Source organism: Pseudoduganella violaceinigra DSM 15887 (genome assembly GCF_000425385.1).
Lineage (GTDB): Bacteria > Pseudomonadota > Gammaproteobacteria > Burkholderiales > Burkholderiaceae_D > Rugamonas > Rugamonas violaceinigra.
The window spans coordinates 223,864-280,347 of sequence record NZ_KE384359.1; the positions used below are offsets into that span (position 1 = coordinate 223,864).

The window sequence follows — 56,484 nt, forward strand, 5'->3', positions numbered from 1 at the left end:
GGGCAGGCCGGTACGGCGGGGCGCAACGACGGCAAGGGCATCGCGGCGCGCTTCGACCATCCGGCCGGGCTGGCGCTCGACGCTGGCGGCAGCCTGCTGGTGGCCGACGCCGGCAACAGCGCGCTGCGCCGGATCGCGGCCGACGGCGTAGTCAGTACGGTGGCCCAGCGCCTGCCCCTGCAGCCGCAAGGCGTGGCTATCGACGCCCGTGGCGGCGTGCTGGTGCACGACGCGGCAGGTGCGCTGCGCATCGAGGCGGATGGGACCTGGCAGGCACTCGATGCGCAGGGCGGTGGCGCCTCCGGTGCGGCTGAATCGCCCGCCGGGGCGGCCGAGGGATGCCCGCGCGGCAAATGCCTGCGCCGCTACCTCGCGCCCAGCATGCCGACGCTGACAGCCGCGCGCCCGGCGCCGGCCGGCCAGATGGCGGCCGACTCCCAGGGGCGCTTGCTGGCGACAGTTCCCGCCGCCGGCAGCATTTACCGGATCGAAGCCAATGGCATGATCGCGCCCCTGCTGGGGCCCGGCGACGTGACGGGCGAGCTGTCCGGCGCGGCGCGCGACAAGCAAGGCAAGCTGTATCTCATGCTGGCCGAGCGCCAGCTCGCGGCCAGTTGGGATGCCGCCGGCAGGCTGCAGCCGTTTCCCCTGCAGTACGCCGCCTCGCTGAACCGCGACGGCCCGGCGCTGCAGGCGCGCTTCGGCGATATCACCCAGTTGGCGGTCGGCCGCGACGGGGGGCTGTATGTGCTGGACGGCGACCAGCTGCGCCGCATCGACAAGGACGGCACGGTGCGCACCCTGCTGGAGGAAGGGGGCTTCCGCAAGCTGCGCGAATCGCGTACGGCGGCCCAGGTGGACCTGCACGGCTCGATGGCGGCCCGGCCCAGCACCGGTGTCTTCGTGACGGCCAACGGCGCACTGGCCGGCGTCAGCGCGGAAGGCATGATTTCCCTGGTCAGCGGACCGCCCGGCATGGCGCCCGACCAGGGCGGCTTGGTCCCTGCCTTGAAGCGGGTCTGGTCTTATGTCACCCAGGACACCGAGCCCTTCATGCTGCCCGGCCTGGGGCAGCACCGCATGGCCGCCGACGCCACCGGCCAGGCCTGGTACTGCGCCGACAATGTGCTGTGGCGTATCCGCCCGCGCGGGCTGGCGCGCAAGATCGAGCTGCAGGGCGGCGACGGTTGCGGCGATGTGGTGGTGGCGCCGAGCGACGAAGTCTTCATGCTGCATGGCCACTACCTGACCCGGGTCGGCTCCGACGGCTCGCAATGGCTGGCGGCCGGCAGCCGTGAACGCAAAGGCAGCAGCGACGGCACGGGTTTGCTGGCGCGCTTTCGGACGATCACGCATGCCGCAGCGGATGCCGGCAACAATATCTACCTGCTCGACGATGGGCAATTGCGTAAGATGTCTGCGACCGGCGAAGTGAGCAGCGACGGCCTGGACCTGCCGGCATCAGCCGGCAGGCTGCGCGCCCTTGCCGTGGACAAGAAGGGGACACTCTACGTCGCCACGCAACGCTCGATTCTGCAACGGAAACAGTGAGGGCTGCGCAACGGTGGCAAGGTTTGCGGAAAATCAATGATTTACGGCAAGTACCTTAAGGAATATACTTAACTAAAATGCAAAATAAGCAGCTGCTGTAAAACTCGCGTGTCAACGACAACCACAGTTTTGGAGGAGTGTATTTTGGAAAAGTATCAAACAGAAATGTATTTGCCCTCGCCGTCGTGCTTGGGGGTGAAAACAGGTTTCAGGAATGGCCGGAATGTCGCGGAAGGCTACCAGCGTGGCTGGGGGCTTCAGTTTGGCGATGTGCGGGAAAAGATACTGGGCGACGCCCTGTATCAGGATGCGATTGCGATCGCCGGCGATCGGACGATCATGTCCGAGGCCAACCGCATGAACATTTACTTGATCATGCGGTTTTTCATGGGAAGTCTGCCGCATGGCCATATCATCGAATACGGTTCCTATCGCGGCGGCAACGCAATCTTCATGGCCTACGTGGCGAAGCACCTCTTCCCGGATGTCAGGATTTACGCCCTCGACACCTATGCCGGCATGCCTGCGACCGATAAGGATATCGACGCTCATAGCCGCGGCGATTTTTCCGACAATGATTTCGATAGCCTTCGGGCAAGGGTTGAAGAACTCGGGCTGGACAATCTTGTATTGGTACGCGGGCTGTTCGAAGAAACCAGCGCAAAAGTCATGGGCGAGGCACGGCAGGTCGCCTTGGCGCATATCGATTGCGATATTGCGTCCGCAGTCAGATTCTCCTACGACGCAGTCAAGCCGAATATGGTCGACGGCGGGTATGTGGTGTTCGACGATGCCGCTGTCTCTTCCTGCATCGGTGCGACCGAGGCGGTGGAAGACCTGCTGATTCGGCGCGACGGCTTGAATTCGGAGCAGATCTGGCCGCATTTCGTCTTCCGCCTGTTTAAGGGCGATGCTGCATCTGCAGTAAGCCGATAACGGGCGTCGCCCAGCAGGTATCCCAGGCGCTTGCCAAGCGCCAGCAGGGTGAGCGTGGGCGGCATGCCCCAGGGCGCCGGCAGTACCGACGCGTCGCAGACATACAGGCCTGGCGTGGCGCTGCGCAAATCGCTGTCCACGGCGGCCGGCCCACCGCCGCCCACCGCCAGTGCGCCGCCCGGGTGGGCGGCGAAATGCCAGCTCTTGAAAACATGGCGTGCGCCGGCTTGCGACAGAATGTTCCGCGCCAGGCCGACGCCGCGCTGGAACCGCTCGCGGTCGTCCGGCTGCAGCGTCTTGTCGGCCCAGCGCGGGCCGATGCCGCCGCCGGCCTGGTCGCGTATCTTGACCATGATACTGAGCGTGCGGCGATGCGCGAACAGACGGTCGACGCGGCCCACCTGCAGGGCAAAGGCCTGGTACATGGGCTTGGGCAAGGTGAGGTCGGAAAACCACAGGCCGTCCCCGGGCAGGGCCATACCGGCGGCCATCGGCACTTCGGCGCCGCCCGCGATATCGTCCACCGTTCCCATCACCGCCACCACCGGATCGCTGAAAAAGGGCAGGCTGCGCGGCGCCAGTCCCGACGCATGCAGCAGGCGCGGGCTGCCGATGCCGCCGCCGGCCAGCACCACCGTGGGCGCGCGTGCGCTGCGCAGTGCGCCGCCGTGCAGGTACTCGACGCCGGCCGCGCGGCCTTGCTCCAGCAGCACGCGGGTGGCGCGCGCGCAGTCGAGCAGATGGGCGCCGTGCAGGCGGGCCTCGTCCAGCAGGTCGCGCGCGCTCCATTTGGCGCCGAAGGGACAGCCGTAGACGCAGCGCCAGCAGCCGGTGCGGCAGACGGCGGGGCGGATCATCTTGTCCAGTTTGTGCCATGGAAGCCCGGCAGCCAGCGCGGCCTGCATGATGCGCCGCGCCATGGGGCCGAGCAAGCTGTCGGGCAAGGGGCCGATCGGCAGCTCGGCGCGGCATGCCGCCAGGGCCGGGGCCAGGTCGATGCCCAGGGCCGTAAAGCGCTCCAGCGGCGGCGTCGCAGCGGTGGCGAAATTGATGGCCGAGCTGCCGCCGGCCGTCAGCCCGCGCACCAGCAGCGAGGCATCGCGATGGAAAAAAGCGCCTTTGCCGGGAATCGCGCCGATGCTGGCCATGTGCGCCAGCGTGCCCCTGAGCGGGGCTGCGCTGCCCTGTTCCAGCACCAGCACGCGCTGCCCTTGCCGGGCCAGGGACTGGGCGACGCTGGCGCCGCCGGGACCGCTGCCGACGACGATCACGTCATAGCGCTGCAAGGCGGGGGAGGGCAGGGAATCCTGGTTCGGCATGCGTCAACAATGGTCGACGATGTCTGGCCTGTCAATCGAAATGTGAACATGCCGCGCAGTGAGATGCGCGGCACGAAAAGGCACGAAAAGGCACAAAAAGGTGGGGAAAGGCGGATCAGCGGGTTTGCTTGTCGTGCTTCTGGCGGTGGATCGCGGCGCTGTCGCGATTGGCTTCGCGCTGCAGCTTGCGACGCTCCTTGCGCGTCACCTTGCCATCGGCCTTGGCGGCGGCTTCGTCGTTGGCCAATTTGGCTTCGCGCGCTTCCAGGTGCGAGGCTTCTTTCGCCGTCAGCTGGCCCGATTCGATACCCTGGGCGATGCGTCCCTGCTGGCGGTCCTCACGCTTGTCCAGGTTCGGTGTCGATTGCGCAAAGGCAGGCAAGACAAAGGCCGATACCAGCACGGCAGCGAGCAGCTTGGTGGTTTTCATGGCGTTCCCTTTCATTTGGTGGTAATCCGCAAGTCGCGTGGCTGCAGTATAGGGCTGGATTGGCCGCGCCAGCATGTGGGCCCATGTAATCGGTGTAAGCAATTGAAACCGTTTCGTTAATGTACTTCCGCGCGCAATTGCTGCATCAGGCCCTTCATGGCGCCGGCCGACAGGCCATCGAGCGCCGGCGAGCGGCGGTCGATTTCATTGGCCAGGTCGGCCAGCAGCCAATCCATTTCATCGAGCATGGCGCGTAGTTCCGCCAGCACCGCGGCATCGTCCTGCACCATGGCCAGCATGCTGGTGATATTGTCCGGGTTGAAGCCTGCCTGCAGCACCAGCGAGCGGATCGACGCCATGCGGTCGAACAGGAAGGCCATCGGCGAAGCGGGGGCATCGGCTTGCGGGCGCTGCTCCAGCAGGGCCTTCAGCGCGAACCAGGCATGCAGCAACTCGGACAAATGGGTCAGGCGTACGGCGGGATCCAAGGCCGGAGCGCTGTCGTCGGGCTGCGTCGATTGCAGCTGCAGCAGGTCGCGCAGGGTGGCCGCCACCTCGCTGTCGAAGCGCTGCTTGTTGATCCGGTACAGCATTTCAAGGCGCTGCATGTCGAGGCGGCGCATCACCGTCTCGGCGACATCAGCCGCGGCCACGATGCGCGCCATGCGATCGACCTGCGCACCGCGCAGCCCATACGGGTAGCCGCTGCCGTCCAGCCGTTCGTGGTGCTGCAGCACGGCCCTGGCCGCGGCGAGGGGGAAATCCTTCAAGTCCTTCAGCAGCACGTAGCCGGTCACCGGATGCACATGCACGAAGCGGCGTTCCTCCGCGGTGACCTGGTGCGACTGGTCGAGGATGCGCGGATCGGTATGCATTTCGCCGAAGTCATGGCACAGGGCGGCCAGCAGTACCGCCGGCAACTCGCCGGCCGGCACGCCCATGCGCTGGGCGCAGGCGAAAGCGATGATGGCGGTGCGCAGGGTGTGGCCGAACACTTCTGGGTGCTTGTCCGACATCACGGTCAGGCGCAGCTCGATGGTCGCATGCAGGCGCAGGTTGGCCGTGCAGTGTTTGAGCTGGCGCGGATCGCCGGCGCGCGCCAGCAGCTGCCGGTAGACCGCCTCCTGTTCGAGAATGCGGTCCAGTTCGATCGCCAGCGTGGCGGCGTCGACCGCCTTGTCGGACGACAGCACCTGGTCGAGCGGGGCGGACAGTTTATAGCGCGTCAGCTTCTCGAACTGCTTGCTGTCGATGCGCGCGCCCTTGGCCAGCAGCTTGGTGCCGTTGCTGGCGTAGATATCCTCGCTGGCGATGACCTCGCGCGTATCGCCCATCTCCGTCACCGCGCGCACGAAGTGCGGGCTCTCTCCCGGGATATTCATTGCTTGCGTTTCGCTAGCCACCATGTCCACCTTGGGGTCAGGAAAGAATATGGACATTTTGCCAGAAAATGGCCATATTCCTGTCTCCCCCAGGCTGGAGACGAAGAAACGATGAATCAGCATCACCTGCAAGCCGCCGCCCCCGCTGCCGCGATCGGCCGCTACCGCTGGATCATTTGCAGCCTGCTGCTCTTCGCCACCACCATCAATTATCTGGACCGCCAGGTGCTGTCGCTGCTGGCCCCCGCGCTGTCGAAGGAATTGGGCTGGTCACATTCCGACTACGCCAATATCGCCGCCGTATTCCAATTCGTGTACGCCGTTGCGATGCTGTTTGCCGGCCGTGTGATCGACAGGATCGGCACGCGCCGCGCCTTCGCGCTGGCCATCGCGGTGTGGTCGCTCGCTGCGGTCTTGCATGCCTATGCCGATGCTGCCGGCAGCGTGTTCGCCGCACTTCTTGCTGCAGTGGGCGTCGCCGCCGTACCAGCGTCAGTGGCCGGTTTCATGCTTTGCCGTGCCGTTCTGGCGTTGGGCGAGGCGGGCAACTTCCCTGCCGCCATCAAGGCCACCACCGAATATTTTCCGCGCAAGGAACGCTCTCTCGCCACTGGAATCTTTAACGCCGGCGCCAATCTCGGCGCGATCCTGGCTCCGGCTGCGGTACCGTTGATCGCCGAGTCCTGGGGTTGGAAAGCGGCCTTCGCCGTCACCGGCGCTACTGGCTTTGTGTGGCTCGGCTTCTGGCTGTATTTTTACGACGCGCCCGAGCAACAGAAGCGACTGTCGCGCACCGAGCTGGAATACATCAACGGCGATGCCGCCCCAACGCCGGCCGCCGCGGCGCATACGCCATCCTGGTTCAAGCTGCTGGCCTGCCGCCAGACCTGGGCTTTCGCCGCCGGTAAATTCCTGACTGACGGCGTGTGGTGGTTCTTCCTGTTCTGGCTGCCGCTATACATGGCCGCGCACTACGGCCTGTCCGCTACCGGCATGGCGGCCCCGCTTGCGCTCCTGTATGCCATGACCATCATCGGCTCGATCGGCGGCGGCTGGCTGCCGTCCTTGTTCATCAGGCGCGGCGCCAGCGCCTACCAGGCCCGCATGCGTGCCATGCTGGCCATCGCCATTTTCCCGCTGGTGGTGCTGCTGGCGCAGCCGCTTGGCTATCTGGGCATCTGGCTGCCGGTGCTCCTGATCGGCATCGGCGCCTCCGCGCACCAGGCCTGGTCGGCCAATCTGTTCACGACAGTATCCGACCAGTTTCCCAAGCACTGCGTCGGCTCGGTGGTCGGCATCGGCGGCATGGCCGGCGGCCTGGGCGGCGTGCTGATCACCAAGGTGGCAGGCAGGCTGTTCGACCATTACCACGCCCTGGAGCAAATCCAGACCGGCTATATGATCATGTTCACCTTTTGCGCGCTGGCCTACCTCGCCGCGTGGTGCGTCATGAAGGCGCTGGTCCCGGCGTACAAGGAAATCGCGCAGTTGTAATGGAAGGGCCGCCGGCTTCAATTCAAACGCGCCAATAAAGGTGAGTATCTGCGCCGCAGAAGAGCTTCTTATCTGGCGTAACGACTTGCAGTGGCTGGCTCCGGGAGTATCCTGTCGCTCATTCCTGACCATGTCCGGCCAGCGCGAGGCAAAAGGCAGCACTGGCTTCATCGGCCGGGAAGCACGATTCGATATGCAGCTCTTCCAGTGTGACGTCGCGCGGAGTGCCGAAGGTGGTAATGGTGGAGAAGAAGGCGACGCGCCGGCCATCCCGTTCGAACACGGATTCCAGCAACGGCGCAGGCGCGGCGCGCAAGTCGCGCTGGCGCCATGTTTCCGGCACGCCGGGATAGGCCAGCACTTCATCGAGCAGCGCACGCGCCCTGGCATCGGCGGGCGCGGTGGCGACCAGCTTGTGCAAATGGGCCAGCAGATGGCCGGCAATTTCTTCCCAGTTCACCAGCACCGCACGCAAGTCTTGCGGATCGAAGACATGGCGCAGCATATTGCGGTGCGGGCTGTCGCCGCCTCCCAGCAGCCAGCGGTTCATGCGGATGGCTGCGTCGTTGGCCATCACGATATCCCAGTGGCGGTTCATCAGGAAGGCCGGGTAGGGCTCCTGCTGTTTGAGCATGGCCTCGATGGCGCGCCGCATGGGCGCCAGCTCGGGATTGGCCAGGGCCGACTCCGTATAGCGCGGCGCGTAGCCCGCTGCCACCAGCAAGGCATTGCGCTCGCGCAGGGTCATCTCCAGCGTGTCGGCCAGGCGCGCCAGGATGTCGCGGCTCGGCTGGGCCTTGCCCGTTTCGATGCAGCTCAAATGGCGTGTGGACAGGCCGGCGTCCAGGGCCAGGTCCATCTGACTCAGGCGGCGTGCCGCGCGCCATTCGCGCAGCAGGGCGCCGACGTGGGCGATGGGGACATTGTTTGCGTTCATGTGGCCATATTAGCAAGGATTGGCGAGGCGCTTCCATGACCTCGGAGGTCATTGTTTCTGCTCCGTCCTGGCCCGATCATGCAATCCATCGAAAACCAGTCTTTGAGGAGATACGCATGATTCGCCGGAACTTTTTGAAAGTGGGTTTTGCCGCTGTCGCCGTCGCTGCGGCGAGCGGCGCAGCGCGCATCGCAGGCGCCGCGCATGTCACAGCACAGGGAACGCGCCTGTCGCCGTACGATGCCGCGCTGCGGTCCGCAGCGGCGCGCGATGCACGCGCCTGGCGCGCCGCGCGCCGCTTCGTGTCGACCAGTGTTGGCAGAGTCGCGGTGGTCGAACGCGGCCGCGGACCGCAAGCGGCGCTCTTCTTGCATGGCCTGCCGCTGAACAGCTTCCAATGGCGCGGCGCGGTGGCGCGCCTGGCGCCGCATCGCCGCTGCATCGCGCCCGACTTCCTGGGCCTGGGACACAGCGAACCCGCGCCGGGCGCCAGTCTCGATCCGGAAGGCCAGGTCGCCATGCTGGCCGAACTGCTCGACAAGCTGGGCGCCGGCCCGGTGGATGTGGTGGCCAGCGACAGCGGCGGCGCCGTGGCGCAATTGCTGCTGGTGTTGCATCCTGAGCGTGTACGCAGCCTGTTGCTGACCAACTGCGATACCGAAATCGATAGTCCGCCGCCGGCCATGCTGCCGGTGATCGAGCTCGCCAAACAAGGTAAATTCGCGCAGGAGTGGCTGGCGCCCTGGCTGGCAGACAAGGACAAGGCCCGTTCCGCCGATGCGCTGGGCGGCTTGTGCTACGCGCATCCCGCCGCCTTGGCGGACGAGGTGTTCGAGACTTATCTACGCCCCCTGGTCGATAACCCGCAGCGCCTGCACGGCTACATCGCCGCGCTGGAACGCAACGCTCTTTACGGCATCCTGCCCGCGCTGAAAGCCAGCCAGGCGCCGGTACGCGTACTTTGGGGCATGGCGGACGGCATCTTCCTGCCGCGCGGCGCGGATTATCTCGAGCAGGCTTTTGGCAACAGCAAAGGCGTGCGCCGTATTGAAGGTGCCAAGCTGTTCTGGCCGGAGGAGCGTCCGGAGCTGGTGGCGCAGGAAGCGCTGGCGCTGTGGCGCGCCATGCAGCCGGTTTAACGCTTGCGGTAGATGCAGACGATGATATCGCTTGGGAACAGCCCCGTCAGGGGACGCAGTCCCCAGCGGATGCACACGTACTGCAGTGCCGCTTTCACGCGATGCACGTTGCCGAACATGGTCAGCCGCTGCCACAGCCCCTCTACCTTGACCGCCTCCATTTCGGTGTTGTGGCGCAGTTCGAAGCCTTCGCTTTCGACCAGCTTGGTCAGGTTGACGGGATTGAAGTAGTGCACATGTGGCGACGGCATGCCCTTTTGCCACAGGCGGTCGAATGGCCCGCGCAGACCTACCCGCGCGAATAGCTTGGACAGGCGGTAAAATAGCCCGCGGCTGCTCGGGAGATTGAGCACCAGGGTACCGTTCGGCGACAGCCGTTCATGGCAGTTGCGCAACGCCGAGCGGATGTCGGGAATATGCTCGATCACGTCGTTGAAGACGATGACGTCGAATCGTTCGCCATCGGCCAGCGCCTGGGGGAAATAGCCGATCCGTACCGGCACCCCGCGCGCGATGCACTTGGCGGCGACCGCCTCGTCCGGTTCGACACCTACCGCTTCGAATGCGCCGGTCGCCGTTTCCAGGAACCAGCCGTGGGCGCTGCCGACATCGAGCAAGGTGTGGGCGTGGGGCGCGGCAAACTGCCGTGTAAGGGCGACGATGGTGCGAAAGCTTTCCTGCCGCAGCGCTTTGAGTGAAGTCTCGCGCGCATCCTCGTCGATCTTGGCATGCTCGGCTGCATGGTTGATGGCGACCGCCAACTGCGCACTTTCATACGCGCAGTTGCGGCATGTGTGGTGCCAACTCGAAAGGCCGGCACTCAGGGGTGATTGGCATACGATACAGGTCATGCGAATTAAGATAGCATGTTTGCATGATTGAGGGATACACAAATCTTCACCATCGAAGCTGCGGTAAAATGGCAGGTTTGGATCATTCCGAGGTTTTGCAATGAAATGGACTGTTATCGGGTTTTACCTCCTGTCCGTGCTGCATATTCACTTCCGTGGCAAGGTGCGCCTGCCGATCGGCCGCCAGCTGTTCGACCACTCGTCGTTCATGGCCCCGATCAATATTTTCATGCACTGGTTTTCGCGCGTGCCGTCCACGCCCTACCTGCCGGTCGACACCTTCAAGGAGCTCAAACCGCTGGAAGAAAACTGGGAAGTGATCCGCGCTGAAGCGGAAAACCTGCTGCGCCTGCAAAAGATCAAAGCGTCGGAAAAAAACGACGACGCCGGCTTCAACTCCTTCTTCAAGAACGGCTGGAAGCGTTTTTACCTGAAGTGGTACAACGCCAGCCATCCTTCGGCGCAGGAACTGTGCCCGCAAACCTTTGCCCTGCTGCAGGGCATTCCGTCGGTGAAGGCGGCCATGTTCGCCGAGCTGCCGCCGGGCGGCAAGCTCAATCCGCACCGCGACCCGTTCGCCGGCTCGCTGCGCTACCACCTGGGCCTGGCCACGCCGAACGACGACCGCTGCTTCATCGACGTGGACGGCGAGCGCCATAGCTGGCGCGACGGCCAGGGCGTGATCTTCGACGAAACCTATATCCACTGGGCCATTAATGGTTCCGAGAGCGGCCGCATTATCCTGTTCTGCGACGTCGAGCGCCCGATGCGCTTCGGTTGGGCGCAGGCCATCAACCGCTTCCTCGGCCGCACCATGATGACCGCTGCCGCCTCCCCCAACGAGCAGGGCGACCAGGTCGGCGTGGTGTCCAAGCTGTTCCGCATTTCCTTCTACGCCGGCAAATACCGCCGCGCCTTCAAGGCCTGGAACAAGAACGTCTACAAAATCACCAAGGTTGGCCTTATTATCGGCTTGGCGGCAGCAATCTATTACATCTGAGGCGGCTCGCTGCCTCTTCACAGGAGGCGGCATGCAGCGATTCCTCGCAGGCGTCCTGGCCATCGCGCTGGGCGCCGTCACCTTCGCCGGCAACGCCGGTCCCCTGCGCGAGCGGCTGCTGGAGCGCCAGGCGGCGCGCAAGGCCCGCGCTGCCGGTCCGGCCCAAGTCCTGCGCGATATGCCCTACGGCGGCGATCCCCGCCAGCGATTCGACGTCTACCTGCCGGCGCAGGCGGCGCCCGGTGCGCCCGTGATTTTCATGGTGCACGGCGGCGGCTGGCGCACCGGCGGCAAGGCCGAAACGGCCGTGGTGGCAAACAAGGCGCCGTATTTCACGGGGCGCGGCTACGTTTTCATTTCGATCAATTACCGCATGCTGCCCGACGCCGATCCGCTGCGGCAGGCGCAGGACGTGGCGCAGGCGTTGGCGACCGCCCAGGGCCGGGCGGCCGAATGGGGCGCCGACCGGCGCCGTTTCATCCTGATGGGGCATTCGGCCGGCGCCCATATGGTGGCGCTGCTGGCGGCCGAGCCATCGCTGGCGGCGGGCAGCAGCTGGCTCGGCACCGTATCGCTCGACAGCGGCGCCCTCGATGTGCCCGACATCATGCAACAGCGCCACCTGCCGCTGTATGACGAAGCGTTCGGCAGGAATCCTGCCTATTGGCGCACGGTGTCGCCGCTGCATGTGCTGCAGCCGGGCGCGCGGCCGATGCTGCTGGTGTGTTCCACCCAGCGCGACAGCTCCTGCCGCCAGGCGCACGATTTCGTGCAGCGCCTGGGGGCCAGTGGCGCCCGCGGCGAGGTCCTGGAGCAGGCCATGAGCCACCGCGAAATCAACCTGCAACTGGGCGCGGACGGCCCTTACACCGGCGCCGTGCAAGCCTTCATCGACAGCTTGCTGGCACGCTAAAGCAGGGGCGCTGCGCCTTGCCGCACCGCGGCATGTTCAGCGGATGACGGGCGCCCGCAGGCGCGCTTCCTCGGCAGTCAGGATCCAGACGCGGTCGATGTCGCCGTTCAAATCTTCGGTATAGTTGACGACGATATTCTTGCCTTCCAGCGCGTTCGGGACCACGGTCAGGTTGTCGTCGTTGAAAATGCGCGCCGCCGGCGACAGCTGGCGCAGCTTGCCGTCGATGTAGACATCCGGCGCCGCATAGGCGGGGGTCAGCAGGCCGCGCTTGGCCTTGGGCGGGAATGGGCGTGGCTCAGCAGCCAGGGCAGGCAGGGCGATGGCGGCCGCAAGGGCCAGCAGGAAATGACGTTTGTTCATGCGCGCTAGCTTACCATGCTGGCGAACATGGCCAAAACCGCCAGCGCCATCACCAGTGTGCAGGACCACCCCAACAACCGCAAACGTCGCGACAGCGTCACATTTCCCATCACCCCGGGCCGGGTCGACAGCAGCATGGTCACCACCATGACCGGCACCGCCGCCACGCCGTTGATCACGGCGCTCCAGTACAGCGCGCGCATCGGGTCCAGCGGCAGGAAGCAGATGCCGATACCGGCCAGGGTGGCGGCCGCGATAATGGCGTAGAACTTGCGCGCCGCCAGCGGCTCCAGCTCCAGGCTGCTGCGCCAGTTGAAGGCGCCGGCCATGGCGTAGGCCGCCGAACCGGCCAGCACGGGAATGGCCAGCAGGCCGGTGCCGACAATGCCCAGCGCGAACAGGGCGAACGCCAGGTCGCCGGCGATCGGGCGCAGGGCCGCCGCGGCCTGGGCCGAGGAGCCGACCTGGAAAATGCCGTGGGCGTGCAGCGTCACGGCGGTGGTCAGCATGATCGACCAGGCCACGATATTCGAGAATGCCATGCCGATGGCGGTATCGAGCTTGATGCGGCGCAGCTGGGGGCGCACCTGGCGCGGCGCGCGGCGCAGCGGCTGGGCATCGGGATCGGCCCGCAGCTCCTCGACCTCCTGCGCCGCCTGCCAGAAGAACAGATAAGGGCTGATGGTGGTGCCGAACACCGCCACCAAGGTGGTCAGGTATTCCTTCTTCCATTCGATATGGGGCACGACGGTATGCGCCGCGACGGCGCGCCAGGGCACATCGATCACCAGCACGGTGGCCGCATAGGCCAGCAATGCCAAGGTCATCCACTTGAGCAGGCGGGCATAGCGCCGGTAGGGGACAAACACCTGCAGCAGCACCGACAGCAGGCCGAAGCCCAGCGCATGCCAGTGCGCGCGGCCGCCGGCCACCAAGTGCAGGGCGTCGCCCATGGCGGCCAGGTCGGCCGCGATATTGATGGTATTGGCCGCCAGCAGCAGGCTGACCAGGGAGTACAGCAGCCAGGCCGGGAAGCAGCGGCGCATATTGGCCGCCAGCCCGCGCCCGCTGATGCGGCCGATGCGGGCGCTGGTTTCCTGGATGCCGACCATCAGCGGATAGGTGAACAGGCCGAACCAGAGCATCCCGAAGCCGAACTGGGCCCCGGCCTGGGAATAGGTGGCGATTCCGCTGGGGTCATCGTCGGCCGCCCCTGCGATCAGCCCCGGGCCGAGCTTGTCCAGCCATGATTGGCGCTGCTGTTCCATGCCCCGATCTTAGCGAAGGCCCAGTTTGCCATCTGTACGGCCACTAACTTCAAATTAGCAAGCCCCGGCTTGCTTTCTGCGAGCTTCCCAGGCGGCGAGGTCTCTTTGGTAGCGTTCCAGTTCTTCGTCGTAGAGGTCGAGCACGCACCAGGTGCAGCCGCTGTGGCAGCAGTCGTCCGGTCCTGGCTGGGCCGGCGGCTGGGGCTTGGGGTCCGGGTGCCTTGCCATCATTCTTCCAGCGCCAGCAGGGCCTGGTTGCGGCCGCGCTGCTTGGCGCGGTACAGCGCTTCGTCGGCCAGGCGCAGCAATTGCTCCGGACGGCTGTGCTCGGTGGGCACCAGCACTGCCACGCCGATGCTGATCGTGACGTGGCCGAACGGCGAAGCGTCGTGCGGCAGTTGCAGCAGCGACAGTTCGCTGCAGATGGTGTGCGCCACGCCGATGGCGTCGGCGCCGGGCGTGGCCACCGACAGCAGCGCAAATTCCTCGCCGCCGTAGCGCGCCACCAGGTCCGAACTGCGCCGGCCGTGCTCGGTGATCACGCGCGCCACCGCGCGCAGCGTGGCGTCGCCGGCCAGGTGGCCGTAGCGGTCGTTGTATTTCTTGAAGTAGTCCACGTCCAGCATCGACAGCGCCAGCGGCTGGCCGGTGCGCGCGGCGCGCCGCCATTCCGCTTCCAGGGCGAGGTCGAAACCGCGCCGGTTGCCAACGCCGGTCAGGCCGTCGGTCTGGCTCAGCGCTTCGAGCTTTCGGTTGGAGTCTTCCAGTTCGGCGGTGCGGGCGGCGACCTGCTGCGCCAGCTCGGCCTGCAGGCGCGTCAGGCGGCGGATGCGCCAGCGGTACAGGCTCCACAGGCTGCCCAGCAGTAGCACGGCGGCGCCGCTGCGGAACCACAGCGCTTGCCAGAACGGCGGCGTGATGGTGACGTTGAGCGTGGCCGCCGCTTCGCTCCAGCTGCCGTGGTGGTTGGCGGCGCGCACGCGGAACACATAGCGGCCCGGGTCGAGGTTGGTGTAGGTCGCCACGCGGCGCTCGGCGTCGGTTTCCTGCCAGTCGGGGTCGAAGCCTTCCAGCTGGTAGGCGTAGCGGTTCTGCGACGGCTCGGTGTAGTGCAGGGCGGCGAATTCGATGGTGAAGGCGCTGGCCTGGGACGACAGCACCAGGCCGGTCGGCGCGGTCAGCGGCCCTTCCAGCCGGGCCTGGTCGCGGAAGCGTCCTTCGCGCAGCGAGTGGTTGAACAGCTTGATGTCGGTGATCGCCACTTGCGGCGGCACCGAGGCGCTGCGCACCTGGTCCGGCGCGATGCCGGTCATGCCGTGCACGCCGCCGAAGTACAGCTGGCCGTCTGTGCCCGGCGCCGAGGCGTTGGCGGTGAAGCCGTCGGTCATGCCGTCGGCCACGGTGAACAGCTGGGCCGAGCCGTTGCTGGGGTTAAGGCGGAACAGGCCGGCCAGGGTACTGACCCAGATCTTGCCCTTGGCGTCGGACTGGATCGCCAGCGCCTTCAGGTGCTGCACGGCGGCGGCGTGCGAGCGCAGGCGCAGGCCGCCGCCCGTCTCGTCCAGCTGCACCACACCGCGCGCGGTGCCGATCCACAGCCGTCCTTCGGCGTCTTCATGCAGCGAGACCACATTGTCGTCGATCATGCCTTCCGGACCGCCGCTGCGCAGGTGGCGGAACTTGCCGCTGCCCGGCTCCAGCAGGTCGAGCCCGCCACCATTGAATTCCGAACCCATCCACACCCGCCCCTGGCGGTCTTCCAGCACCACGCTGGTGCCGCCCACGCTGCGGCTGTGCGGATCATGCGGGTCGTGGTAGAACAGGGTGGAGCGCTCGCGCAGGGGGTCGTAGCGCACCAGGCTGTTGCCCGTGCCCAGCCAGAGCACGCCGTCGCGGCCGGGGGCGATGGCGTTGACGAAATCGCTGGCCGTGTCGCCGAAGCGGATCAGCTTGAATGTGCCGCCCGGCTGGTCCAGCCGGTTCAGGCCGTTGGCCGTGCCCACCCACAAGGGGCCTTTAGGATCCTGGTACATGCTGTAGGCGATATTGTTGCTTAGCGCGCCGGGCCGGCCGTCGGCCTGGTAGCGCCGCCGCACTTCGCCGCGCGCTGGGTCGTACAGGCCGATGCCCATATTGCCGCCCAGCCAGAGCGTGCCGTCCGGTCCGTTTTCCAGGCTCAGCAAGGCATTGCTGGCACGGCCATGGCGCCCGTCCAGGCGGTAGGGCAGGTGGCGTGTGAAGCCGCTGCTGCTCAGGTTGACCAAGGCAATGCCATCGGTGAACGAGGCGATCCACAGCATGCCGCCGCGGTCCTGCAGCATGGAGCGCAGGTTGTCGCCGGGCAGGGAATACGGGTCGTCGCTGTTGTGGCCGTACTGGTCGAAACGCCCGGCGGCGGCGTCCCAGCGCAGCAGGCCGGCCGACAGGGTGGTGGCCCACAGGGTACCGTCGCGGTCGAAGTACAGGCTGGTGACCCGGCTGTCCGGCGAGGCCACGGCGGTGCGCGTTTCCCATGGCTGGCGGCTGTCCCAGCGCAGCACGCCGGCTTCGGTGCCGATCCACAGCACGCCCTGCTGGTCGAAGCGCAGGGCGCGCACGATGTTCGGGCGGGCGTTCGGGTCCTGGCCCTTGTCCACGCGGCGGTGTTCGAACGCCGTGGCGCCGGGCGGCAGGTAGTCCAGGCCGCCCGGCCAGGTGGCGGCCCATACGCCGCCCCTGGCATCCACGGCCAGCGCATTCAGGTCGTTGCTGGCCAGGCTGGACGGGCGGGCGGGGTCGTGCACGTACTGGACGAAGGCGCCGCTGGACGGGTTGAAATGCTGCAGGCCGCCCCAGGTCGCCAGCCACATGCCATCCTGGCCGTCCGCTACGATGGCCTTGATATTGCGGCCGTTGTTTGGCACCTTGGGCGGGACGAAGGTGGTGAAATCGTTGCTTTCCCGGTTGAAGCGCGCCAGGCCGTCCTGGGTGCCGGCCCACAGGCGGCCCCGCTGGTCTTCGAACAGCGCCGCCACCCGGTCGTGCGGCAGCTTGCGCGGATCGCCCGCCTTGCTGCGGTATTTGCTGGCATGATAGCCGTCGTAGCGGTAGAGTCCATTGGACTGGGTGCCGATCCACATGAAGCCGTGCCGGTCCTGTAGCAGCGACAACATGGACGGCTCTTCATTGCCCAGCGGGCCGAGCTTGCGAAAACGCAGCGACGGCGCGACGGCCTGGGCGGCGGCGCACAGCAGGCTGCATGCCAGGACCAGCAGCAACATGATGCGGCCTGGGGGCCAGCCGCGGGCGTCGGTATCATTCATTGAGTGCGATTATAGCTGCCAACTCAGCAATAATTGAGGGGCGCGCGCCCATTCCGACCGTCTGGCGGCCGATATCGGGTATCATGCGGGGTTGGCCGCCGTTAACTTAAGAATTGTATGTCTGACATTGAGAACACCCCTGTGCAAGTAAAGTTCGCCGATTTCGGCCTGGCGCCGGAAATCCTGCGCGCACTGACCGACCAGGGCTATGTGCACCCTACGCCGATCCAGGCGGAAGCGATCCCGATCCTGTTGCAGGGACGCGACGTCATGGGCGCGGCCCAGACCGGCACTGGCAAGACAGCCGGCTTTTCCCTGCCCATCATCCAGCTGCTGCTGGCCCATGCGAACACGTCGATGAGCCCGGCGCGCCACCCGGTGCGCGCCCTGGTGCTGGCCCCGACCCGCGAGCTGGCGGTGCAGGTGGCGGAAAACGTGGCGGCCTATTGCAAGCACACCCCGCTGCGCTCGACCGTCGTCTTCGGCGGCATGGACATGAAGCCGCAGACGGAAAAGCTGCGCAGCGGGGTGGAAATCGTCATCGCCACCCCGGGCCGCCTGCTGGACCACGTGGAGCAAAAGAATATTTCGCTGGGCCAGGTGCAAATGCTGGTCATGGACGAAGCCGACCGCATGCTGGACATGGGCTTCCTGCCCGACCTGCAGCGCATCATCAACCTGCTGCCGAAGAAGCGCCAGAACCTGATGTTCTCGGCCACCTTCTCGCCGGAGATCAAGAAGCTCGCTGGCAGCTTCCTGACCGACCCGATCACGATCGAAGTGGCGCGTTCCAACGCCACCGCCGAAAAAGTGACCCAGGTGGTGTACAAGGTCGGCGAAGAGCACAAGCGCGACGCCGTCGCCCACATCCTGCGCCAGCGCCAGCTGAAGCAGGTGATCGTGTTCTCCAACACCAAGATCGGCGCCTCGCGCCTGGCGCGCGGCCTGGTGACCGAGGGCATGAAGGCGGCCGCCATCCACGGCGACAAGACGCAGCAGGAACGCATGGCGGCGCTGGACGCCTTCAAAAAGGGCGAGATTGAAGTGCTGGTGGCCACCGATGTGGCGGCGCGCGGCCTGGACATCTCCGACCTGCCGGCCGTGATCAACTTCGACCTGCCGTACAACGCGGAAGACTATGTGCACCGCATCGGCCGCACCGGCCGCGCCGGCGCTTCCGGCGATGCGATCTCGATCTACTCGGACAAGGATGAACGCCTGCTGGCCGACATCGAAAAGCTGATCAAGCAGACCGTCCCGCGCAGCACCCTGGAAGGCTTCGTGCCGGGCGGCTTCCGCAGCGACGAGCGCCATGGCGACCGCCGCCGCGACCGCACCCAGGCCGACCGCTCGGCGCCGCGCGGCCCTGAGCGCCGCGACGGCGCCCGCGGCGACGGACCGCCGCAGCCGCGCCGCGAGAAGGTCGACCCATGGTTCCTGAAACCATATGAGCCGACCCGCAACAACGGTACGCTGGCTGCTGCCGCGCCGGCGGCTCCGGCCAAGCCGAAGCAGAAGGTTGCCGCCTTGCTGGGCGGCTTGCCGAAAGGCTGAGAAACAAAAAAGGCCCGTTGATCAACGGGCCTTTTTTATATCGCTTGCTTGGCTTAGTGCTTGCCGAAGCAGGCTGGGCATGAGACGCCCGGCACGTATTCCGGCGCCAGCTGCTGGCGCGGCGTGACCACGGCACGGCAGGCGAAGCATTGCTTGGTCTCGGTCGGCTCCAGCTGCGGGTTCAGCGCGGTGCGGTAGTCGAACACGAAGCAGTCGCCGGTATAGTGGGCGCCGCCCACTTCCTCGAAATACTTCAGGATGCCGCCTTCCAGCTGGTACACATTGTCGTAGCCGATGTTCTGCATGTGGATCGCAGCTTTCTCGCAGCGGATGCCGCCGGTGCAGAAGGTCACCACGGTCTTGCCTTCGAAGTCGGCCTTGTGCTTCTCGATCACTTCCGGGAATTCGGTGAATTTGGTCAGGCGGTAGTCGACCGTGTTGTTGAAGGTGCCCACGTCCACTTCGTAATCGTTGCGGGTCTCGACCATCACGACCGGCTTGCCGTTGTCGTCGTGGCCCTGGTCCAGCCAGCGCTTCAGGTCCTTGGCCTTCACATGCGGTGCGCGGCCTTCTTCCGGACGGATCAGCGGGTGGCGCATGGTGATGATTTCCTTCTTGATGCGCACCAGCATGCGGCGGTGCGATTGCTCGGCCGACAAGCTTTCCTTCACTTCCAGATCGGCCAGGCGGGCGTCGCTGCGCACCCAGGCCAGGTATTCGTCGATATGGGCGCGGGTGCCGGACAGGAACATATTGATGCCTTCCGGGGTCAGCAGGACGGTGCCTTTCAGGCCCAGGCGCGCGCAGATCGCCTGGTATTGCGGGCGCAATTCGTCCAGCTGGTCGAGCGTGATGAATTTGTAGGCCGCAATGTTGACGTAAACGGCGGGTGCCGCGCCGGGCGTCGCAGGCGCGTTTTCAATGGTTGCTTGCATGGGATTGGTAATCGATGGAATCCGGAACAGCCGACATTATAGCCGCTCTCGGCCGCATGCTCAAATATTGGGCACCCGGCCGATCTTTCGCAGTGGGACTTGCCCGCGCGCAGCCTGCCCGGCGGTACCCTTGTCAGCGCTTACTTCTGTGCCAGTACCCAGCGCACCAGCTGATGCGCTTCAGCATCGGTCACCTGGTTGGGCGGCATCGGCACGGCCCCCCACACCCCGGAACCGCCCTGCAGTACTTTGAGGATCAGTTTATCCTCGGCACCTTTGTCATTTTTGTATTTGGCGGCGACATCCTTGAATGACGGGCCGACCAGCTTTTTCGCCATGGTATGGCAGGCGAAGCAGCTCTTCGACTTGGCCAGCTGCTCGGTGTCGTCCGCATGGGCGGCCAGCGAGGCGGACATCAGCAGGGCAGCAATTGCAATTTTCATCATGGGCTCCAAGGGCGATGGGTAAGGTGATTCTAGCCTTGCCAGAGGCAAATAGCGGCCTGATTTGTAAGCAATTATGGCGCGCCCGCGGTGGAATGGGGCAACAGGCAAGTTAACAGGCAAGTTATTTCGGCAGAACCGGCGTCCCGGCGCGCGCCGGCCCGGCTTGCGGGGTAGGAGCTAGGGTCGCTCAGGCGTTAAAATACGGGGATATTCGACTTATCCCTCCCGCCGCCCCATGAGCATTGAAACCATCGACCAGCCAGTAGACGCCGCCCCGCCCGCAGCCCCTGCCGGACCGCAATTCGTCCACCTGCGCGTGCACACGGAATACTCGATTGTCGACGGCCTGGTGCGCATCGATGACATGATCAAGGCGGCGGTCAAGGACAAGCAGGGCGCCCTGGCCGTGACCGACCTGGCGAATATGTTCGCCATGGTGCGCTTCTACAAAGCGGCGCGCGGCAAAGGCATCAAGCCCCTTGTCGGCGTCGACGTCTGGGTCAGCAACGACGACAACCGCGACAGGCCGCACCGCCTGATGCTGTTCGCGAAGAACCGCATGGGCTACCTGCAGCTGTGCGAATTGCTGTCCGAAGCCTGGCTGAACAACCAGTACAAGGGCCGCGCCGAAATCCGTACCGAATGGCTGCGCGACCTGGCCAGCAAGGACTACCCGCTGCTGCCCGGCGAGAGCGGCGCCCATGCCCTGATCGCCCTGTCCGGCGCCCACTTCGGCGATATCGGCCAGGCGATCGAGAACGGCAACCTGGAGCTGGCCGAGGCCAATGCCCGCAAGTGGGCCGCGATTTTCCCGGACGGCCATTTCTACGTCGAGATCCAGCGCGCCGGCCAGGCCAACCAGGAAGCGCAGGTGCGCCAGTCGCTCGCCATCGCGGCCAGGCTCGGCCTGCCGGTGGTGGCGACCCACCCGGTGCAGTTCCTGTCGCAGCAAGAGTTCATCGCCCATGAGGCGCGCGTCTGTATCGCCGAGGGCGAGATGCTGGCCAATGCCAAGCGCGTCAAGCGCTTCAATGAGCAGATGCGCTTCCTGACGCAGGCCGAAATGGCGGAACTGTTCCACGACTTGCCGGCCGCGCTGCAAAACTCGGTGGAAATCGCCAAGCGCTGCAATGTGGTGCTCACGCTGGGCAAGCCGCAGCTGCCGAATTTCCCGACGCCGGGCATGTCGATCGACGAATTCCTGGTGTCCGAGACCCAGAAGGGCCTGGAAGAGCGTTTGCTCCAGCTGTTCCCGGATCCGGAAAAACGCGAGAAGGAACGCCCGCGCTACGAGGCGCGCCTGAAGTTCGAGAACGACACCATCATCAAGATGAAGTTCCCGGGCTACTTCCTGATCGTTGCGGAGTTTATCCAGTGGGGCAAGAACAACGGCGTGCCGATCGGTCCGGGCCGCGGCTCCGGCGCCGGCTCCCTGGTGGCGTATGCGCTGAAGATCACCGACCTGGACCCGCTGAAATACAACCTGCTGTTCGAACGATTCCTGAATCCGGAACGCGTATCGATGCCCGACTTCGACATCGACTTCTGCCAGGAAAAGCGCGAACTGGTGATCCAGCACGTGAAGGATTTGTACGGCCGCGAGGCGGTGTCGCAGATCGCCACCTTCGGTACCATGGCGGCGAAAGGCGCGATCCGCGACGTGGGCCGCGTGATGGACTTCGGCTACAACTTCTGCGACGGCGTATCCAAGCTGATCCCCTTCAAGCCGGGCAAGCAGGTCTCGATTGCCGAGGCGATCGAGGAAGAACCGCTGCTCAAGGAGCGCCAGGAAAACGAGGAAGAGGTGCGCCAGCTGCTCGATCTGGCGCAGCAGGTGGAAGGCATCACCCGCAATATCGGCATGCACGCCGGCGGCGTGCTGATCGCGCCGGGCAAGCTGACCGACTTCTGTCCGCTGTACACCCAGGGCGGCGACGCCGGTGTGGTGTCGCAGTACGACAAGGACGACGTGGAAGCCGTCGGCCTGGTCAAGTTCGACTTTTTGGGCCTGACCACGCTGACCATCCTGGACCGCGCCGTCAACTACATCAAGGACCTCGATCCGGAAGGCGCGGCAGACTTCGACCTGGCCAAGCTGCCGCTGAACGACCGTCCGACGTACGAGCTGCTGACCAAGGCCAAAACCGTCGCCGTATTCCAGCTTGAATCGCGCGGCATGCAGGGCATGCTGAAGGACGCGCGCCCCGACCGCTTCGAAGACATTATCGCGCTGGTGGCGCTGTACCGCCCGGGCCCGATGGACCTGATCCCGGACTTCTGCAAACGTAAGCACGGCGAGAAATTCGACTATCCGGATCCGCGCACCGAAGGCATCCTGTCCGAAACCTACGGCATCATGGTTTACCAGGAACAGGTGATGCAGATGGCGCAGATCATCGGCGGCTACTCGCTGGGCGGCGCGGACATGCTGCGCCGTGCCATGGGTAAGAAAAAAGCCGAAGAAATGGCGGAGCACCGCGAGATCTTCCGCAAGGGCGCGCAGGAAGGCGGCCTGACGGTCGAAAAAGCCGACGAGATCTTCGACTTGATGGAGAAGTTCGCGGGCTACGGCTTCAACAAGTCGCACGCGGCCGCGTATGCGCTGCTGTCCTACCACACGGCCTACCTGAAGCATCACCACACCGCAGCGTTCATGGCAGCCAATATGTCGCTGGCCATGGACGACACCGAGAAGGTCAAGATCCTGGTCGAGGACTCGATCGACGTGTGCGGCCTGACCATCCTGCCGCCGGACGTGAACCAGTCGTCCTACCGCTTCCGTCCGGACGGCGAGCCGGGCAAGAAGGCCACCAAGATCCGCTACGGCATGGGCGGCGTGAAGGGCGCCGGCCAGAACGCGATCGAAGCCATCATCGCCGCGCGCGAAGCGGGCGGGCCGTTCACCAGCCTGTTCGACTTCTGCAAGCGCGTCGACAAGAAGCAGATGAACCGCCGCACGGTGGAAGCCTTGATCCGCGCCGGCGCCTTCGACTGCTTCGGCGTCGACCGCGCGGTGCTGTTCGCCTCGGTCAGCTTCGCCATGGAATACGCCGACCAGGAAGCCAAGTCGGCCAACCAGGTCAGCCTGTTCGGCGGCGAGGATTCCGACCTGGTGGCGCCGCCCGACTACGTGGCCGCCACCGCCTGGACCGACCGCGAGAAGCTGGCCGAAGAAAAGATCGCGCTCGGCTTCTACCTGTCCGGCCACATGTTCGATTCCTACCAGCAGGAAGCGCGCCGCTTCGCGCGCACCAAGCTGTCCGAACTGGAGCCCTCGCGCGAGCCGCGCATGATGTGCGGTGTGATTTCCGGCATCCGCACCCAGATGACGCAGCGCGGCAAGCTATTGATCGTCACGCTGGACGACAAGACTGCCGTGGTCGAAGTCACCGTGTACAACGAAGTCTTCGAGCCGAACAAGCATATGTTCAAGGACGACGAATTCCTGTGCGTGACGGGCAAGGTGTCGGAAGACCGCTTCTCCGGCGGCCTGCGCATTTCGGCGGAGAAGGTGTACAACATCACCGCTGCGCGCATCCAGTTCGGCCGCCAGATCGGGCTGGCGCTGCCGAAGGCGGTGCCGTCGGCCAGGCTGGCCGAAGTGCTCGGCCCGCACCGCGACGAATATGGTTTGCCGGTGTCGATGCGGGTCAAGCCGCAAGGCATCGACTGCGTGCTGCAGCTGGGCGACGAATGGCGCGTGGCGCCCTCCGACGCCTTGAAGACCGCCCTGGAGCAGGGCTTGGGCGCGCAGGAAGTGGTGATCGAATATTGAAGGTGAACTGTCGCGTATCGTGCGGCACAGTTGACAATATTTCAAGATAATCGTGGGGCGCCGCCGGCCTTTCTGCCGCGCGGTGACTACCGATTATGCTATTTAACTCATTCAGTTTCCTGTTGGGTTTTTTGCCGGCCGCCCTGATCGCTTATTTTGTGCTGGCGCGCCGCCATCCCTCCTGGGGCATTGCCTGGCTGGCGCTGGCGTCCTTCGTGTTCTACGGCTGGTGGGATGTGCGCTACGTGCCGCTGCTATTGGCTTCCGCCACCGGCAATTACGCCTGTTCGCTGGCGATCCGGCATGCGCAAGGCAAGGCGCGCCGGCGCTGGCTGGCCGGCGCGGTGGCGGCTAACCTTCTGCTGCTGGGCTACTACAAATACGCCAACTTCTTCTACACCAGCCTGACCGGCCAGCATGCCGAGGTGCTGCAAGTCGTGCTGCCGATCGGCATCTCGTTCTTCACCTTTACGCAGATCGCCTTTCTGGTCGACAGCGCGCGCGGCTTCGTGCAGGAAGGGCGCTTCATCCACTACCTGCTGTTCGTCAGTTATTTCCCGCACCTGGTGGCAGGGCCTGTGCTGCACCACAAGGAAATGATGCCGCAGTTCGCCGACCCGAAGAATGCCGTGCCGCGCGCCGATAATTTCTCGGTCGGCGGCACCATCTTCATCATTGGCCTGGCCAAGAAAATGCTGCTGGCCGACTCCCTGGCGCCGTATGCCAACGCGCTCTTTGCCGCGCCCGGCGCGCCGACGCTGCTGGTGGCCTGGGGCGGGGTGCTGGCGTACGCCTTCCAGCTGTATTTTGATTTTTCCGGCTATTCGGATATGGCGATCGGCCTGTCGCGCATGTTCGGCATCAACCTGCCGCTGAATTTCAATTCGCCCTACAAGGCAGCCAATATCATTGAATTCTGGCGCCGCTGGCATATGACCTTGTCGCGCTTCCTGCGCGACTACCTGTACATCCCGCTGGGCGGCAACCGCCACGGCGCCTGGCGCGCCCGGTTGAATCTGATGATCACCATGGTGCTGGGCGGCCTGTGGCACGGGGCCAGCTGGAATTTCGTGCTGTGGGGCGCGCTGCACGGCGCCTACCTGGTGCTCGCCCGCGCCTGGCAGGCACTGGCCGGGCGCCTGGGCTGGCGCGGCGGCAATGCCGGGCGTCTGGCCGGCTGGGCGCTGACCTTTGCCGCCGTGCTGCTGGCCTGGGTCTTCTTCCGCGCGGCGGACCTGCCGTCGGCGCTGCGCATCGTCGCCGGCATGGCCGGGCAGCACGGCGTCGCGCTGCCCGATGCCGTCGGCAGCCGCCTGGGCGCCCTGGGCCAGTGGCTGCTGCAGCATGGCGTCGGCTGGTCCCTGGGCGGCGGCGCGCAATTCATCGAGACCTGGAGCTGGGTGGCCGCCGCCGGCCTGGTGGCATTCTGCGCGCCCAACACGCAGCAAATCATGCACCGCTTCGCACCCGCGCTGGACCATGACGGCCTGGCGCCACCGGCGCGCCTGGCATGGGTGCCGGTGCAAAGCCATGCGCTGATGACCGGCATGCTGGCGGTGCTCTGCCTGCTGGCCTTGGCGCGCCCCAGCGAATTCCTTTACTTCCAGTTCTGACCATGGCGCGCCATCCCTATCGTCGCTACCTGCTGAGCCTGGCCAGCGCCATGCTGGCGGGCATCCTCCTGGTGGTGGCCACCGTGCTGGTGGCCGACCCCTATGGCTTGTACGGCATGCTGCGGCGGCCGGGCCTGAATGCCGACAAGCCTTCGCCCAAGCGCTTTCGCAATGAGATCAAGCTGGCCGGCGCGCGGCGCGTCGCCGCCACCCAGTTCCTGCTGGGCAATTCGCGCGTGGAAGTCGGCTTCGACCCGGACAGCCCGCAACTGGGCGGCGGCGCCTATAACCTGGGCCTGGCAGGCACCGGCACCATGGTCGCCGCCGGCCAATTGCAGTACTTGCGCCAGTCGGGCGTGCGGCCCGCGCGCGTCATTGCCGGCATCGATTTCCATGATGCCTTGCTGCGGCCGGGCCAGCGCAGCGTGCGCGAGCAGCCGATCATGCCGGCCGCCGGCTGGGCATGGCGCTTCGAAAGCCTGTTTTCCCTGGGCGCGCTGCGCGATGCGGCGGCCACCTTTGCCATGCAGGGCGACCGCGAGGCGGAAAGCATGACCGGGCGCGGCCTCAATCCCCTGCGCCAGTACGAAACTTTCGCGCGCCACGACGGCTACTACAAGATCTTCCGCCAGCGGGCCGAGGAAAGCGCCGCCGCGCTGGTGGCCAAGGCGGCCGGCAAGCTGGACCGCGAGGGCGTGCAGGACGAACTGCGCGCCTTGCTGGACGCCGCGGCGAACGGCAATCCGGGCGTCGACCTGCATTTGATGGTGTACGCTTACCATGCGCAGATGCTGGCGCTGTACGAGGCGAGCGGGCTGTGGCCGCGCTTCGAGGAATGGAAGACCTTGCTGCTGCAGGAAGTGGAGGCCGCGCGCGCCCGTTACCCGCAGGCGCGCATCGTGGTGCATGATTTCAGCGGCTTCGGCGACTATAATTGCGAAGCCATCCCCGGGCCGGGCGAGCAGGGCGCCACGCGCTGGTATTGGGAGGCGGGCCACCAGAAGCCGGCCCTGGGGGAGGAGATGATGCGGCGCATGCTGGGCGGGGCGCCGGCCGACGGCTTCGGCATGGCGCTGACCTTGCAGAATCTGGAACAGGACCGCCGCCGCATTGCCACCGAACGCCGCCGCTGCATGGCGGCGCAGCCGGCGCTGTTCGCCGAGGCTCGGCAGCTGGTCGCGCAGGCGGCGCGGCGCCAGTAAAACAGGAAGCATGATATGGAAATGAAGCGCATCAATGCAGGCAAGCTGCGCGCCATCGGCTACGACGAGCGCGCCAGAATGCTGCGCGTCGAATTGGACGACGGCAGCGCCATCGACTATGACGGCGTGGGGCGCGATATCTGGCAGCGCCTGTCCACCACGGGCAGCGCGTGGAGCTTCTACCGCGACAATATCGAGGAAGAATTCACCGGCCGCAAGGGGCGCGCCAAGCCGCAGGCCGGCACCCGCCCCGCCGGCCTGGACGAGCTGTTCGGCGATTGATTCTGCCAGCCGACAAGCTTACATGTCTTTCAGCCCGGTGATGGCGTAGCCTTTGCTGCCCATTTGCTGGGTCAGCCGGTCAATGTGGTAGGCGGGCAGGCCTTGCACATCGTCGTCGACTTCCAGCGATTGCTCGGCTGGCAACCAGTCGGTATTGATGGCTTCCTGCGGGATGGGTTTGCCCTCTGGTACGGCGAGGTATGAAAAAATGCCGTCATGTTCGGCACGACGATAGATATCCAGGCGCATCTTCATCTCCCTTCAACTAGTCCTACGCACAGGCTGGCGTAACGCTTTGATTCTACTCCGCTTGCATGGCGCTGGCCATGCAAGTTTAGCGGCTCAGGGAGCGCAGTACCTCATAATTGATCTGGGTCATCAATTCGTGGCGGCGGCGCACTTCGGCCCGTTTCTTTGACGGAACTTCTTCCAGATCCGGCTCCTGCAGCGGCGCACAGGCCATTTGCCAGTCGCCATCGGCGCGCTGGTCGGCGCCCAGTTCCTGCCACAGGCTGTCATAGTCCGCCTTGACTTTGCCCTTGCGCAGCGACTTGCCGCAGACTGTGCGGTTCAAGTTACCAACCAGAACCAGGTGGTGGCAGCCGCGCGCATGGCCCAGCTGGCTTGCCAGGCGCACCAGCAGGTTTTTGGGGCGCAGGCCGTGCAGGTCGCGTGTCGCTTCGCGCGCCAGGTCCAGCCCGGCGCCGCATTGCGGACCTTGCACGCAGCCGATGCCGACCTGGCGCAAGTCGCCTTCCTGGACAAAGGAGAAGGCCAGCGAATACACCAGGCTTCCCTGGCACATCAGCTGCAGCACCAGTTCGCCTTCGCGCTCCATGGGGACGACGGCGCGCAGTTCGATGGTATAGTGGGCGCCCGATTTTCCCGTAAAGCTAGCGAGCTGCAAGCCGTCGCGTGCCGCCTTGACCACGGCATCGCCCAAGCCCTGCTGGACGATAAAGCGGTAGTGGTCGCCCAGTGCGGCCAGGCGGCGCCGGCGGCACAGGCGTTTGCTGAGCCAGGGGCGGTAAATCTTGTGGATCAGGCGCGGCTGTGCCGAAGCCAGTTCGCGCAAGGCCGGGTGGGAGTTGAGTAATTCCAGCCAGCCGCGGGTCAGGCGGGGGGCCGTGATGGCGCGTGCATGCAATTTCACGGCAGCGGTCATCCGGGACAGGGTCGACTTCGGTTCCAGGCCGGAACGCAGTGTAATTGCGCGCAGATACATTGGCTTATTTCTTTGAAACAGTACGTTACAATCTGACCATCGTAAATGGCCTGAATTGCCACTGCAATACTGTAATTTTACTTACGTGTTTCACTTATTACTTTCCCTAAGTCAACATATGTTTCGCCTGGGCTTAATTTAATAGTAAACAAATTAGATACGTTAAACACTTAGTTGTGTTTTTTTCTTATGCGTTTTGCATTTTTGCTGCCGGCCGCCGGCTTCATCGCCGCCTACCTCCTCTTCGACTGGGTCAGCTATGTCGAACCGCTGCTCGGCCTGAATATCACGCCCTGGAATCCGGACACCGCCCTGGGCCTGGTGTTCTGGCTGGTCTATGGCAGGCGCGCGGCCCTGCCGTGGTTCGCCGCGCTGGTGGCGGGCGATGTGCTGGTGCGCGGCATGCCGGGCGGCATGGCGGGCACCCTGCTGAGCGCCGCCTGGCTCACCTGCGGCTATGGCCTGCTGGGCGAAGCGCTGCGGCGCGTCCTGGGCGGCGAAGCGGTCTTCAGTTCGCGCGGCGGTTTCTACCGCTGGCTGCTGATGGTGGCGGCTGGCACCTTGCTCAATGCCGTGGTCCATATCAGCCTGCTGGCCTGGCTGGGCATGGTGCCGTGGAGCGCATGGCTGCGCGCCGCCTGGCGCTTCGGCTTCGGCGACATGGTGGGCGTGGTGGTCAGCATGCCGCTGCTGTGGAAGCTGGCCGACCCGCAGGCCAGGGCGCAGTTGCGCGAGGCCGCCTGGCAGCCGGAGACGCTGGGCTACCTGGCCCTGGCGACCTGCGTGCTGTGGGCGGTGTTCGGCTATATCGTGACCGCCGAATTCAAGCACTTCTATTTCCTGTTCCTGCCGCTGATCTGGGCCGCCTCGCGCCAGGGCGTGAATGGCGCCGCGCTGGTGGTGTTCGTGCTGCAGCTGGCGATCGTGACCCTGATCCGCATCAACCATGCCAACAACATCACCGTCTCCGAGCTGCAGATGCTCGACGCGGTGCTGGCGCTGGTGGGCTTTTTCATCGGCATCGTGGTCGACGAGCGGCGCCGGGTGGCGGAGGAGCTCAAACAGACCTTGCGCCTGGCGGCCGCCGGCGAAATGGCGGCAGCGCTGGCGCATGAACTGAACCAGCCGATGACGGCGCTGGCCGTGTACGGCAAGGCTTGCGAGCACCTGCTGGCGCGCGGCGAGGCCGGCGACCTGCTGAAAAACGCGATCGGCCAGATGATCAACGAATCGGCGCGCGCGGCCGACGTGGTGCGCCGCCTGCGCGACTTCTTCCGCACCGGCGCCATGCAGCTGGAGACCGTCGGTGCTTCGGCCCTGTTGGCGGGCATCGTGCAGCAGTTCCGGCCGCAGTTCGCCGAGCACGCGGTGCAGCTCACGGTGTCGGATGTGGCGCCGCTGTCGGTGCAGGTCGACCGCCTGCAAATCGAGCTGGTGCTGCGCAACCTCTTGGCCAATGCCCTGGACGCGGTGCGCATGCGCCCGGCCGGCCAGCGCAGCATCGCCGTGACGGCGGAGAATATCGGCGGCAAGCTGCGCTTCACGGTGGAGGACAGCGGCAGCGGCCTGACGCAGGAGGCGGCGGGGCGCCTGTTCGAGCCCTTCGTCTCGACCAAGGCCACCGGCATGGGGCTGGGCCTGGTGCTGAGCCGCTCCATCGTGGAGGCCCACGGCGGAACTTTATGGGCTGAAGTTGCCGCCCACGGCATCTTTCGATTTATACTGCCGGCGCTGGACTCTGGAGAATAGCTTTGTCAAACCTTACCGTATTCATCGTCGACGACGATCCTTCGCTGCGCGACGCGCTCGGCCTGTTGCTTGGCGTGCGCGGCTACCGTACCGCTGTTTTCGCTAGCGGCGAAGCGTTCCTGCAGGCCTGGCAGGCCGAGTGGTGCGGCTGCCTGGTGGCCGATATCCGCATGTCCGGCATGGACGGCCTGACCCTGCAGCGCAAGCTCAATGAAATGGGCTGCCTGCTGCCGGTGATTATCGTCACCGGCCACGGCGACGTGAGTTCGGCGCGCGAAGCCTTCAAGGCGCGCGCCGTCGATTTCCTGGAAAAGCCGTTCGACGACGACAAGCTGATTGCCGCCATCGAGGAAGCGTTCTCGATGCAGCAGCGCCAGCGCCAGGACCGCGACCGCCGCAACCAGCGCGACCAGCTGCTGGCCGAACTGACGCCGCGCGAGCGGGAAGTGTTCGAACTGGTGGTGATGGGGCGCCACAACCGCGAAATCGCGCCCCAGCTCAATATCAGCGTGCGCACGGTGGAAGTGCACAAGGCCCGCCTGATGGCCAAGCTGGGCGTGGATAATGTGGCCGACCTGGTGCGCGTGGCGCTGCGCGATTGACAGGCCGTTTCAAAATGGCCATGGCGTTGTTGCAGCTCCTTGCCGTGCAGGCGCACTGCCTTCGTCGCTGCGCCTAGCCACGCCCATTTTGAAACAGCCTCTAAGGCTTAAGCGGCGCTGCGGCGCAGGGTGCGCCAGCCGAGTACCACGTCGCGCACCTGCTGCGGCGTGATGGCCGCCATGCAGCGGCAGAGCGCCTTGTCCTGGCAGCTGCCGCAAGCCTGCGGCGCGCACAGGTTCACCGCGTGGGCGCCCAGCGCCCCCCAGCGCGCGATATCAATCGGCTTGATCGGCGGGAACAGGCCCAGGGTGTTGCGGCCCAGCGCCGCCGCCAGGTGCAGCGGACCCGTGCCGCTGGCCACCAGGCCGTCGGCGCGGCCGATCAGGGACAACAGCTCGCGCAAGTCAAGCTTGCCGCACACATTGTTCACATGGGGCAGCGCCAGCAGATCCGGCGCCTGCTGTGCCAGCAGCTCGCCTTCGGCGGCGCTGCCGGTCAGCCAGATGGTCACATCGCCTGCAGCCTGCAGCAGACGGGCCAGCGCGGTGAAGTGCTCCAGCGGCCATTCGCGGCCGTTGCCGTTCGACTTGGTGTGCAGTACCAGATGATAGCCCTGCTCGCCCAGCAGCGCATCGACCTTGGCGCTGGCCGGCGCCTGCAGGCCGTATTGCGGCCACACTTCTTGCAGCGGCGGGATTGCCGTCAGGCCCAGCGGGCGCAGCAGTTCGAAATTCAGCTGGGCTTCGTGCAGGGACGACTTCACGCGGCTGAAGCGGACCAGCCGGTTGCAGGTCAACCAATGGTAAAAGCGGTGGCTGGTGCCGATGCGGCGCGCGATGCCGGCGCGCCAGGCGGCCATGGCGATACGGCGCACCGGGAAGGCCAGCAGCACGGTGTCGTAGCCGGCCGCGCGGAAATGGCGCGCCAGGTCGGGCAGCTCTTCCACCGCCAGCACTGCATCGACATGCTGGCACTGGCCCACGGTATGGGCGGCATAGCCGCGCACCAGGAAGGTGATATGCACGCCCGGGTAGCGTTGCTTGAGCCAGCCCGCGATCGGCAGGGTCAGCACCACGTCGCCGATATTGTCGGTGCGCGTGACCAGGATGCGGCGCGGCGCCTGGCTGGCGCCGCGCGTCATGAACAGGCACATGCCGGCCAGGCTGCACGCCATGGTGACATAGAACAGCTTGGGCGCCATCAGCCAGAACATCACGTCGGTCAATCCAAAGCCGATGAAGCACAGCACCATCACCAGGCCGGCCAGGGCCAGCGGGCGCTGGCCGTTGTCGGCCGCGTTCAGCATATTGCGGAAGAACAGCAGCGGCGCCACGTACATGGCGATCAGCAGGCTGAAATCGAGCAGGCCGCCGGTGGCCAGGAAATGCAGCATATCGTTATGGCTGCTGCTGTAGCCCAGCGCGGGCGATGGCTGCAGCATGCCTTTGGCCGCCAGCACCTGCAGCGCAACGTCGAAGTCGTCGCGCCCGACGCCCAGCCAGGGGTGTTCCATGAACATCAGCCAGGATGCCTTCCACAGTTCCAGGCGGATGCCGACCGAGGTGGTGGCGTCGCCGCGGCTGAAGTAGCCCTGGATGTCGGAAACGCCTTCGGCCAGGCGCTGCGCCACGCCCGTTGCCGGCACCAGGTAGGCCAGCACGCACAGCAGGGCGGCCAGCGCCAGCGCCACCAGCATGCGCTGGCCGTGCATCTTGTAGCCGTTGCGCGTCAGCGGCACGGCGGCCAGCAGCATGGCCAGCCATCCGCCGCGCGAGCCGGACAGGGCCGAGGCCAGCAGCCCGGCCAGCAGCGCCAGCGCCGGCAGGTAGCGCAAGCCAGGCGCCGTATTCAGGCTGCAAATGGCCATCATGCCCATGGCCAGGGCCAGGTCGCCGAAGGTGATCGCATGGTGGGTGAAGCCTTCGGCGCGCGCCATGCCCCAGGCATGGGTTTGCAGCACGGCCAGCGCGGCGGCGGCGATGGTGCCGTAGCACAGGCCAAGCCAGAAATAGCGCGCCTGCGGCTTCAGGTAATAGAACACGCCGATGCAGGCCAGGCCGAACAGCATGCGCGAGGGGCCGTCCAGCGTGCGCAGCGGCTGGTGGTCGGTGAACATGCGCAGCAGCGAAAAGAGAAAGAAAGCGCCAAATGCCAGCACCAGCGGGCGCACCGCGTGCCAGTTGTCGCGATAGCAAGTGGAGACGCCGTCGCGGAAATGCCAGGCAAACAACAACAGGGCGACGGCCTGGATCGCGCCGATGCCGAACGGGGTCGTCAAGGCGAGCGCCGGCAGGGCAAAAACCAGGAAGGTGGCGTGCAGTCGTGTTTTGGCGGGCGTTAAATCGTGTGTTTCCAGCATGAGACTGCGCTATCGAAGAAGCCGAAAAATGGCCGATTATAACAGTCGGGGCTGTGCGGCCCGGCGCCAGCAGTGTGTTGTTGCCGTAGCGGCAATCGGTAATAATGCTCGGCTACAGGAATTGGAAAAATGGACATCATGACCCCGCATTCGGCCCGTACGCTGGTGATTTCGCCCAATTGGATCGGCGACGCCGTCATGGCGCAGCCGCTGTTGCAGCTGCTGAAGGCGGCCAACCCGGAGCGCCCGATCGACGTGCTGGCGCCGCCGGCCGTCTCGCCGGTCTGGCGCCAGATGGCGGAAGTGGCCGAGGTGCTGGAAACGCCGTTCCGCCACGGTGCGCTGCAGCTAAAAGAACGCTGGCGCTATGCGCGCCTGTTGCGCCAGCGCGGCTACGCCGATGCCTACATTCTGCCCAACACTCTGAAGTACGCCCTGATCCCTTGGCTGGCCGGCATTGCGCGCCGCGTGGGCTACAAAGGCGAAAGCCGCTATGGCCTGATCAACGTCATGCACCATGACGACGTGCCGCCGCGCCCGATGGTGCCGTTCTACGCGGCGCTGGCCGGCGCGCCGCATGCGCCACTGCGCAGCGCCCTGCCCAAGCCGCGCTTGGCCGCCAGCGACGCGCAAGTGGCGGCATCCTGCGCCAAGACCGGCCTCGATCCGGCGCGCCCGCTGGTGGTGTTCGCACCGGGCGCCGAATTTGGCGGCGCCAAGCGCTGGCCGCCGGCCCATTTCGGCCAGCTGGCGCGGCATATCCTGGCGCGCGACCCGCAAGCCCAGGTCGCGCTGCTCGGTTCGCCGAAGGACGGCCCCTCCTGCGCGGAGGTGATGGCCGCCGCCGGCGCCCCGGCCGGACTGGTCAGCCTGGCGGGCAAGACCAGCCTGGCCGATGCGATCGCGCTGATCGCGCGCGCCGCGGCGGTGGTCAGCAACGATTCCGGGCTGCTGCACATCGCGTCCGCCCTGAACCGCCCGGTGATCGCCATCTACGGCCCGACCGATCCCGATCACGCCCCGCCGTTCTCCGATCTGGCGGCCTCGATTTCGCTGCGCCTGGATTGTTCGCCCTGCCGCCAGCGCGAATGCCCGCTGGGCCACCAGAACTGCATGCACGGCATCAGCGCCGGCCAAGTATGGCAGACGCTGGAGCCGATGCTTAGCCGGTGATGGCCAGGCGTATACTCGCGGCATGACACCGCTGGTCCTGATTCCCGGCTATATGCTGGACGACGCTCTGTGGGATGGCATGCTGCCGTTCCTGCCGCCCGAACTCCCGCTGCATTTCGCCAGCCTGGCCGAAGGCGATTCCATCTCCGCCATGGCGCAAGCGGTTCTGTCCGGATGTCCTCCGCAATTCAGCCTGCTCGGCTTCTCGATGGGCGGCTATGTCGCGCGTGAAATCGTGCGGCTCGCGCCCGAGCGCGTGCGCTCGCTGGCGCTGGTGGCCACCTCCAGCCGGGCCGATTTGCCGCTGCAGGTCGAGCAGCGCAGCAAGGCCGCCCGCGCCACCCCGCTCGGTCCATTCCGGGGCCTTGGCCGCGCCGCCATCGCCCAGTCGCTGCATCCCGATAATGCCGGCAACGAGGCGCTGGTCGCGCAAGTGCGCGCCATGGGGGAGCGCCTTGGCCGCGAAGTCTTCGTGCGCCAGTCGCTGATCGTGCGCGATGCCGATACCGGCCGCCTGGGCGATATCCGCTGCCCGACACTGGTGGTCGCCGCAGCGGACGACCAGCTGCGCCGCCCGGAGGAAGCGCGCGAACTGGCCGATGGCATTGCTGGCGCGCGCCTGGCGATCGTGCCCGCTGCCGGCCACCTGATTCCGCTCGAACAACCGCAGCTGCTCGCAGCCTCCCTGGCCGCGATTTTTCGATAGCTTGTTGCATAAAATCTAACGCTATACGCAGCCCGAATCGCCGGGAAGCGCCGGCGACGTCCGCGTCGCATCTTGGAACGGCTTGGGAATATGGGCTATCACATTTCAATTCTGCGCGCGCAGACCGATCCGATCCGCATGGAGGAGTTGGCGCAGGCCATCGCCCGCAGGGCATTCGAGAAGGATGCGCAGCCTGCCCCCCAGGTTGATGAGCCATGCAAAGGCCAAGAGGGCGAAAGCATGCCGTTCGAGGATGGGATGAACTGGAAACCCATCGCTCTCTGGACGACAGCTGCCATCATCGCGGCGAGCGCGCATTGATGGCGGATGCGGCGCAGCGCTCGCGCCGCTCGAAAACTTCCCGCAGCATCGCCTGCGCGGCGGCGGTAACCAATCATCAGGCCAGCTTGAAGCGCCCCACCTGGCCGGTCAGGCGGCCGGCCTGGTCCTGCATGGCGCTGGCCGCAGCCGCTGCCTGCTCCACCAGGGCGGCATTCTGCTGCGTGACGTTATCGAGCTGCACGATGGCCTGGTTGACCTGTTCGATGCCCTCGGTCTGCTCGCTGCTGGCCGAGGCGATCTCGGACATGATGGCGGTCACGTGCCGGATGCTGGCCACCACTTCATCCATTGTGGTGCCAGCCTGATTCACCAGTTCGCTGCCCGCCTGCACTTGCTGCACCGTGTTGTTGATCAAGTCCTTGATTTCGCCGGCCGCCTGCGCGCTGCGCTGGGCCAGGCTGCGCACTTCGCTCGCCACGACGGCAAAACCGCGCCCCTGTTCGCCGGCGCGCGCCGCTTCCACCGCCGCATTCAGCGCCAGGATATTGGTCTGGAAAGCGATGCCGTCGATGACCGCGATGATGTCCACGATCTTGGTCGACGCGGCATTGATCGAGCCCATGGTCTGAACCACCTCGCTCACCACGCTGCCGCCGCGCGTGGCAACGTCGGACGCGGTGGCGGCCAGCTGGCGTGCGGTGCGCGCATTGTCGGCATTGGTGCGCACCGCGGAAGTCAACTGCTCCATCGAGGACGCGGTTTCCTCCAGCGTGCTGGCCTGGTGTTCGGTGCGGGTCGACAGGTCGAGGTTGCCGGAGGCGATCTGCTGCGAGGCGGTAGCGATGCTCTCCGTGCCGTGCCGCACTTCGCTGACGATGCGGGACAGGCTGTCGTTCATGGACTTCAGGGCTTTCAGCAGCTGGCCCGCCTCGTCTTCGCCATGCGCCTCGATGCGGCGGCTTAAATCGCCGTCGGCCACGGTCTGTGCGATCTGCACCGCCTCGTTGAGCGGCTTGACGATGGAATGGGTCGTCATCCAGGCAAAGCCCACGCCCAGGGCGACTGCCGCGAAGCCCAGCAGCATCAGCAGATTGCGGCCGCTATGGTTGCCGGCCTGGATCTCGTCGGCAAGAACGTCCAGGTTGCGGTGCTCGGCCACCGTGACTTCGTCCAGCGCACCGAGGTAGCTGACCCGGCGTGCTTCCATATCGGTGAACAGGCGCTGTGCGCTGGCCATGTCGCCGTCGGCCTTGGCTTTGTAGACCGCCTTGCGCTGGTCGACATAGGCTTTGCGGCTGGCCAGTACTTTTTCGTAGGCCGCATGCGAGGCGGGGTTGGTGAGCAGCTTGCCCAGCAAGTCCTGGATTTCGGTCGCGCGGCCCGAGGCGGTTTTCATTTGCGCCTCGATGGATTTCTGCTGCTCCGGATCGGACACCATATAAGCGGCCGTGGTGCGCGCCGCGTTCACCTCGACCACCTTCTGCCACTCGGCGACCAGGCGTTCGTTGCGGACATTGTCCGCCACCAGCGCCTCGGTCTTGGTGCTGGCGCTTTGCAAGCGCAGGATGCCGACCACGGTCATCACCGCCAGCAGTACCAGCACGACAGCGAAAGCCAAACCCAGACGCGCCCCAATCTTCAGGTTCTTCATCGAGCAATCCTCCCCAGGATCAGCGATAGTTTGCAGCTGCTTCACGATACTAACGCCAAAATCGGCGGCAAAGTAAAGTTGTCGCGCAATTGCTTCTTTTTTGGGCTAGCATGGGCCATGGCAAAGTTCATGCGCATCGGGCTGGTCGTGCTGCTGTCGTGGCACTGGTGGGCGGCCGCCGCCAGTTATCCGGCCTACAATACCTACCTGCACCCGCCGTTTGTGCGGCAGGATGGCGGCGGCTTGGCCGCCGACCTGGTGGACGCGTTGAACCGCTATATGGGGCCGGATCGCTTCGTCCTGGAGAATGTGCCGCGGGCCCGCTTCCTGGCGATGGCCAGCCAGGGCCGGATCGACGGCATTGCGCTGTTCCTCTCGCCGACCTTTCTCAAAGAGCCGCTGGCCAGCCGTGTGGGCTGGAGCGAGCCATTATTCGCCGACCATAATGTGCTGGTATTCAAGGCAGGACATGTGCCCGTGGCACCGATGCCAGCTTCGCTGCGCGGCCTGCGTTTTGGCGCTGTGCGCGGCCACGTGTACCGTTTCCTGGACGGCATGGGGCGGCGCGGGGAGTTGCACGTCGACGAAGTCGGGGACGAGATGAACAATCTGCGCAAGCTGCTTGCCGGTCGTATCGACTTCACGGTATTGAACCGGCTGCATTTCCGCGCCTTGTCCGAAGCGGCGCCCGAGCTTCAGCAACTGGTCGCCATGCCGGAACTGGGCGGCGACTTCCTGCGCCACATCCTGCTCTCGCCCAGCCTGCCGCCGGAAACGGCGCAAAGGGCCGCCGCCGCGGTGCAGGCGCTGCAACACGACGCGGAATGGCTGGCTATCATGGAAAAAGCCGGGGTCAGCTCTGGCAATCGGACACGGCCCCAGCCGTAGGCGAGGCCTAGGGCTGGGGCCGTGTCCGATTGCCAGAGCTGACCCCGGCTTTCACATTAATATGACGTCGTACTGTTCCTGGTGGTAGCTGGTTTCCACTTGCAGCGAAATCTTTTTGCCGATGAAGTCGCCCAGCATGGCCAGGTGCTGCGATTCTTCTTCGAGGAACAGGTCCACCACTTCCTGCGAGGCGAGGATGCGGAATTCGCGCGGGTTGAACTGCTTGGCTTCGCGCAGCAGTTCGCGCAGGATTTCGTAGCAGATGGTGCGCGAGGTCTTGACCTGGCCCTTGCCTTCGCAGGCCGGGCAGGGTTCGCACAGGATGTGGGCCAGCGATTCGCGCGTGCGCTTGCGCGTCATTTCCACCAGCCCCAGGGCGGAGAAGCCCGATACCGACACCTTGGTGCGGTCGCGCGCCAGGGCTTTTTTTAGTTCCGTGAGCACGGCGTTGCGGTGCTCGGTGTTCTCCATGTCGATGAAGTCGAGGATGATGATGCCGCCCAGATTGCGCAGGCGTAGCTGGCGCGCGATGGCGTGTGCCGCTTCCAGGTTGGTCTTGAAGATCGTATCGGCAAAATTGCGCCCGCCGACGAAGCCGCCGGTGTTGACGTCAATCGTCGTCATGGCCTCGGTCTGGTCGACGATCAGGTAGCCGCCGGATTTCAAGTCGACGCGGCGCCCCAGCGCGCGGTGGATTTCCTCTTCCACGCCGTACAGGTCGAACAGCGGCCGTTCGCCCGTGTAGTGCGCCAGGCGCTGCAGCACGGACGGCGTGTAGATGCGGCCGAATTCCGTCAGCGACAGGAAGTTTTCCCGCGAATCGACCTGGATGGTTGCCGTTTCGTCGTGCACGAAGTCGCGCAGCACGCGCTGCGCCAGGCTCAAGTCCTGGTGCAGCAGGGAGGTGGGCGGGCGGGTGCGCGCGCCGTGGCAGATCGCGCCCCAGGTCTTGCGCAGGTATTCGATGTCGGCCTGCAGGTCGCTGTCCGAGGCGTCTTCGGCCTGGGTGCGCACGATGTAGCCGCCTTTTTCTTCCGGCGGCAGCAGGCTTTGCATGCGCGCGCGCAGGGCTTCGCGGTCGGCTTCCTTTTCGATCTTCTGCGAGATGCCGATATGGCCGTCCTGCGGCAGGTAGACCAGCATGCGGCCGGCGATCGAGATCTGGGTCGACAGGCGCGCGCCCTTGGTGCCGATCGGGTCCTTGATGACCTGCACGGTCAGCACCTGGCCGTCGAACAGCAGCTTCTCGATCGGGGTCGGGGTGGCGTTCTGGGCGCCGTCGTGCGGCCGCGCTTCCCAGATGTCGGCCACGTGCAGGAAGGCTGCGCGCTCCAGGCCGATGTCGATGAAGGCCGACTGCATGCCGGGCAGCACCCGCACCACTTTGCCGGAGTAGACGTTGCCCGCCAGGCCGCGCGTCAGCGTGCGCTCGATATGCAGTTCCTGCACCGCGCCCTGTACAACTAGGGCGACGCGGGTTTCCTGCGGGGTGATATTAATAAGGATATCTTCGTTCATCAGGGGAGTTTCAATCCTGCCTGGCGCAGCAGCTGCGCCGTTTCGTACAGCGGCAGGCCCATGATGCCGGAGTGGCTGCCCTCGATATGTTCCACGAACAGGGCGGCCAGGCCCTGGATGCCATAGCCGCCGGCCTTGTCGTAAGGTTCTGTGGTGGCGCAATACGTCCTGATTTCAGCCTCGCTCAGTTTGCCGAAGCGCACTGCCGAAACCTGGGTGATATGGCCTGAAAAGTCCTGCGCATGCACGGCCACCGAGGTCAGTACCTGGTGGGTGCGGCCGGACAGCTGATGCAGCATGTCCGTGGCCTCGCGCACGTTGGCCGGCTTGCCGAGGATCTCGCCGTCGACGGTGACGGTGGTGTCGGCGGCCAGGATGGGGCGCAGGATCAGGCGGCGCCGCTGGATCATGTCCCAGGCGAAATCGGCTTTTTCCTGGGCCACGCGGCCCACATAGGCCAGCGGATCTTCGCCGGGATTGACGTCTTCGCTGACGTCCGGCCCGCGCGGGCCGTCGTTGCGCAGCAATAAAAGCTCGAAATCCACGCCGATCTGGCGCAATAGCTCGCGCCGGCGTGGACTCTTGGAAGCCAGGTAGATCTTCTTTTCGACCAGTTTCATCGGATGCCTTAGGGTTTAGACACGATGATAAGGGTGGTTTTGCGTAATTGTCCACGCCCGGTACAACTGTTCGGCCAGCATGACGCGCACCATGCCATGCGGCAGGGTCAGGCTGGACAGGCGCAGCATGCCCTCCGCCTTGGCTTTCAGGCCCGGATCGAGGCCGTCGGCGCCGCCGATCAGGAAGGCCGTATCGCGGCCATCCTGCTGCCAGGTTTCCAGCTGCTGGGACAGGCCCACGCTGGTCAGGTCCTTGCCGCGCTCGTCGAGGGCGATGATGCGCACCGATTTCGGCAGGGCCGCTTCGATGCGCTCGCGCTCCAGGGCCATGGCGGTGGCGGCGGTCTTGCTGCCGGAGCGCTCAACGGGCTTGATTTCCTTCAGCACGATGCGCAATTCCGGCGGCATGCGCTTCACGTATTCGGTGAAGCCGCTTTCGATCCAGGCCGGCATTTTATGGCCGACCGCAGCGATGATCAGCTGCACTTACTCTGCCGCAGCCTTCTTCAGGCGCTTGATGACGGTCTTGACCGGCGTTGCGGCAGCGGAGGCGGCTTTCTTCTCCTTGGCGGCTTTGGCGGATGCCTCGGCGGTCTTGGTGGTAGCGACCTTCACTTTCTTGCCTTCCGGTGCGACGACCTTCGGCGCGGCCTTCTTGGCGGCGGCTTTCTTGGCCACGGCGCCGGCTGCGGCGGTTGCCTTCGCGGTGCCAGGCTTCTTGGCAGCCGGCTTTTTCTCGATCACGGGTTCGGCGGCTTTGGCAGCCTTGGTGGCAGCCAGGTGGCCCGATTTCTTCGGCGTGGATTCCTTGGCGGCTGCTTCCTTGCCTTCGCTGGTCGACTTGCGCTTGGCGGCGCCCAGTTTTACCGGCTTTTCGCCCCAGATTTCTTCCAGGCGGTAGTAAGCGCGGATCGGCGCCTGCATGATGTGGACGATCATGTCGCCCAGGTCCACCAGCACCCATTCGCCGGTATCTTCACCCTCGATGCCGATCACGTCGCCGCCGGCTTCCTTCACCTTGTCGCGCACGGACGCGGCCAGGGCCTTGGTCTGGCGGTTGGAGGTACCGGAAGCGATGGCGATGCGGTCAAAGAGGCTGGTCAAGCCGGTGGTGTCGAATACGACGATTTCCTGGGCCTTCACGTCTTCCAGGGCGTCCACGACGAGGGTTTGCAGTTTTTTGATATCCATTATTTATTTCTTATACAAATTATGTTGTTCAATATAGTCTAGCACTACCGGTGGCAGAAGCGAGTTCGCCCCTTCCCCCCGTTGTAATGCAGCACGAATGGCAGTGGCCGAGATGTCGACGGCCATTTCGGCCGCCAGCATGGTCCTGCCCGCCGGGGTGTTCCTGACCTGCTCCGGCGTGGCCAGGCGGCGCTGGAATTCAGCGGCCACCTCGGCCGGCACGTGGGCGTCGTCCAGCTCGAAGCCGGGCCTGGCCGCCACGCAGAAGTGGGCCAGGTCGAACAGGTTGCGCCATTCGTGCCAGGTATTCAGTCGCTGCAGCTGGTCCGCGCCCATCAGGAAGGCCAGCGACACATCGGGCCCCACATCGGCGCGGATCGCCCGCAGCGTGTCAATCGTATACGTGGCGCTGCCGCGCGCCAGTTCCTGCCAGTCGATCGTGACCGGGCAGGGCAGGCCGGCAAAGGCCAATGCCAGCATGTCCACGCGCTGCTGCGGCGTCGCCGCCAACTGCCCCTTTTGCCAGGGCAGGGCGGGGATGACCAGCAGGGCATCGGCGCTCAGCTTTTCGGCAAACAGTTTGCCGAGCGCGAGATGGCCGTTGTGCACCGGATCGAAACTGCCTCCCAGCAGTGCGATGCAGCGTTTCACTCGGCCAGCCAGTCGCGGTGCGGCAGGAAGTCGGTGTAGAGCGCCGCTTCCGCGCTGCCGTCTTCCGGATGCCAGTCGTAGCGCCATTTGACGACCGGCGGCATGGACATCAGGATCGCTTCGGTACGGCCGCCGGACTGCAGGCCGAACAGGGTGCCGCGGTCGAACACAAGGTTGAATTCGACGTAGCGCCCGCGGCGGTAGGCCTGGAAATCGCGCTCGCGCTCACCATACGGCGTGTCCTTGCGCGCCTGCAGGATCGGCAGGTAGGCGGCCAGGAATGCGTCGCCCACGCTGCGCGTCATTGCAAAACTCTGTTCGAAGCCGAGCGCATTGAAGTCGTCGAAGAAGATACCGCCCACGCCGCGCGCTTCCTTGCGGTGCTTCAGGTAGAAGTACTCGTCGCACCATTGCTTGAACTTCGGATGCAGCGCGTCGCCGTAGCCTGCCAGGGCTTCGTGGCAGCTGCGGTGGAAGTGCTGCGCGTCTTCCCTGTTGCCGTAGTAGGGCGTCAGGTCCATGCCGCCGCCGAACCACCAGACCGGCTTGCCTTCGGCCGTGCTGGTGCTGAAGAAGCGCACGTTCATGTGTACCGTCGGCGCGTACGGGTTGCGCGGGTGCAGCACCAGGCTGACGCCCATCGCTTCCCAGGGCTGGCCGCCCAGTTCGGGGCGGTGCGCCGAGGCCGAGGGCGGCAGCTTGGCGCCGGTCACGTGGCTGAAGTTGCAGCCGCCGCGCTCGAAGACATTGCCCTCTTCGATCAGGCGCGAAATGCCGCCGCCGCCTTCCGGGCGTTCCCACGCATCGCGCAGGAATGGCTTGCCGTCCGCAGTCTCCAGCGCGGAGATGATGCGGTCCTGCAGGCCAAGCAGCCAGGCTTTGACTTCTTGCGGGTTGGGGGCGGTCATTTCTTGTTTTATTCCTTAAACCGGTAAAACGGTGTCAGACCCGCAGGGTCCGACACCTTTGTTACGCGGCGGTCGCGGGTCTGACACCGACGTGCCGGTTTTAGTGTTTCAAACCGCGCCAGCCGATATCGCGGCGGAACTGCACGCCTTCGAAGCCGATCTTTTCGACCGTTTCGTAAGCCTGCTTCTGCGCCATCTTGATATTGTCGCCCAGGCCCACCACGCACAGCACGCGGCCGCCGGCGGTCACCAGCTTGCCGTCCGCATCGTCGGTGGTGCCGGCATGGAAGGTCACGGAATCGGCCGTTTCAGCCGGAATGCCGTGGATATGGTCGCCCTTGCGCGGCGCGTCAGGGTAGCCGGCGGCTGCCAGCACCACGCCAACGGCGGTGCGGCGGTCCCAATCCAGTTCCACCTGGTCCAGCGTGCCGTTGACGGCATGTTCCATCACGCCCAGCAAGTCGGTCCTCAGGCGCGACATGATCGGCTGGGTTTCCGGGTCGCCCATGCGGCAATTGAATTCCAGCGTCTTCGGGTTGCCGGCGGCGTCGATCATCAGGCCCGCGTACAGGAAGCCGGTGAACTGGATGCCGTCCTTGGACATGCCCTGGATGGTAGGCATGATGATCTCGCGCATGACGCGCGCATGCATGGCCGGGGTCACGATCGGCGCAGGCGAGTAGGCGCCCATGCCGCCGGTGTTCGGGCCCTGGTCGTTGTCCAGCAGGCGCTTGTGGTCTTGCGAAGTGGCCAGCGGCAGCACGTTCTTGCCGTCGCACATGACGATGAAGGACGCTTCTTCGCCGGCCAGGAATTCTTCGATCACGATGCGCGCGCCGGCGTCGCCGAAGGCGTTATCGGACAGCATGTGGTCGACCGCGCCGTGCGCCTCTTCCAGGGTCATGGCTACCACCACGCCCTTGCCGGCGGCCAGGCCGTCGGCCTTGATCACGATCGGCGCGCCCTTGGCGTCCACATAGGCGTGGGCGGCCTTGGCGTCGGCGAAGGTTTCATATTCGGCGGTCGGGATGCCGTGGCGCTTCATGAAGGCCTTGGCGAAATCCTTGGACGATTCAAGCTGCGCCGCTTCCTTGGTCGGGCCGAACACTTTCAGGCCGCGCAAGCGGAACAGGTTGACGATGCCGGCGGCCAGCGGCACTTCCGGGCCGACCACGGTCAGGCCGATATGCTCCTGCTCGACGAATGCGGCCAGTTGCTCCAGGTCGGTGATAGGCACGTTCTGCAGGCGCACATCGCGCTCGGTACCGCCGTTGCCGGGCGCAACATAGACCATCTGTACGCGTTCCGACTGCGCCAGTTTCCAGGCCAAAGCGTGTTCACGGCCACCCGAGCCGACTACCAGGATCTTCATAGGGGATTATTCTTCGATGACAGCGTTGGTATAGATTTCCTGAACGTCGTCCAGGTTTTCCAGTGCGTCCAGCAGCTTTTGCATCTTGGCTGCCTCTTCACCGGTGAAGACGGTTTCGGTGGCTGGCTTCATGATCACTTCCGCCACTTCGGCCTTGAAGCCGGCCGCTTCCAGCGCATCCTTCACGCCGGCGAAGTCGTGCGGGCCGCACAGCACTTCGATGCCGCCTTCCTCGTCGGTCACCACGTCTTCGGCGCCCGCTTCCAGCGCGGCGTCCATCAATTTGGTTTCGTCGGTGCCCGGTGCGAACAGGAACTGGCCGGTGTGCTGGAACATGAAGGCAACCGAACCCTCGGTGCCCATATTGCCGCCGTATTTGTTGAAGGCATGGCGCACTTCAGCCACGGTACGCACGCGGTTGTCCGTCATGCAGTCCACGATGATGGCCGCGCCGCCGATGCCGTAGCCTTCGTAGCGTACTTCTTCATAGTTGGCGCCGTCGCCGCCGCCGGTGCCGCGGTTGATCGCGCGGTTGACGTTGTCCTTCGGCATATTGGCGTCGGCCGCCTTGTCGATTGCCAGACGCAGGCGCGGGTTGGACGCGATATCGCCGCCGCCCATGCGGGCCGCCACGGTGATTTCCTTGATCAGGCGTGTCCAGATCTTGCCGCGTTTCGCGTCCGTTGCCGCTTTCTTATGCTTAATATTGGCCCATTTGCTGTGTCCAGCCATGTTCAATCTTCCTTAGACGGTATGCAATCGAGGGCGACATTCTAGCATAACGCCCTCTATGGACCGCCTTCCACGGCGATTGCGCCGGTTCGCCGGGAGCCGCGCAGCGGCACGCCGGGATGGAACTTTCAAGAAACAATTAGAGGCTTTCCTCGGGGTCGTTTCATCGGCTTGTAAAGTTAATATCGTAAAACAAAAACTTTAATCATCAAGGAGACTTATGGATCGTCGGCAGTTTATGAAATTGGGCGGCTTCATCACCGTATCGGTTGCCACCAGCGGCCTGGCAGGCTGCGGCGGCAGTTCTTATACGGCGCCGGCCCCCACCTTGCCGCCAGCCACTGGCAGTAACTGGAAATTCCCGCAAAGCGTTGCCTCGGGCGACCCGCGCGCGGACAGCATCATGCTGTGGACCCGCGTGGTGCCGTCCTCGGTGGACGACGTGGCCTCCCCAAGCGGCAAGAGCGAAGTCTCGGTGCGCCTGCTGGTGACGGCGGCCGACAACGGCGCTTCCCTGGGCGGCAACAAAGCCCTCGACGGCACCGCTGTGGTGGATGTGCAACTGGACCTGAACCCCGATTTCGACAATACGATTCGCCACAAGGTCACCGGCCTGCAGGCGAACCAGACGTATTTCTACCAGTTCATCGCCGGCGATGTGCGCTCCAACGTGGCCCGCTTCAAGACGGCGCCGGCGGCCGACGCCAGCGTGGCGCAACTGCAGTTCGCCTACCTGACCTGCCAGGACTGGAGCATCAACCACTGGGGCGCGCTGGACAATATCGCCAAGAACGAGAAGCTGGACTTCATCGTCCACCTCGGCGACTACATCTACGAGACCGTGGGCGAGGCCTTCCAGGCCGGTGCCGTCGAAAAGCGCCACGATGCGCTGACCCTGCCGAACGGCACCTTCAAGAACGGCGTCTCGGGCGCGAAATACGCGACCACCCTGGCCGACTACCGCTACCTGTATAAGAAGTACCGCACCGATGCCCGCCTGCAGGCGGTGCACGAGCGCTTTGCCTTCATTGCGATCTGGGACGACCACGAATTCAGCGACGATTGCTGGGGCGATACCCAGACCTACGCCGAAGGCGAGAAGCACGACACGCCGCGCCGCCGCAGCGCCAACCAGGCCTGGTTCGAATACATGCCGGCTGACGTTGCCCTGGACAGCGCCGCGACCGGCTTCCAGAACATCAAGATCTACCGCGATTTCCAGTTCGGCAAACTGATGCAGCTGGTGATGACCGACGAGCGCCTGTACCGCGCCGACCACGTGGTGCCGGAACAGATGGCCAACCCGGCCACCGGCCTGCCGCTGGGCAGTGTCGGCGCGCGCTACCTGGTGGCGCAGGACCTGTACAACGGCGTCGAAGCGCAGAAGATGGCCGCCGGCGGCGCCGATCCGCTGTCCGGCGTCAGCATGCTGGGCGCCACCCAGCGCGAATGGTGGAAGTCCACCATGAAGTCGTCCAGCGCGACCTGGAAACTGTGGGGCAATGAAGTGTCGCTGCTGCGCATGGGCCTGAACGGCACCGACGCCATCGCCACCCTGGTGGCGCTGCAGGCGATCAGCACCGTCGCTACCAATATCGGTACGACCGCCGTGTCGACCAGCGGCAATGTGCCGGTGGCCGCCGCGATCGTGGGCGCCGTGACCGCCGGAACCGCGCCTTCGACCGCGCAGGCGGCCGCCATGGCCGTCGCGGCTTCCGCCGCAGGGGGCGGCGACACCAGCGCGCGCACCAACGCGGCGGTGGGCGCGGGCCTGACCCCGCTGCAGGCCGCGGTGGCGGTACTGGCGTTCGGCCAGGCCGAAGCTTCCGCCAAGATCGGCGGCAGTGCCACCGCGCAGGCGACGGCCGCGGCCCAGGGTATCGCCATCGGCTTCATCAAGCCGGACGTGCAGGCCAACAAGGCGGCGTCCTCCTTCGTGGCCAGCCAGGCCGCGGCGCTGGGACCTTATTTCCGCAAGTTCCTGATCAACTGCGACCAGTGGGACGGCTACAACGCCGAACGCAAGGCGCTGATGTCGCACCTGAAGACCAACAGCATCGGCAATGTGGTGGCGCTGACCGGCGACATCCACTCCTTCTTCGCCGGCACCGTCAACGACGACTACGACGCAGCCGGCGGCGGCACGCCGGTGATGGTGGACCTGGTGTCGGCCGGCGTCAGCTCCGACTCCTTCTTCACTTATCTGCGCGACGCCGCGGCGAGCCTGGGCAGTCTGGGCACCCTGGTGTCGCTGCCGCTGGCAGTGCCGGTGCCTGGTCTTGGCACGGTCAACCTGAACGTCGACCTGCTGGACTACACCATGGGCAAGGCGGCGCCAACCGCCGATTCGCTGGCCGGATCGCTGACCGTGCAATTGCGCGGCGCGCTGGGCGCGAAAGGCGTGCCGGAAGCGGTGCTCGATGCGACGGTGGACAGCGTGCTGGCAGCCATCAAGGCGGATGCGAGCTTCAACGCCGCCCTGGTGCCGCTGGCGCAGCAACTGGCGGGCCTGAACAGCAACCCATGGCTGCGCTATGTCAATACCGACGCGCAAGGCTATACGGTGGTGACGCTGACCCCAGGCTCCCTGGTGGCGCAGTTCAAGCAGGTGAACAAACTGGTTGGCGGCAATGCGCCGGCCAATGTGATCGCCATGGTCGCTTCGGCCACCGTCACCGCAGGTAAGGTCGCCGTGTCCGTCGTGTAAGCGGCGCCGGCATCAAGGCAGGGCGGGCGCGAGCCCGCCTTTTTTCGGCCGCCAGCAGGCTTGGCGGCTTGCCGCTACAATGGTGGCATGGAAATAGCCGCACCGGAACCGCAAGGCAAACGGGCCGCCTACCTGGGCGGGCTGGCCATCGCCATTGGCGGCGCCGTGCTGTTCTCCACCAAGGCCATCGTGGCCAAGCTGCTGTACCGCTACCAGCTGGACGCCGTCACGGCGGTCGCCTTCCGCATGCTGTTCTCGCTGCCGGTCTTCGCCGCCATCGCGCTGTGGAAGATGCGCACCGAGGCGCCTTTGCAGCGTGCCGACGCATGGCGCCTGGTCGGGCTTGGCCTGGTCGGCTACTACCTGTCTTCCTTCCTTGATTTCCTGGGCCTGCAATACGTCACGGTCGGCCTGGAACGGCTGATCCTGTTCCTGACCCCGACCTTTGTGCTGCTGGCTTCCGCGCTCTGGCTCAAGCAGCGTATCGGCCGCCAGCAATGGCTGTCGCTCTGTATCGCCTATGCCGGCATCGTGCTGGTGTTCTGCCACGACCTGCAGGGCGGCAGCGGCAATGTGGCCCTGGGTTCGCTGCTGGTGCTGGGCTCGGCCATGTCCTACGCCTTGTACCTGCTGGCTTCCGGCGAAATGGTCAAGCGCCTTGGCGCGCTGCGCCTGGTGTCGTACGCCATGTGCGTGTCGAGCGCCGCCTGCATCGGCCAGTTCTTCCTGCTGCGGCCCGCGGCGCTGCTGGTGCAGCCGATGCCGGTGTATGGACTGTCCCTGGTCAACGGCATCCTGTGCACCGTGATGCCGGTGTTCATGACCATGACCGCAGTGCAGCGCATCGGCGCCGGGGCCGCTTCGCAGGCGGCCATGATCGGTCCCGTTTCCACGCTGTTCCTTGGCGCCGTCATCCTGTCCGAACCCATTACCGGCTGGCAGCTGGCGGGAACGGCCCTGGTGCTGGCCGGTATATATTTGCTGTCGAACGTGAAAGGTGAAGTGAAATGACGCCCCGCATTGCCCTGATTGCCCACGACAAGAAAAAAGACGACATGATCGCGCTGGCCCGCGAGTACGCCGCCTTCCTGCGCACCTGCAAGCTGTGCGCGACCGGCACCACGGGCGGCCGCCTGATCGCGGAAGTGGGCCTGGTGGTGGAGCGCAAGCATTCCGGCCCGCTGGGCGGCGACCTGCAGATCGGCTCCATGCTGGTGGAGGGGCATATCGATGCCATCATCTTCTTGCGCGACCCGATGACGCCGCAGCCCCATGAACCGGATATCAACGCCCTGGTGCGCTCATGCGACGTGCACAACGTCGCCTGCGCCACCAACCTGGCGACCGCCCACCTGGTGCTGTCGCAATTGCAGGCCGCCGCGGCGGCACATGGAGAAGGAGCAGCATGATGGTCAAGGCGATTCGCATGTCCCGCACCGGCGGGCCGGAAGTGATGGAATACGTGGATGTCGAAGTGGGCGCGCCCGGTCCCGGCGAAGCGACGGTGCGGCATGCGGCCATCGGCCTGAATTTCATCGACGTGTATTTCCGTACGGGCCTCTACCCGCAGCCGCTGCCGGGCGGCCTGGGCCAGGAAGGCGCCGGCGTGGTGGAAGCGGTGGGCGAGGGCGTGAGCCATGTGCGCGTCGGCGACCGGGTGGCTTACGCCGGCCGTCCCAACGGCGCCTATGCGCAGGCGCGCACTATGCCGGCCAGCCTGCTGGTGAAACTGCCGGACGCGATCGGCAGCGACACCGCCGCCGCCATGATGCTGCAGGGGATGACGGTGCAATACCTGTTCCACAGCGCGGCACCGCTCAAGGCCGGCGATACCATCCTGTTCCATGCCGCTGCCGGCGGTGTGGGGCTGATCGCTTGCCAATGGGCGCGTGCGCTGGGCGTGAACCTGATCGGCACCGCCGGTTCCGACGAAAAGGCGGAGCTGGCGCTGCAGCACGGCGCGGCGCATGCCATCAACTACAACCGGGAAAATTTCACCGAGCGGGTACGCGACATCACCGGCGGCAAGGGAGTTTCCACCGTATTCGATTCGATCGGCAAGGATACCTTCATCGGCTCGCTCGACTGCCTGCGTCCGCGCGGCATGATGGTCAGTTTCGGTAATGCCTCCGGCCCGGTGGCCAATTTCTCGCTGGCCGAACTGGCCGCGCGCGGTTCGCTGTTCCTGACGCGGCCGGCGCTCGGCAACTATACGTCGACCCGTGCCGAACTTGATGCCTGCGCCCAGTCCCTGTTCGATGTGGTGGCGCGCGGCGACGTGAAAATCGATATCAACCAGCGCTATAATCTGGCCGATGTGGGACAGGCGCATGGCGACCTCGAGGCGCGCCGCACCACGGGTTCCACCATCCTTTTACCGTGAGCGATATGACCGACCAGAACCGCCCAGCCGAAGACGACGACGGCAACCCGAAATTTGGACGCCTGCTGATTGTCCTGTTGAGCGCCGTGGCGCTGATCGGTCTCATTACCTTTGCCAGCGAAGCCTATTACAGCTGATTGCGAGAAACTAGTTGGTGTCGAGTTTTCTTACACCAATCTGTTTTGATATACCAATAATAGTTATTGCTATTAGGAAATTCGATTCCGTTCAATGGTTTACAGCTGAGCTCACGGTTTGGGCATTATTCTTGCTTGGATTCTGCCAATACATTCGAATTCCAAGGAAGAACCATGAAATCTTCTGTGCTGAGCAAGTTATTGCAAGGCTTCGCGGCAGTATTGGTGCTGGCGGCGTCGGCCCAGGCGTCGCCGATCAACCTGGTCAAGAACGGCGGCTTTGAGACGACATCCCACGGCACCGGCCAGATCGGTTTCAATACCAGCGTGTCCGACTGGTCGTCGCCGGGCGGCTACAACTTTGTTTTTGCGCCGGGTACGGCCGACACCACCGGCGCCTGGACCTGGTTCAACGGCCCGAACGACCAGGCGTTGACCCTGTGGGGCGCGCATAACGGCGGCGCCCATGCGCTGGCCAGCAGCGCCAACGGCGGCAACTTTCTCGCCGCCGACGGCGCCTACGGCATCGTCCCGATCCAGCAAGCCATCAACCTGGTGGTCGGCGAAACTTACCTGCTGAAATTCGAATGGGCCGCTGCCCAGCAATGGGGCTTCCATGGCGACACCAGTGAGAAGTGGACCGTCAGCATCGACGGCAACACCTTTGAAACGGCTGCCTACGCCAACCAGAACCACGCTTCCAGCGGCTGGATGCAGGAAGCCTTCTCCTTCACCGCCAAGACGACCGGCGGCCTGCTGTCCTTCCTGGCGGCCGGCACGCCCGAAGGCCATCCGCCGTTTTCACTGCTGGACGGCGTGTCGCTGTTCTCGCTCGGCCAGCCCGACAATGACACGGTGGTGGTGCCCGAACCCGCCGGTCCGCTGATCATGCTGACCGGGCTGGTCCTGCTGGCCTTGGCGCTGCGCCGCCGCCCATCCTGAGCCGAAGCGGCCGCCTTGGCAGCCATCGCCGAACAGGTCCTGCGGCTGGTGCTCTGGCTGTGCCTGCTGTGCGCCATCTTCCTGCCCCTGGAGCGCCGTTTCGCGGTGCACCAGGAGGAAGCGGGGGAGCGGCAGCGCTGGCCGGACCTGTTCTATTACTTCGCCAATAGCCTGCTGCCGATGCTGTTGCTGGCCGTGCCCATGGCGCTGGCCGCGCAGCTGTCGCGCAGCATCGTGCCGGCCGCCGTGCCGACCACCCTGTCGGCATTGCCGCTGGCAGCGCGTCTGCTGCTGGCCTTGCTGGTCAGCGACCTGTGCGCTTACTGGGCGCACCGCCTGGCCCATCGCTGGCCGCTGCTGTGGCGTTTCCATGCGGTGCACCACAGCCCGACCCATGTCTATTTCCTGACCAATACCCGCGCCCATCCAGTCGACCTGCTGTTCGTGCGTTTTTGCGGCTTGCTGCCACTGTATGTGCTCGGCCTTGCCGGGCCCAGCGTGGCCGGTAGCGCTACCCCGGTGGCGGTGATCCTGCTGGGCTCAGTGTGGGGATTTTTCATCCATTCGAACATTCGCGTGCGCCTTGGTCCGCTGGAATGGCTGCTGTCGACGCCGGCCTTCCACCACTGGCACCATACGCGGCACGAGCATATCGACCGCAACTTCGCCGCCATGCTGCCGCTGCTGGACCGAATCTTTGGCACCTATTACCTGCCGCGCACCTGGCCTGCCGACTACGGTACCGATACGCCGGTGGCCAGCGACCTGGGCGGGCAACTGGCTGCGCCCTTCGCCCCGGCCGCGGCATCCACAGCGCTTGACCGGACCGAAAGCTGATTTGCTAGAATGGGCCATCGACCATGTTCGCCGACACGGCGGGGGCTTATCCGATGACAGTACGACGCTGCTTCATCCTGCAGGTTCTCGCGGTGCTTGCCGGGTGGTGGCTGTCCCTGTCCCTGTCGCTGGCCTTGGCTGCACCTGCGGCGCCGGCGGCGCAGGCTGAAGCGGCGTTCAGCCTGAGCCCCACCTCGGCCTTCCACAAAAAATCCCAGCGCGGCGATTGGATCGCCATGCGCGACCAGGTCGAATCGCGCCATCGCACGGTACTCAGTTCCCGCACGCTGACCATCCTGCTGTACCTGCTATGGGCCGTGATCGCGCTGGTGCTGCTGTACACGGTGCGGCACTACTACTTCACCTTCAACCGCCTGTTCGGCAAGCAGCGCCACCCTTATCTCGACGTCGACAGCGGCAACTGGCCGAGCGTGACGGTGCTGGTGGCCGCGCACAATGAACAGGCCGTGATTGCCGATTCCCTGCGCGCCCTGCTGGACGTGGACTACCCGCGCGAGCGCCTGCGCATCATGCCGGTCAACGACCGCTCGTCCGACGACACGCGCCGCATCATCGACGAGATTTCCGCCGCCAACCCGGGCCGCATCACGCCTTTCCACCGCAGCGAGGGCAAGCCGGGCAAGGCCGCCGCACTGAAGGACGCCACGGCGCTGGTCGAGAGCGACATCCTGATCGTGTTCGACGCCGACTATGTGCCCGGCCGCGGCCTGCTGCGCCAGCTGGTGGCGCCTTTCTTCGACCCGGAAATTGGCGCCGTCATGGGCCGTGTGGTGCCGCTCAATACCGGCAGCAACCTGCTGACCCGCCTGCTCGATATGGAGCGTTCCGGCGGCTATCAGGTCGACCAGCAGGCGCGCATGAACCTGTCGCTGGTGCCGCAGTATGGCGGTACCGTGGGCGGTGTACGGCGTAGCGCGCTGGAAGCGATCGGCGGCTGGCATGAGGATGCCCTGGCCGAGGATACCGACCTGACCTACCGCCTGCTGTTAAGCGGCTGGAAGACCGCCTACCAGAATCGCTCCGAATGCTATGAGGAAGTGCCGGAAACCTGGCCGGTGCGGGTACGCCAGATCATGCGCTGGTCGAAAGGCCACAACCAGGCCGCCTTCCGCTACGCGGGCGCGCTGCTGGCGAGCGATAAGGTATCGCTGCGCGAGAAGGTCGACGGCTTGCTGCTGCTGGGCGTATTCGCGATGTCGCCGATCCTGCTGGCCGGCTGGGCGCTGGCCATCATCCTGTTCTACGCCGATGCCAATCACTGGCTGACCGGGGTGCTGGCGCTGTTCTGCCTGATGTCCTACAGCGCGCTGGGCAATTTTGCCGCCTTCTTCGAGATCGGCGCCGCCGTCTACCTGGATGGCAGCCGTGAGCGCATCCGCCTGATGCCGCTCAATTACTTCGGCTTCCTGGTCAGCCTGCTCTCGATCACCATCGCCACCTTCAGGCAACTGGTGTTCGACTGGATCTTCAAGCGCAAGCTGGAATGGGACAAGACCGCGCGCTACCGGCGCCCGGAGCGCGAAGCATGAGCTGGATGCTGCTGTTCCTTGCCTGCCAGGCCTTGCTGTTCCTGCTGCCGCTGCTGCCGGCGCTGGCGGAATGGCGCGCCCGGCGCGATGCGCTGCCGCTGAAAGTCGTGCGCGAATACGACGGCAATATCAAGCATTTCGCGAACCGCTTCCGGCATTTCCTGAACGAGCAGTTTGCCGAACTGGCGCAATCGGCCGGCACGGCGGCGGTGGCGCGCAGCGGACGCCTGCCGACGGGCGACCGCTATCAGTTGGTGGCCGCCGGCGCCGGGCCGGTCATTACGGCGCAGGAGCGGGCGGCGCAGACCGTGGCCCACCTGGTGCTCGGCACCGGCGCCCTGGAACTGGACCAGGACCTGCTCTACGAGAAGGAAGTGTTTTCCGCCGGCGCGCTGCGCACCGGCAGCGGCAACTCCTTCCGGGCCTTGCTGGCGCGCGGCGACATTACGCTGGGCGAACAATGCGATGTGCTGCGCTGGGCGCACAGCGATACCCGCTTGACGGCCAGCAGGCATGCCCGCCTGTTCGGCCGCGTCTCGGCCAACCAGGAGCTGCTGCTGCACGGGGAAACCCGCTTCGGCCGCATGCACGCGCCGGCGATCCGCTTCGGCGACGCGCTGCCGGCGCCGCTGCCGCAGCCTGAGGCACGCCAGCCGCTGCGCCGCCCCGCAGCGCTGCTGGACGATGCGGCCGGACGGTGGCTGGCTGGCGGCGACCTGGAACTGCCGCCGGCCAGCATGCACCAGGGCAGCCTGGTGGCGCTAGGCGGCATGACGGTGGGGGCCCATGGGCTGGTGGAAGGCAGTATCAAATGCCATGGCGACCTGCGTGTGGGGGAGGGGAGCCGCATCGATGGCGCGCTGGTTTGCGGCGGCAATATGTTCATCGGCCGGGGATGCGTCATCCGCGGTCCGCTGGTGTGCGAGAAGACCATCGAAATCGAGGCCGGTACGGTGCTGGGTTCGCCGGCCGTCGAAACCACGGTGACGGCGCTGGAGATCCGCGTGCACGAAGGCACGCTGGCGCACGGCACGGTATGGGCGCGGGAACTTGGCTATGTGGTTCCCGCCGCCACCCACAGCTGAAAACAGGAGACCGCATTGGCCAACAATACCATCCTCCTCTGCATGGGCACCCGGCCCGAAATCATCAAGATGGCGCCGGTCTATTACGCGCTGAAGCAGGACGGGCTCGAGCCGCTGCTGCTGCACACCGGCCAGCACGAAGACATGGCCGACCCGATGTACAAATTCTTCAAGATCCTGCCCGATTACAGCCTGCCGCTGCAGCGCACATCGGATGCGCTGCACCACTTGTCGGCCATGCTGCTGGAAAAGCTGGGCGCGGCGTTCGAAGCCGTCAAGCCGGGCGCGGTGCTGGTGCATGGCGATACCGCCAGCGCCGCCATGGCTGCGCTGGCGGCGTTCTACCAGCACATTCGAGTGGGACACGTGGAAGCCGGCCTGCGCTCGCACAGCCGCTACAACCCTTTCCCGGAAGAGAAGAACCGCGAGCTGATAGGGCGGCTGGCCGACTGGCACTTCGCGCCGACGGGGAATGCGCGCCAGAACCTGCTGAACGAGAATATCGAGGACGAGCGCATCCACATGGTCGGCAATACGATTGTCGACGCGGTGCGCCTGGCCACCACCTCGCCCGACTTGCTGGACAACCCGGACGAATTGTCCGGCAGCCAGCTGCGCGGACTGCGCCACGTGCTGCCGGGACGCCGCCTGGTGTTCCTGACGGCGCACCGCCGGGAAAACCTAGGGCGGCCGCTGATGTCGATTTCGACCACTGTGCGCCAGCTGCTGCTGGCCGACGAAGACCTGGTGATTGTCTGGCCGGTGCACAGCAATCCCAGGATCCGCGCCACGGTGGACGAAGTGTTCACCGACCTGCCGGATGAAATCGCGGAACGCATCTTCCTGACCAAGCCCCTGAACTACTCGACCACGCTGCAGCTGCTGCGCCAGTCCTGGCTGGTGCTGACCGATTCCGGCGGCATCCAGGAGGAAGCGGCCTGCCTGCAGGTGCCGGTGCTGGTGCTGCGCGAAACGACGGAGCGGCCGGAGCTGGTGGCCAGCGGCGGCGGGCGCCTGATTGGCACCGAGGGCGCCGCCATTGTCGGCGCGGTCGATGAATTGCGCGGCAACGACAGGGCGTATGCGGCGATGCGCAACGCCCCTAATCCATTTGGCGACGGCTTTGCGGCCGAACGCATCAAGGACATTCTGATACGGAGCATGAATGACTCATAAGTTTTCCACGCATTCGTCCTGGCTGGCGATGCTGCTGGCCATGGCGGCAGGCGGCGCCGCAGCGCAGGGCGGATCCAGCGGCACGGTTGAAGCGGGCCTGCTGCACCACAGCCTGTCCGACGGCTACGGCAACTGGAACCAGCAATTCGTGCGCGGAACGCTGCGCACTTCCGACGCCACCGTGTGGAATGCGGACCTGGTCAATGCCAGGCAGTTCGGCGCGCACGGCACGCTGGTGGTGGGCGGCGTCTCGCATGTGTTCAATGAAGACTGGTACGGCAGCCTGGCGGCCAGCTCCGGCAGCGGCTTTTTCTACCCGCAGGGAAGGGGCGACGCGGTGATCAACCGCAAACTGGGCGCCGAACGCAATGTGATCGCCACGCTCGGACTGACGGCAGTCAACGCGCGCGACGGCCACCGCGACCGCAGCCTGTTGCTTGGCTTGTCATGGTACCTGCCCAATGCACTGGTGCTGCAAGGCGGCACCCGCATCAACCGCAGCAATCCGGGCGGCGTCATGGCCAACTCCAAATACGTGGCCATGACCTGGGGCTACGATAAGCAGCAGTACCTCTCGCTGCGCTACGATACGGGCGAGGAGGCCTACCAGTATATCGGCGCCGGAACGGCCGACCTGCTGGTCAACTTCCGCAGCAATGTGTTCAGCGGCACCTGGCGCAAATGGCTGGCCCCGGATTACGGCTTCCAGCTGCGCGCCGAGGCTTATCACAACCCGTTCTACAACCGCCGCGGCCTGGAAGCGGCCCTGTTCAAGGAATTCTGAGCTTGAAGCAACTGCATACCTGGCAGCGCAAGATCGACGACCTGCGCTTCCGCGGCTTCGGCGGCAGCGCGATTCAGATGCACCGTTCGATGTACCAGATCAAGCTAAGCCGCAGCAACCTGCTTGGCTCGCTGGCGCTGCCGATCGTGTTCACTGCCGTGCTGCTTTGCCTGCTGTCGCCGATCCTTGCGCTGTGGCGCGGCATCTTCGAGTTCTGGCTGCCGCGCATTGCGCCCGTGGGTAGCGTGGGCGTGCGCCAGATCGACCTGGGCGCCTACTACCTTGATCTGCCATACCCTTTGCTCCCGGCCGGCGAACCTGGAAACCAGCTGTGGTGGATCACACTGGCAGCCAGCGTGCTGGCCTTGCTGGCCAGCTTCGCCGTATCGCGCGACCGCTTCCTGCCCTTGCAGTACATCCTGCGCGCCTGCCTGCTGGTGCAGGCCACCGCGCTGCTGTTCTTCCACTTCTTTCCGGGCGAATTCCCTTACGATGCGGGGCGCTATATCGGCGATGCGCTGACCATGGCCCTGATCTTCCTGTTCATGATGCCGTGGGGCCTG

At 65.4% G+C, this 56,484-nt stretch carries 51 protein-coding genes and 1 pseudogene (2 of these 52 cut by a window edge); 29 read left to right on the top strand and 23 right to left on the bottom strand.

From position 1 onward, the window contains the following. Window positions 1–1,551, top strand: the 3' portion of a protein-coding gene (locus H597_RS0125985) for an NHL repeat-containing protein (protein ID WP_028104682.1). The gene continues 345 nt to the left of window position 1, outside the view; only the last 1,551 of its 1,896 coding nucleotides appear in the window; its start codon lies beyond the left edge, outside the window; it ends in the stop codon at window positions 1,549–1,551. 453 nt (window positions 1,552–2,004) lie between these two features. Further along, a pseudogene (locus H597_RS36040) lies at window positions 2,005–2,316 on the top strand (hypothetical protein); the annotation flags it as partial. Here H597_RS36040 and H597_RS32545 read toward each other — a convergent pair. The 3 genes from H597_RS32545 to H597_RS0126005 all read right to left on the bottom strand — a co-directional run bounded on the left by H597_RS32545 (window position 2,289) and on the right by H597_RS0126005 (window position 5,618). After that, complete coding sequence (locus H597_RS32545; protein WP_083941290.1) at window positions 2,289–3,806, bottom strand: GMC family oxidoreductase N-terminal domain-containing protein; 1,518 nt, start codon at window positions 3,804–3,806, stop codon at window positions 2,289–2,291. The pseudogene H597_RS36040 and the gene H597_RS32545 overlap by 28 nt on opposite strands. 115 nt (window positions 3,807–3,921) lie before the next feature. Next, window positions 3,922–4,236, bottom strand: a complete 315-nt coding sequence (locus H597_RS0126000) for a hypothetical protein (protein ID WP_028104684.1) — start codon at window positions 4,234–4,236, stop codon at window positions 3,922–3,924. Window positions 4,237–4,352: 116 nt separating this feature from the next. Continuing rightward, the gene (locus H597_RS0126005) at window positions 4,353–5,618 is read right to left on the bottom strand and encodes an HD-GYP domain-containing protein (RefSeq protein ID WP_161630644.1); all 1,266 of its coding nucleotides are present in this window, start codon (window positions 5,616–5,618) and stop codon (window positions 4,353–4,355) included. A 111-nt stretch (window positions 5,619–5,729) separates the two neighbouring features. Between H597_RS0126005 and H597_RS0126010 the strand changes: the two genes are divergently transcribed. Beyond that, window positions 5,730–7,112: an MFS transporter gene (locus tag H597_RS0126010; protein ID WP_028104686.1), complete on the top strand. Its 1,383-nt coding sequence runs from the start codon at window positions 5,730–5,732 to the stop codon at window positions 7,110–7,112. Between the two features lie 118 nt (window positions 7,113–7,230). On the opposite strand, the gene H597_RS0126015 is transcribed toward H597_RS0126010, so the two are convergent. Beyond that, window positions 7,231–8,049 (bottom strand): helix-turn-helix domain-containing protein, encoded by an 819-nt coding sequence (locus tag H597_RS0126015; RefSeq protein ID WP_028104687.1) that lies wholly within the window; start codon window positions 8,047–8,049, stop codon window positions 7,231–7,233. A gap of 116 nt (window positions 8,050–8,165) precedes the next feature. On the opposite strand from H597_RS0126015, the gene H597_RS0126020 reads away from it, so the two are divergent. Further along, entirely contained in the window at window positions 8,166–9,188 is a 1,023-nt protein-coding gene (locus H597_RS0126020) for an alpha/beta fold hydrolase (RefSeq protein ID WP_028104688.1), read from the top strand. On the opposite strand, the gene H597_RS0126025 is transcribed toward H597_RS0126020, so the two are convergent. Then, the gene (locus H597_RS0126025; protein ID WP_229632247.1) at window positions 9,185–9,949 is read right to left on the bottom strand and encodes a class I SAM-dependent methyltransferase; all 765 of its coding nucleotides are present in this window, start codon (window positions 9,947–9,949) and stop codon (window positions 9,185–9,187) included. The two genes, H597_RS0126020 and H597_RS0126025, sit on opposite strands and share 4 nt — an antisense overlap. Window positions 9,950–10,139: 190 nt before the next feature. Here H597_RS0126025 and lpxO point away from each other — a divergent pair, with 190 nt between their 5' ends. Beyond that, a complete protein-coding gene (lpxO, locus tag H597_RS0126030; RefSeq protein WP_028104690.1) occupies window positions 10,140–11,039 on the top strand; it encodes a lipid A hydroxylase LpxO in 900 nt (299 codons plus the stop codon). A 31-nt stretch (window positions 11,040–11,070) separates the two neighbouring features. Next, on the top strand, window positions 11,071–11,952 hold the full coding sequence (locus H597_RS0126035; RefSeq protein WP_028104691.1) for an alpha/beta hydrolase: 882 nt from the start codon (window positions 11,071–11,073) through the stop codon (window positions 11,950–11,952). Window positions 11,953–11,988: 36 nt separating this feature from the next. On the opposite strand, the gene H597_RS0126040 is transcribed toward H597_RS0126035, so the two are convergent. From H597_RS0126040 to H597_RS0126050, 4 genes are read right to left on the bottom strand one after another with little or no spacing between them, the layout of a single operon-like run. Beyond that, window positions 11,989–12,315, bottom strand: a complete 327-nt coding sequence (locus tag H597_RS0126040) for a hypothetical protein (protein WP_028104692.1) — start codon at window positions 12,313–12,315, stop codon at window positions 11,989–11,991. A 5-nt stretch (window positions 12,316–12,320) separates the two neighbouring features. Continuing rightward, entirely contained in the window at window positions 12,321–13,583 is a 1,263-nt protein-coding gene (locus H597_RS0126045; protein ID WP_028104693.1) for an NRAMP family divalent metal transporter, read from the bottom strand. Between the two features lie 54 nt (window positions 13,584–13,637). Continuing rightward, the gene (locus H597_RS34430) at window positions 13,638–13,814 is read right to left on the bottom strand and encodes an oxidoreductase-like domain-containing protein (protein WP_083941292.1); all 177 of its coding nucleotides are present in this window, start codon (window positions 13,812–13,814) and stop codon (window positions 13,638–13,640) included. Next, on the bottom strand, window positions 13,811–16,885 hold the full coding sequence (locus H597_RS0126050) for a ligand-binding sensor domain-containing diguanylate cyclase (RefSeq protein ID WP_051294114.1): 3,075 nt from the start codon (window positions 16,883–16,885) through the stop codon (window positions 13,811–13,813). Before H597_RS0126050 ends, H597_RS34430 begins: the two co-directional genes overlap by 4 nt. A gap of 117 nt (window positions 16,886–17,002) precedes the next feature. Here H597_RS0126050 and H597_RS32550 point away from each other — a divergent pair, with 117 nt between their 5' ends. Beyond that, on the top strand, window positions 17,003–18,439 hold the full coding sequence (locus H597_RS32550; protein ID WP_035375279.1) for a DEAD/DEAH box helicase: 1,437 nt from the start codon (window positions 17,003–17,005) through the stop codon (window positions 18,437–18,439). Between the two features lie 53 nt (window positions 18,440–18,492). Here the strand turns inward: H597_RS32550 and H597_RS0126060 are convergent, their stop codons facing one another. Beyond that, window positions 18,493–19,374 carry a sulfurtransferase gene (locus H597_RS0126060; protein ID WP_051294115.1) on the bottom strand — a complete coding sequence of 294 codons (882 nt, stop codon included), beginning with the start codon at window positions 19,372–19,374 and terminating at the stop codon, window positions 18,493–18,495. Window positions 19,375–19,514: 140 nt separating this feature from the next. Further along, window positions 19,515–19,820, bottom strand: coding sequence for a c-type cytochrome (locus H597_RS0126065; RefSeq protein ID WP_371850746.1), 306 nt, complete (start codon window positions 19,818–19,820; stop codon window positions 19,515–19,517). Between the two features lie 235 nt (window positions 19,821–20,055). Here H597_RS0126065 and dnaE point away from each other — a divergent pair, with 235 nt between their 5' ends. The 4 genes from dnaE (at window position 20,056) to H597_RS0126085 (ending at window position 26,692) form a co-directional block, all read left to right on the top strand. Further along, window positions 20,056–23,595: a DNA polymerase III subunit alpha gene (gene dnaE, locus H597_RS0126070; RefSeq protein ID WP_028104697.1), complete on the top strand. Its 3,540-nt coding sequence runs from the start codon at window positions 20,056–20,058 to the stop codon at window positions 23,593–23,595. A 122-nt stretch (window positions 23,596–23,717) separates the two neighbouring features. Further along, the gene (locus H597_RS0126075) at window positions 23,718–25,208 is read left to right on the top strand and encodes an MBOAT family O-acyltransferase (RefSeq protein ID WP_307581102.1); all 1,491 of its coding nucleotides are present in this window, start codon (window positions 23,718–23,720) and stop codon (window positions 25,206–25,208) included. Between the two features lie 2 nt (window positions 25,209–25,210). Next, entirely contained in the window at window positions 25,211–26,410 is a 1,200-nt protein-coding gene (locus tag H597_RS0126080; RefSeq protein WP_028104699.1) for a hypothetical protein, read from the top strand. Between the two features lie 15 nt (window positions 26,411–26,425). Next, window positions 26,426–26,692, top strand: a complete 267-nt coding sequence (locus H597_RS0126085; RefSeq protein WP_028104700.1) for a KTSC domain-containing protein — start codon at window positions 26,426–26,428, stop codon at window positions 26,690–26,692. Between the two features lie 18 nt (window positions 26,693–26,710). On the opposite strand, the gene H597_RS0126090 is transcribed toward H597_RS0126085, so the two are convergent. Together H597_RS0126090 and H597_RS32555 are read right to left on the bottom strand one after the other, a co-directional pair. Next, complete coding sequence (locus H597_RS0126090; RefSeq protein WP_028104701.1) at window positions 26,711–26,941, bottom strand: DUF6139 family protein; 231 nt, start codon at window positions 26,939–26,941, stop codon at window positions 26,711–26,713. 85 nt (window positions 26,942–27,026) lie between these two features. Continuing rightward, window positions 27,027–27,917: a DUF535 family protein gene (locus tag H597_RS32555; RefSeq protein ID WP_051294116.1), complete on the bottom strand. Its 891-nt coding sequence runs from the start codon at window positions 27,915–27,917 to the stop codon at window positions 27,027–27,029. A gap of 189 nt (window positions 27,918–28,106) precedes the next feature. On the opposite strand from H597_RS32555, the gene H597_RS0126100 reads away from it, so the two are divergent. Next, window positions 28,107–29,666, top strand: a complete 1,560-nt coding sequence (locus H597_RS0126100) for a sensor histidine kinase (protein WP_051294117.1) — start codon at window positions 28,107–28,109, stop codon at window positions 29,664–29,666. Between the two features lie 2 nt (window positions 29,667–29,668). Next, complete coding sequence (locus H597_RS0126105; protein ID WP_035375281.1) at window positions 29,669–30,268, top strand: response regulator transcription factor; 600 nt, start codon at window positions 29,669–29,671, stop codon at window positions 30,266–30,268. Between the two features lie 107 nt (window positions 30,269–30,375). Here H597_RS0126105 and H597_RS33585 read toward each other — a convergent pair whose 3' ends face one another. Next, window positions 30,376–32,628: a glycosyltransferase family 9 protein gene (locus tag H597_RS33585; RefSeq protein WP_083941293.1), complete on the bottom strand. Its 2,253-nt coding sequence runs from the start codon at window positions 32,626–32,628 to the stop codon at window positions 30,376–30,378. A gap of 138 nt (window positions 32,629–32,766) precedes the next feature. On the opposite strand from H597_RS33585, the gene waaF reads away from it, so the two are divergent. From waaF to H597_RS0126125, 3 genes are all read left to right on the top strand, one after another. Beyond that, window positions 32,767–33,801: a lipopolysaccharide heptosyltransferase II gene (gene waaF, locus H597_RS0126115; RefSeq protein ID WP_028104705.1), complete on the top strand. Its 1,035-nt coding sequence runs from the start codon at window positions 32,767–32,769 to the stop codon at window positions 33,799–33,801. A 22-nt stretch (window positions 33,802–33,823) separates the two neighbouring features. Next, window positions 33,824–34,507 carry an alpha/beta fold hydrolase gene (locus H597_RS0126120; protein WP_028104706.1) on the top strand — a complete coding sequence of 228 codons (684 nt, stop codon included), beginning with the start codon at window positions 33,824–33,826 and terminating at the stop codon, window positions 34,505–34,507. Window positions 34,508–34,597: 90 nt separating this feature from the next. Continuing rightward, the gene (locus H597_RS0126125; protein WP_028104707.1) at window positions 34,598–34,828 is read left to right on the top strand and encodes a hypothetical protein; all 231 of its coding nucleotides are present in this window, start codon (window positions 34,598–34,600) and stop codon (window positions 34,826–34,828) included. 76 nt (window positions 34,829–34,904) lie between these two features. Here the strand turns inward: H597_RS0126125 and H597_RS0126130 are convergent, their stop codons facing one another. Then, window positions 34,905–36,440, bottom strand: a complete 1,536-nt coding sequence (locus H597_RS0126130) for a methyl-accepting chemotaxis protein (protein WP_028104708.1) — start codon at window positions 36,438–36,440, stop codon at window positions 34,905–34,907. Between the two features lie 117 nt (window positions 36,441–36,557). On the opposite strand from H597_RS0126130, the gene H597_RS0126135 reads away from it, so the two are divergent. Further along, a complete protein-coding gene (locus H597_RS0126135; RefSeq protein ID WP_154668293.1) occupies window positions 36,558–37,328 on the top strand; it encodes a substrate-binding periplasmic protein in 771 nt (256 codons plus the stop codon). 51 nt (window positions 37,329–37,379) lie between these two features. Here H597_RS0126135 and rng read toward each other — a convergent pair whose 3' ends face one another. From rng to H597_RS0126175, 8 genes are all read right to left on the bottom strand, one after another. Then, window positions 37,380–38,846 carry a ribonuclease G gene (gene rng / locus H597_RS0126140; RefSeq protein WP_028104710.1) on the bottom strand — a complete coding sequence of 489 codons (1,467 nt, stop codon included), beginning with the start codon at window positions 38,844–38,846 and terminating at the stop codon, window positions 37,380–37,382. Continuing rightward, window positions 38,846–39,466 (bottom strand): Maf family protein, encoded by a 621-nt coding sequence (locus H597_RS0126145; RefSeq protein WP_028104711.1) that lies wholly within the window; start codon window positions 39,464–39,466, stop codon window positions 38,846–38,848. The genes rng and H597_RS0126145 overlap by 1 nt, the downstream gene beginning before the upstream one ends. A gap of 15 nt (window positions 39,467–39,481) precedes the next feature. Further along, window positions 39,482–39,952: a 23S rRNA (pseudouridine(1915)-N(3))-methyltransferase RlmH gene (rlmH, locus tag H597_RS0126150; RefSeq protein ID WP_028104712.1), complete on the bottom strand. Its 471-nt coding sequence runs from the start codon at window positions 39,950–39,952 to the stop codon at window positions 39,482–39,484. Then, window positions 39,953–40,657 (bottom strand): ribosome silencing factor, encoded by a 705-nt coding sequence (gene rsfS, locus H597_RS0126155; protein ID WP_028104713.1) that lies wholly within the window; start codon window positions 40,655–40,657, stop codon window positions 39,953–39,955. A gap of 3 nt (window positions 40,658–40,660) precedes the next feature. Continuing rightward, window positions 40,661–41,308, bottom strand: a complete 648-nt coding sequence (locus H597_RS0126160) for a nicotinate-nucleotide adenylyltransferase (protein WP_229632248.1) — start codon at window positions 41,306–41,308, stop codon at window positions 40,661–40,663. Beyond that, complete coding sequence (gene hemF, locus H597_RS0126165) at window positions 41,305–42,216, bottom strand: oxygen-dependent coproporphyrinogen oxidase (protein WP_028104715.1); 912 nt, start codon at window positions 42,214–42,216, stop codon at window positions 41,305–41,307. Before hemF ends, H597_RS0126160 begins: the two co-directional genes overlap by 4 nt. A 100-nt stretch (window positions 42,217–42,316) precedes the next feature. Continuing rightward, window positions 42,317–43,588, bottom strand: a complete 1,272-nt coding sequence (gene purD, locus H597_RS0126170) for a phosphoribosylamine--glycine ligase (protein WP_028104716.1) — start codon at window positions 43,586–43,588, stop codon at window positions 42,317–42,319. 6 nt (window positions 43,589–43,594) lie between these two features. Then, on the bottom strand, window positions 43,595–44,320 hold the full coding sequence (locus tag H597_RS0126175; RefSeq protein WP_028104717.1) for a YebC/PmpR family DNA-binding transcriptional regulator: 726 nt from the start codon (window positions 44,318–44,320) through the stop codon (window positions 43,595–43,597). A 220-nt stretch (window positions 44,321–44,540) separates the two neighbouring features. Here H597_RS0126175 and H597_RS0126180 point away from each other — a divergent pair, with 220 nt between their 5' ends. From H597_RS0126180 to H597_RS32570, 12 genes are all read left to right on the top strand, one after another. After that, window positions 44,541–47,027 (top strand): alkaline phosphatase D family protein, encoded by a 2,487-nt coding sequence (locus tag H597_RS0126180; protein WP_028104718.1) that lies wholly within the window; start codon window positions 44,541–44,543, stop codon window positions 47,025–47,027. Window positions 47,028–47,114: 87 nt separating this feature from the next. Continuing rightward, window positions 47,115–48,038: a DMT family transporter gene (locus tag H597_RS0126185; protein WP_028104719.1), complete on the top strand. Its 924-nt coding sequence runs from the start codon at window positions 47,115–47,117 to the stop codon at window positions 48,036–48,038. After that, complete coding sequence (locus tag H597_RS0126190) at window positions 48,035–48,436, top strand: methylglyoxal synthase (RefSeq protein ID WP_028104720.1); 402 nt, start codon at window positions 48,035–48,037, stop codon at window positions 48,434–48,436. The genes H597_RS0126185 and H597_RS0126190 overlap by 4 nt, the downstream gene beginning before the upstream one ends. Continuing rightward, on the top strand, window positions 48,436–49,410 hold the full coding sequence (locus tag H597_RS0126195) for a quinone oxidoreductase family protein (RefSeq protein ID WP_028104721.1): 975 nt from the start codon (window positions 48,436–48,438) through the stop codon (window positions 49,408–49,410). Before H597_RS0126190 ends, H597_RS0126195 begins: the two co-directional genes overlap by 1 nt. A 5-nt stretch (window positions 49,411–49,415) precedes the next feature. Beyond that, a complete protein-coding gene (locus H597_RS36155) occupies window positions 49,416–49,547 on the top strand; it encodes a hypothetical protein (RefSeq protein WP_267871895.1) in 132 nt (43 codons plus the stop codon). Window positions 49,548–49,721: 174 nt separating this feature from the next. After that, window positions 49,722–50,489 (top strand): carbohydrate binding domain-containing protein, encoded by a 768-nt coding sequence (locus tag H597_RS0126205; protein ID WP_028104722.1) that lies wholly within the window; start codon window positions 49,722–49,724, stop codon window positions 50,487–50,489. Between the two features lie 15 nt (window positions 50,490–50,504). After that, window positions 50,505–51,326, top strand: coding sequence for a sterol desaturase family protein (locus tag H597_RS32560; RefSeq protein WP_211232086.1), 822 nt, complete (start codon window positions 50,505–50,507; stop codon window positions 51,324–51,326). Window positions 51,327–51,562: 236 nt separating this feature from the next. After that, the gene (locus H597_RS32565) at window positions 51,563–52,876 is read left to right on the top strand and encodes a glycosyltransferase family 2 protein (protein ID WP_083941304.1); all 1,314 of its coding nucleotides are present in this window, start codon (window positions 51,563–51,565) and stop codon (window positions 52,874–52,876) included. After that, window positions 52,873–53,961: a bactofilin family protein gene (locus H597_RS0126220; protein WP_028104723.1), complete on the top strand. Its 1,089-nt coding sequence runs from the start codon at window positions 52,873–52,875 to the stop codon at window positions 53,959–53,961. The genes H597_RS32565 and H597_RS0126220 overlap by 4 nt, the downstream gene beginning before the upstream one ends. 15 nt (window positions 53,962–53,976) lie before the next feature. Beyond that, entirely contained in the window at window positions 53,977–55,137 is a 1,161-nt protein-coding gene (gene wecB / locus H597_RS0126225) for a non-hydrolyzing UDP-N-acetylglucosamine 2-epimerase (RefSeq protein WP_028104724.1), read from the top strand. Further along, a complete protein-coding gene (locus H597_RS0126230; protein WP_051294118.1) occupies window positions 55,127–55,921 on the top strand; it encodes a YaiO family outer membrane beta-barrel protein in 795 nt (264 codons plus the stop codon). Before wecB ends, H597_RS0126230 begins: the two co-directional genes overlap by 11 nt. Before the next feature lie 2 nt (window positions 55,922–55,923). Continuing rightward, on the top strand, window positions 55,924–56,484 hold the 5' portion of the coding sequence (locus H597_RS32570) for a hypothetical protein (RefSeq protein ID WP_051294119.1). The gene runs 246 nt beyond the window's last position; the window shows 561 of its 807 coding nt (coding positions 1–561); the start codon lies at window positions 55,924–55,926; the stop codon falls past the right edge of the window.

Bases quoted from the DNA above. Each gene is read 5' to 3' on its own strand.
- H597_RS0126185 (WP_028104719.1), top strand. From the start codon at position 47,115: ATGGAAATAGCCGCACCGGAACCGCAAGGCAAACGGGCCGCCTACCTG.
- H597_RS0126010 (WP_028104686.1), top strand. From the start codon at position 5,730: ATGAATCAGCATCACCTGCAAGCCGCCGCCCCCGCTGCCGCGATCGGC.
- H597_RS32545 (WP_083941290.1), bottom strand. From the start codon at position 3,806: ATGCCGAACCAGGATTCCCTGCCCTCCCCCGCCTTGCAGCGCTATGAC.
- dnaE (WP_028104697.1), top strand. From the start codon at position 20,056: ATGAGCATTGAAACCATCGACCAGCCAGTAGACGCCGCCCCGCCCGCA.
- H597_RS36155 (WP_267871895.1), top strand. From the start codon at position 49,416: ATGACCGACCAGAACCGCCCAGCCGAAGACGACGACGGCAACCCGAAA.
- waaF (WP_028104705.1), top strand. From the start codon at position 32,767: ATGACCCCGCATTCGGCCCGTACGCTGGTGATTTCGCCCAATTGGATC.
- H597_RS32555 (WP_051294116.1), bottom strand. From the start codon at position 27,917: ATGTATCTGCGCGCAATTACACTGCGTTCCGGCCTGGAACCGAAGTCG.
- H597_RS0126085 (WP_028104700.1), top strand. From the start codon at position 26,426: ATGGAAATGAAGCGCATCAATGCAGGCAAGCTGCGCGCCATCGGCTAC.
- lpxO (WP_028104690.1), top strand. From the start codon at position 10,140: ATGAAATGGACTGTTATCGGGTTTTACCTCCTGTCCGTGCTGCATATT.
- H597_RS0126000 (WP_028104684.1), bottom strand. From the start codon at position 4,236: ATGAAAACCACCAAGCTGCTCGCTGCCGTGCTGGTATCGGCCTTTGTC.
- H597_RS0126205 (WP_028104722.1), top strand. From the start codon at position 49,722: ATGAAATCTTCTGTGCTGAGCAAGTTATTGCAAGGCTTCGCGGCAGTA.
- H597_RS0126035 (WP_028104691.1), top strand. From the start codon at position 11,071: ATGCAGCGATTCCTCGCAGGCGTCCTGGCCATCGCGCTGGGCGCCGTC.
- rsfS (WP_028104713.1), bottom strand. From the start codon at position 40,657: ATGGATATCAAAAAACTGCAAACCCTCGTCGTGGACGCCCTGGAAGAC.
- H597_RS0126130 (WP_028104708.1), bottom strand. From the start codon at position 36,440: ATGAAGAACCTGAAGATTGGGGCGCGTCTGGGTTTGGCTTTCGCTGTC.
- H597_RS32565 (WP_083941304.1), top strand. From the start codon at position 51,563: ATGCGCGACCAGGTCGAATCGCGCCATCGCACGGTACTCAGTTCCCGC.
- H597_RS0126015 (WP_028104687.1), bottom strand. From the start codon at position 8,049: ATGAACGCAAACAATGTCCCCATCGCCCACGTCGGCGCCCTGCTGCGC.
- H597_RS0126180 (WP_028104718.1), top strand. From the start codon at position 44,541: ATGGATCGTCGGCAGTTTATGAAATTGGGCGGCTTCATCACCGTATCG.
- hemF (WP_028104715.1), bottom strand. From the start codon at position 42,216: ATGACCGCCCCCAACCCGCAAGAAGTCAAAGCCTGGCTGCTTGGCCTG.
- H597_RS0126020 (WP_028104688.1), top strand. From the start codon at position 8,166: ATGATTCGCCGGAACTTTTTGAAAGTGGGTTTTGCCGCTGTCGCCGTC.
- H597_RS0126220 (WP_028104723.1), top strand. From the start codon at position 52,873: ATGAGCTGGATGCTGCTGTTCCTTGCCTGCCAGGCCTTGCTGTTCCTG.
- H597_RS0126230 (WP_051294118.1), top strand. From the start codon at position 55,127: ATGACTCATAAGTTTTCCACGCATTCGTCCTGGCTGGCGATGCTGCTG.
- H597_RS34430 (WP_083941292.1), bottom strand. From the start codon at position 13,814: ATGATGGCAAGGCACCCGGACCCCAAGCCCCAGCCGCCGGCCCAGCCA.
- H597_RS0126135 (WP_154668293.1), top strand. From the start codon at position 36,558: ATGGCAAAGTTCATGCGCATCGGGCTGGTCGTGCTGCTGTCGTGGCAC.
- H597_RS0126045 (WP_028104693.1), bottom strand. From the start codon at position 13,583: ATGGAACAGCAGCGCCAATCATGGCTGGACAAGCTCGGCCCGGGGCTG.
- H597_RS0126125 (WP_028104707.1), top strand. From the start codon at position 34,598: ATGGGCTATCACATTTCAATTCTGCGCGCGCAGACCGATCCGATCCGC.
- H597_RS0126080 (WP_028104699.1), top strand. From the start codon at position 25,211: ATGGCGCGCCATCCCTATCGTCGCTACCTGCTGAGCCTGGCCAGCGCC.
- H597_RS0126050 (WP_051294114.1), bottom strand. From the start codon at position 16,885: ATGAATGATACCGACGCCCGCGGCTGGCCCCCAGGCCGCATCATGTTG.
- H597_RS0126145 (WP_028104711.1), bottom strand. From the start codon at position 39,466: ATGAAACTGGTCGAAAAGAAGATCTACCTGGCTTCCAAGAGTCCACGC.
- H597_RS0126190 (WP_028104720.1), top strand. From the start codon at position 48,035: ATGACGCCCCGCATTGCCCTGATTGCCCACGACAAGAAAAAAGACGAC.
- purD (WP_028104716.1), bottom strand. From the start codon at position 43,588: ATGAAGATCCTGGTAGTCGGCTCGGGTGGCCGTGAACACGCTTTGGCC.
- H597_RS0126120 (WP_028104706.1), top strand. From the start codon at position 33,824: ATGACACCGCTGGTCCTGATTCCCGGCTATATGCTGGACGACGCTCTG.
- H597_RS0126175 (WP_028104717.1), bottom strand. From the start codon at position 44,320: ATGGCTGGACACAGCAAATGGGCCAATATTAAGCATAAGAAAGCGGCA.
- H597_RS0126195 (WP_028104721.1), top strand. From the start codon at position 48,436: ATGGTCAAGGCGATTCGCATGTCCCGCACCGGCGGGCCGGAAGTGATG.
- H597_RS0126090 (WP_028104701.1), bottom strand. From the start codon at position 26,941: ATGCGCCTGGATATCTATCGTCGTGCCGAACATGACGGCATTTTTTCA.
- H597_RS0126065 (WP_371850746.1), bottom strand. From the start codon at position 19,820: ATGATGAAAATTGCAATTGCTGCCCTGCTGATGTCCGCCTCGCTGGCC.
- H597_RS32550 (WP_035375279.1), top strand. From the start codon at position 17,003: ATGTCTGACATTGAGAACACCCCTGTGCAAGTAAAGTTCGCCGATTTC.
- H597_RS33585 (WP_083941293.1), bottom strand. From the start codon at position 32,628: ATGCTGGAAACACACGATTTAACGCCCGCCAAAACACGACTGCACGCC.
- H597_RS0126005 (WP_161630644.1), bottom strand. From the start codon at position 5,618: ATGAATATCCCGGGAGAGAGCCCGCACTTCGTGCGCGCGGTGACGGAG.
- H597_RS0126060 (WP_051294115.1), bottom strand. From the start codon at position 19,374: ATGCAAGCAACCATTGAAAACGCGCCTGCGACGCCCGGCGCGGCACCC.
- rng (WP_028104710.1), bottom strand. From the start codon at position 38,846: ATGAACGAAGATATCCTTATTAATATCACCCCGCAGGAAACCCGCGTC.
- H597_RS0126040 (WP_028104692.1), bottom strand. From the start codon at position 12,315: ATGAACAAACGTCATTTCCTGCTGGCCCTTGCGGCCGCCATCGCCCTG.
- H597_RS0126100 (WP_051294117.1), top strand. From the start codon at position 28,107: ATGCGTTTTGCATTTTTGCTGCCGGCCGCCGGCTTCATCGCCGCCTAC.